56 protein-coding genes (2 of these 56 cut by a window edge) are annotated in these 57113 nt (G+C 60.8%); 34 read left to right on the top strand and 22 right to left on the bottom strand.

All coding sequences use genetic code 11. From position 1 onward, the window contains the following. The 5 genes in view from CRO46_RS06985 to CRO46_RS06965 are tightly spaced (at most 20 nt apart) and all read left to right on the top strand, a layout consistent with a single transcriptional unit that may run on beyond the window. Positions 1-150 carry the final stretch of a TetR/AcrR family transcriptional regulator gene (locus tag CRO46_RS06985; RefSeq protein ID WP_097106237.1) on the top strand. The gene continues 441 nt to the left of window position 1, outside the view, so the window shows 150 of its 591 coding nt (coding positions 442-591); the start codon falls outside the window, past its left edge; the stop codon is at positions 148-150. Between the two features lie 20 nt (positions 151-170). Further along, complete coding sequence (locus tag CRO46_RS06980; RefSeq protein WP_210421486.1) at positions 171-929, top strand: enoyl-CoA hydratase/isomerase family protein; 759 nt, start codon at positions 171-173, stop codon at positions 927-929. Further along, positions 922-2406 (top strand): AMP-binding protein, encoded by a 1485-nt coding sequence (locus CRO46_RS06975; protein WP_097106234.1) that lies wholly within the window; start codon positions 922-924, stop codon positions 2404-2406. Before CRO46_RS06980 ends, CRO46_RS06975 begins: the two co-directional genes overlap by 8 nt. Beyond that, positions 2403-2759, top strand: a complete 357-nt coding sequence (locus CRO46_RS06970; protein WP_097106233.1) for a MaoC family dehydratase — start codon at positions 2403-2405, stop codon at positions 2757-2759. Before CRO46_RS06975 ends, CRO46_RS06970 begins: the two co-directional genes overlap by 4 nt. Further along, the gene (locus CRO46_RS06965) at positions 2759-3115 is read left to right on the top strand and encodes a hotdog family protein (RefSeq protein ID WP_179758972.1); all 357 of its coding nucleotides are present in this window, start codon (positions 2759-2761) and stop codon (positions 3113-3115) included. Before CRO46_RS06970 ends, CRO46_RS06965 begins: the two co-directional genes overlap by 1 nt. Before the next feature lie 18 nt (positions 3116-3133). Here CRO46_RS06965 and CRO46_RS06960 read toward each other — a convergent pair whose 3' ends face one another. The 7 genes from CRO46_RS06960 to CRO46_RS06930 form a co-directional block, all read right to left on the bottom strand. After that, the gene (locus tag CRO46_RS06960) at positions 3134-3895 is read right to left on the bottom strand and encodes an alpha/beta fold hydrolase (RefSeq protein WP_097106230.1); all 762 of its coding nucleotides are present in this window, start codon (positions 3893-3895) and stop codon (positions 3134-3136) included. 14 nt (positions 3896-3909) lie between these two features. Further along, positions 3910-4962, bottom strand: a complete 1053-nt coding sequence (locus tag CRO46_RS06955; protein WP_097106228.1) for a branched-chain amino acid ABC transporter permease — start codon at positions 4960-4962, stop codon at positions 3910-3912. Position 4963: 1 nt separating this feature from the next. Then, positions 4964-6001 carry a branched-chain amino acid ABC transporter permease gene (locus CRO46_RS06950; RefSeq protein ID WP_425479225.1) on the bottom strand — a complete coding sequence of 346 codons (1038 nt, stop codon included), beginning with the start codon at positions 5999-6001 and terminating at the stop codon, positions 4964-4966. Continuing rightward, a complete protein-coding gene (locus CRO46_RS06945; RefSeq protein ID WP_097106225.1) occupies positions 5998-6720 on the bottom strand; it encodes an ABC transporter ATP-binding protein in 723 nt (240 codons plus the stop codon). Before CRO46_RS06945 ends, CRO46_RS06950 begins: the two co-directional genes overlap by 4 nt. Further along, positions 6713-7477 (bottom strand): ABC transporter ATP-binding protein, encoded by a 765-nt coding sequence (locus CRO46_RS06940; RefSeq protein ID WP_097106223.1) that lies wholly within the window; start codon positions 7475-7477, stop codon positions 6713-6715. The genes CRO46_RS06945 and CRO46_RS06940 overlap by 8 nt, the downstream gene beginning before the upstream one ends. 66 nt (positions 7478-7543) lie before the next feature. Continuing rightward, positions 7544-8722, bottom strand: coding sequence for a substrate-binding domain-containing protein (locus CRO46_RS06935; protein ID WP_425479224.1), 1179 nt, complete (start codon positions 8720-8722; stop codon positions 7544-7546). A 303-nt stretch (positions 8723-9025) separates the two neighbouring features. Then, the gene (locus CRO46_RS06930) at positions 9026-9448 is read right to left on the bottom strand and encodes a DNA-binding transcriptional response regulator (RefSeq protein ID WP_097106222.1); all 423 of its coding nucleotides are present in this window, start codon (positions 9446-9448) and stop codon (positions 9026-9028) included. Between the two features lie 215 nt (positions 9449-9663). Between CRO46_RS06930 and CRO46_RS06925 the strand changes: the two genes are divergently transcribed. Continuing rightward, positions 9664-9882, top strand: coding sequence for a hypothetical protein (locus CRO46_RS06925; protein ID WP_097106220.1), 219 nt, complete (start codon positions 9664-9666; stop codon positions 9880-9882). A 405-nt stretch (positions 9883-10287) separates the two neighbouring features. Here the strand turns inward: CRO46_RS06925 and CRO46_RS20295 are convergent, their stop codons facing one another. Both CRO46_RS20295 and CRO46_RS06915 read right to left on the bottom strand, forming a co-directional pair. Further along, positions 10288-10641, bottom strand: a complete 354-nt coding sequence (locus CRO46_RS20295) for a hypothetical protein (protein ID WP_097106218.1) — start codon at positions 10639-10641, stop codon at positions 10288-10290. Between the two features lie 99 nt (positions 10642-10740). Further along, positions 10741-11772, bottom strand: a complete 1032-nt coding sequence (locus CRO46_RS06915; protein ID WP_097106217.1) for a LacI family DNA-binding transcriptional regulator — start codon at positions 11770-11772, stop codon at positions 10741-10743. Between the two features lie 401 nt (positions 11773-12173). On the opposite strand from CRO46_RS06915, the gene CRO46_RS06910 reads away from it, so the two are divergent. Beyond that, complete coding sequence (locus tag CRO46_RS06910; RefSeq protein WP_097106588.1) at positions 12174-13100, top strand: MYG1 family protein; 927 nt, start codon at positions 12174-12176, stop codon at positions 13098-13100. A 25-nt stretch (positions 13101-13125) separates the two neighbouring features. Here the strand turns inward: CRO46_RS06910 and CRO46_RS06905 are convergent, their stop codons facing one another. From CRO46_RS06905 to speB, 6 genes are all read right to left on the bottom strand, one after another. Continuing rightward, a complete protein-coding gene (locus CRO46_RS06905) occupies positions 13126-13893 on the bottom strand; it encodes a carbon-nitrogen hydrolase family protein (RefSeq protein WP_097106215.1) in 768 nt (255 codons plus the stop codon). Then, positions 13890-14690 carry an ABC transporter permease gene (locus tag CRO46_RS06900; protein WP_097106214.1) on the bottom strand — a complete coding sequence of 267 codons (801 nt, stop codon included), beginning with the start codon at positions 14688-14690 and terminating at the stop codon, positions 13890-13892. Before CRO46_RS06900 ends, CRO46_RS06905 begins: the two co-directional genes overlap by 4 nt. Continuing rightward, entirely contained in the window at positions 14687-15544 is an 858-nt protein-coding gene (locus CRO46_RS06895) for an ABC transporter permease (protein ID WP_097106212.1), read from the bottom strand. The genes CRO46_RS06900 and CRO46_RS06895 overlap by 4 nt, the downstream gene beginning before the upstream one ends. After that, positions 15541-16578, bottom strand: a complete 1038-nt coding sequence (locus CRO46_RS06890; protein ID WP_097106210.1) for an ABC transporter ATP-binding protein — start codon at positions 16576-16578, stop codon at positions 15541-15543. Before CRO46_RS06890 ends, CRO46_RS06895 begins: the two co-directional genes overlap by 4 nt. A 107-nt stretch (positions 16579-16685) precedes the next feature. Then, a complete protein-coding gene (locus CRO46_RS06885; protein ID WP_425479223.1) occupies positions 16686-17774 on the bottom strand; it encodes an ABC transporter substrate-binding protein in 1089 nt (362 codons plus the stop codon). 116 nt (positions 17775-17890) lie between these two features. Further along, complete coding sequence (gene speB / locus CRO46_RS06880; protein WP_097106208.1) at positions 17891-18952, bottom strand: agmatinase; 1062 nt, start codon at positions 18950-18952, stop codon at positions 17891-17893. Positions 18953-19091: 139 nt separating this feature from the next. Here speB and gcvA point away from each other — a divergent pair, with 139 nt between their 5' ends. Together gcvA and CRO46_RS06870 are read left to right on the top strand one after the other, a co-directional pair. After that, on the top strand, positions 19092-20084 hold the full coding sequence (gene gcvA, locus CRO46_RS06875) for a transcriptional regulator GcvA (RefSeq protein ID WP_097106207.1): 993 nt from the start codon (positions 19092-19094) through the stop codon (positions 20082-20084). Next, positions 20081-21271: an aminotransferase gene (locus tag CRO46_RS06870; protein ID WP_425479222.1), complete on the top strand. Its 1191-nt coding sequence runs from the start codon at positions 20081-20083 to the stop codon at positions 21269-21271. The genes gcvA and CRO46_RS06870 overlap by 4 nt, the downstream gene beginning before the upstream one ends. A gap of 85 nt (positions 21272-21356) precedes the next feature. Here CRO46_RS06870 and CRO46_RS06865 read toward each other — a convergent pair whose 3' ends face one another. Next, positions 21357-22316, bottom strand: a complete 960-nt coding sequence (locus CRO46_RS06865; protein ID WP_097106206.1) for a LysR family transcriptional regulator — start codon at positions 22314-22316, stop codon at positions 21357-21359. A gap of 106 nt (positions 22317-22422) precedes the next feature. On the opposite strand from CRO46_RS06865, the gene CRO46_RS06860 reads away from it, so the two are divergent. The 11 genes from CRO46_RS06860 (at position 22423) to recQ (ending at position 33686) form a co-directional block, all read left to right on the top strand. Beyond that, positions 22423-23289, top strand: coding sequence for an ABC transporter permease (locus tag CRO46_RS06860; RefSeq protein WP_097106204.1), 867 nt, complete (start codon positions 22423-22425; stop codon positions 23287-23289). Further along, on the top strand, positions 23289-24074 hold the full coding sequence (locus CRO46_RS06855; RefSeq protein WP_097106203.1) for an ABC transporter permease: 786 nt from the start codon (positions 23289-23291) through the stop codon (positions 24072-24074). The genes CRO46_RS06860 and CRO46_RS06855 overlap by 1 nt, the downstream gene beginning before the upstream one ends. Before the next feature lie 39 nt (positions 24075-24113). Further along, complete coding sequence (locus CRO46_RS06850) at positions 24114-25259, top strand: extracellular solute-binding protein (protein WP_097106201.1); 1146 nt, start codon at positions 24114-24116, stop codon at positions 25257-25259. Positions 25260-25323: 64 nt separating this feature from the next. Continuing rightward, positions 25324-26412 carry an ABC transporter ATP-binding protein gene (locus CRO46_RS06845; RefSeq protein ID WP_097106199.1) on the top strand — a complete coding sequence of 363 codons (1089 nt, stop codon included), beginning with the start codon at positions 25324-25326 and terminating at the stop codon, positions 26410-26412. Next, positions 26409-27755, top strand: coding sequence for an aminotransferase family protein (locus tag CRO46_RS06840; RefSeq protein ID WP_244577787.1), 1347 nt, complete (start codon positions 26409-26411; stop codon positions 27753-27755). Before CRO46_RS06845 ends, CRO46_RS06840 begins: the two co-directional genes overlap by 4 nt. Positions 27756-27760: 5 nt before the next feature. Next, positions 27761-28693 carry a 3,5-dioxohexanoate:acetyl-CoA acetone transferase gene (kce, locus tag CRO46_RS06835; protein ID WP_425479238.1) on the top strand — a complete coding sequence of 311 codons (933 nt, stop codon included), beginning with the start codon at positions 27761-27763 and terminating at the stop codon, positions 28691-28693. 2 nt (positions 28694-28695) lie between these two features. Continuing rightward, positions 28696-29181: a GNAT family N-acetyltransferase gene (locus CRO46_RS06830; RefSeq protein WP_210421485.1), complete on the top strand. Its 486-nt coding sequence runs from the start codon at positions 28696-28698 to the stop codon at positions 29179-29181. After that, entirely contained in the window at positions 29178-30200 is a 1023-nt protein-coding gene (locus tag CRO46_RS06825) for a histone deacetylase family protein (RefSeq protein WP_097106196.1), read from the top strand. The genes CRO46_RS06830 and CRO46_RS06825 overlap by 4 nt, the downstream gene beginning before the upstream one ends. Next, positions 30197-31327: an NAD(P)/FAD-dependent oxidoreductase gene (locus CRO46_RS06820; RefSeq protein WP_097106194.1), complete on the top strand. Its 1131-nt coding sequence runs from the start codon at positions 30197-30199 to the stop codon at positions 31325-31327. The genes CRO46_RS06825 and CRO46_RS06820 overlap by 4 nt, the downstream gene beginning before the upstream one ends. Beyond that, entirely contained in the window at positions 31320-31667 is a 348-nt protein-coding gene (locus CRO46_RS06815; RefSeq protein WP_097106192.1) for a RidA family protein, read from the top strand. The genes CRO46_RS06820 and CRO46_RS06815 overlap by 8 nt, the downstream gene beginning before the upstream one ends. A gap of 159 nt (positions 31668-31826) precedes the next feature. After that, on the top strand, positions 31827-33686 hold the full coding sequence (gene recQ, locus CRO46_RS06810; RefSeq protein WP_097106191.1) for a DNA helicase RecQ: 1860 nt from the start codon (positions 31827-31829) through the stop codon (positions 33684-33686). A 29-nt stretch (positions 33687-33715) separates the two neighbouring features. On the opposite strand, the gene CRO46_RS06805 is transcribed toward recQ, so the two are convergent. Beyond that, the gene (locus tag CRO46_RS06805; RefSeq protein WP_097106189.1) at positions 33716-34618 is read right to left on the bottom strand and encodes a hydrogen peroxide-inducible genes activator; all 903 of its coding nucleotides are present in this window, start codon (positions 34616-34618) and stop codon (positions 33716-33718) included. A 250-nt stretch (positions 34619-34868) separates the two neighbouring features. Here CRO46_RS06805 and katG point away from each other — a divergent pair, with 250 nt between their 5' ends. Next, the gene (gene katG / locus CRO46_RS06800) at positions 34869-37085 is read left to right on the top strand and encodes a catalase/peroxidase HPI (protein ID WP_097106188.1); all 2217 of its coding nucleotides are present in this window, start codon (positions 34869-34871) and stop codon (positions 37083-37085) included. Positions 37086-37200: 115 nt separating this feature from the next. Here katG and CRO46_RS06795 read toward each other — a convergent pair whose 3' ends face one another. The 3 genes from CRO46_RS06795 to CRO46_RS06785 all read right to left on the bottom strand — a co-directional run bounded on the left by CRO46_RS06795 (position 37201) and on the right by CRO46_RS06785 (position 40697). Next, the gene (locus tag CRO46_RS06795; RefSeq protein ID WP_097106186.1) at positions 37201-38571 is read right to left on the bottom strand and encodes an aspartate aminotransferase family protein; all 1371 of its coding nucleotides are present in this window, start codon (positions 38569-38571) and stop codon (positions 37201-37203) included. 23 nt (positions 38572-38594) lie between these two features. After that, positions 38595-40079, bottom strand: a complete 1485-nt coding sequence (locus CRO46_RS06790; RefSeq protein ID WP_244577786.1) for an NAD-dependent succinate-semialdehyde dehydrogenase — start codon at positions 40077-40079, stop codon at positions 38595-38597. A 117-nt stretch (positions 40080-40196) separates the two neighbouring features. After that, entirely contained in the window at positions 40197-40697 is a 501-nt protein-coding gene (locus CRO46_RS06785) for an Lrp/AsnC family transcriptional regulator (protein WP_179758971.1), read from the bottom strand. A gap of 64 nt (positions 40698-40761) precedes the next feature. Between CRO46_RS06785 and ehuR the strand changes: the two genes are divergently transcribed. The 10 genes from ehuR to doeB all read left to right on the top strand — a co-directional run bounded on the left by ehuR (position 40762) and on the right by doeB (position 50960). Continuing rightward, a complete protein-coding gene (gene ehuR, locus CRO46_RS06780; RefSeq protein ID WP_097106183.1) occupies positions 40762-42150 on the top strand; it encodes a MocR-like ectoine utilization transcription factor EhuR in 1389 nt (462 codons plus the stop codon). A 318-nt stretch (positions 42151-42468) separates the two neighbouring features. Further along, the gene (locus tag CRO46_RS06775; RefSeq protein ID WP_097106182.1) at positions 42469-43488 is read left to right on the top strand and encodes a TRAP transporter substrate-binding protein; all 1020 of its coding nucleotides are present in this window, start codon (positions 42469-42471) and stop codon (positions 43486-43488) included. An 86-nt stretch (positions 43489-43574) separates the two neighbouring features. Next, on the top strand, positions 43575-44153 hold the full coding sequence (locus CRO46_RS06770) for a TRAP transporter small permease (RefSeq protein ID WP_244577785.1): 579 nt from the start codon (positions 43575-43577) through the stop codon (positions 44151-44153). 12 nt (positions 44154-44165) lie between these two features. Continuing rightward, on the top strand, positions 44166-45449 hold the full coding sequence (locus tag CRO46_RS06765; protein WP_097106180.1) for a TRAP transporter large permease: 1284 nt from the start codon (positions 44166-44168) through the stop codon (positions 45447-45449). An 11-nt stretch (positions 45450-45460) separates the two neighbouring features. Further along, positions 45461-45898, top strand: a complete 438-nt coding sequence (locus CRO46_RS06760; RefSeq protein ID WP_097106178.1) for a universal stress protein — start codon at positions 45461-45463, stop codon at positions 45896-45898. A gap of 55 nt (positions 45899-45953) precedes the next feature. Further along, positions 45954-46751, top strand: coding sequence for an aspartate racemase/maleate isomerase family protein (locus CRO46_RS06755; RefSeq protein WP_097106177.1), 798 nt, complete (start codon positions 45954-45956; stop codon positions 46749-46751). Positions 46752-46753: 2 nt separating this feature from the next. Then, a complete protein-coding gene (gene eutB / locus CRO46_RS06750) occupies positions 46754-47752 on the top strand; it encodes a hydroxyectoine utilization dehydratase EutB (protein WP_097106175.1) in 999 nt (332 codons plus the stop codon). A 1-nt stretch (position 47753) separates the two neighbouring features. Then, complete coding sequence (gene eutC / locus CRO46_RS06745) at positions 47754-48746, top strand: ectoine utilization protein EutC (protein ID WP_097106173.1); 993 nt, start codon at positions 47754-47756, stop codon at positions 48744-48746. 30 nt (positions 48747-48776) lie between these two features. After that, the gene (gene doeA, locus CRO46_RS06740; RefSeq protein WP_097106171.1) at positions 48777-49964 is read left to right on the top strand and encodes an ectoine hydrolase DoeA; all 1188 of its coding nucleotides are present in this window, start codon (positions 48777-48779) and stop codon (positions 49962-49964) included. Positions 49965-49970: 6 nt separating this feature from the next. Then, the gene (doeB, locus tag CRO46_RS06735; RefSeq protein WP_097106169.1) at positions 49971-50960 is read left to right on the top strand and encodes a N(2)-acetyl-L-2,4-diaminobutanoate deacetylase DoeB; all 990 of its coding nucleotides are present in this window, start codon (positions 49971-49973) and stop codon (positions 50958-50960) included. A 105-nt stretch (positions 50961-51065) separates the two neighbouring features. On the opposite strand, the gene CRO46_RS06730 is transcribed toward doeB, so the two are convergent. Then, complete coding sequence (locus CRO46_RS06730; RefSeq protein WP_097106167.1) at positions 51066-52556, bottom strand: aldehyde dehydrogenase family protein; 1491 nt, start codon at positions 52554-52556, stop codon at positions 51066-51068. A 2-nt stretch (positions 52557-52558) separates the two neighbouring features. Next, complete coding sequence (locus CRO46_RS06725) at positions 52559-53674, bottom strand: mandelate racemase/muconate lactonizing enzyme family protein (protein ID WP_097106165.1); 1116 nt, start codon at positions 53672-53674, stop codon at positions 52559-52561. A gap of 114 nt (positions 53675-53788) precedes the next feature. Here CRO46_RS06725 and pdxR point away from each other — a divergent pair, with 114 nt between their 5' ends. The 3 genes from pdxR to CRO46_RS06710 form a co-directional block, all read left to right on the top strand. Then, complete coding sequence (pdxR, locus tag CRO46_RS06720; RefSeq protein WP_097106163.1) at positions 53789-55261, top strand: MocR-like pyridoxine biosynthesis transcription factor PdxR; 1473 nt, start codon at positions 53789-53791, stop codon at positions 55259-55261. A gap of 236 nt (positions 55262-55497) precedes the next feature. Beyond that, the gene (locus CRO46_RS06715) at positions 55498-56574 is read left to right on the top strand and encodes an extracellular solute-binding protein (RefSeq protein ID WP_097106161.1); all 1077 of its coding nucleotides are present in this window, start codon (positions 55498-55500) and stop codon (positions 56572-56574) included. 118 nt (positions 56575-56692) lie between these two features. Then, positions 56693-57113: the 5' portion of an ABC transporter ATP-binding protein gene (locus CRO46_RS06710; RefSeq protein ID WP_097106159.1), read on the top strand. It continues 704 nt past the right edge of the window; the window shows 421 of its 1125 coding nt (coding positions 1-421); its start codon is at positions 56693-56695; the stop codon falls past the right edge of the window.

Raw genomic sequence — 57113 nt, 5'->3', positions numbered from 1 at the left:
CGCCCGGGTGATGCCGAGGTCCGCGCCTGGGCGCTGATGGGCATCGCCAAAACGCTGGGCGAGCGGTACGTGTTGTGGGACGACACGTCCGATATCGACCACATCGTCGATGAAGCTTTCGCGATGATCCGCGACGGCCTGGCGCCATGACACCGCGGATCAGTTTGCAAATGCTTGAACTGGCTGACGGCACGCTGTGCGCGCGGCTGACACTTAACGGCGGCCGGGCCAATTCCCTGGAACCCGATTTGCTGCGGGACCTGGCTGCTGCCCTCAACGACGCCGAGGCAAAGGATGCAAAAGTCATCCTGCTCTGCGGCGGGCGGAACTTCTCGAGCGGGGGCGACGTGCGCGGATTTCATCAGGCATCGCTGGCCGGGGAAGCTGTCGCCTATGCGGGTCAGGTGGTCCCGCCTCTGCAGGCAATCGTTGCCCGGCTGATTGCCATGCCCCGCCTTGTCGTGGTGGCCGCACGCGGGGCGATCACCGGCGGTTCCGCCGGGTTGCTGTTTGCTGCTGACCTTGCGGTGCTGGCACCTGACGCCTTTGTGCAGCCCTATTATCCGCAGGTCGGCTTTGCTCCCGACGGAGGCTGGACAGCGGTGCTGCCGGAACGTATCGGCGCCGGACGCACGCTCGAGTGGCTGCAATCGGACGGGAGACTGTCTGCGCAGGAGCTATGCGATCTGGGGCTGGCGAGAGGTATTTCCGATCATCCGGAGGAAACGGCGGTCGAGCTTTCGGCTAATGGCGCATTCGGCAGCCGGCTCACGGCCAAGGCACTTATCTGGGATGCTGATCGCCGCGAGCAAATCAATGTTCGGCTGGAGGCTGAGACGAAGGCCTTCCTGGACCGGATTGCCCGGGCTGACACCACTTTGGGCATGTCGCGACTTCTCGAGCGCATCGGGGCCAAAGCCGATGTTTGACACGATCCCCGACATGGCCTCAAAGCGAGCCGAAATCTCACCCGATGCCACAGCCTTTGTCGATGCCGGAAGCGGGCGGGAGTGGCATTTCTCGGATATCAACATGGCAGCCAACGCGATTGCTGCCGGATTGAGGCGAGCCGGGTTGCAACAGGGCGACCGTCTGGCGATCCTGTGTCTCAACCGGGTCGAGTTCTTCATCACGCTGTTTGCCTGCCAGAAAACCGGCATCATCCTGTGTCCGCTCAACTGGCGGCAGCCGGCGCCGGAACTGGTCGAGACGCTCGCGCCGGTGGGGGCCAGGGCGATCATCCATGATGCGGCTCAGGCCGGGCTAGCTGGCGATGTGGCGCGCGCGTTCCGGATTCCCGAATTTGCCATGGAAACCGATATCGCCGGATGGATCGAAGCCGGCGGAACAGTCCCGGTTACAGCGGTGGCTGCGGACCAGCCATGGTACCTGTTGTTCACATCGGGAACAACAGGTCGGCCGAAAGCAGTAATTCAGACGGCGCAGATGGCCTGGGCCAATGCGGTCAACATCTCGCAAGCCACGAGGATGACGGCGGAAGACCGCTCGGTCAATTTTCTGCCGCTGTTTCACACCGCGGGCATCAATCTCTACACGCTGCCTCTGTACCTGCTGGGAGGCTCGTCGACGGTTCTGCCGAAATTCGAACCGGGACAGATCTTCGATCTGCTGCGGCAGGGCAAGGTGACGCAGTTTTTCGGTGTTCCGGCGATCTACCAGGCCTTCAGCCTGTTGCCCGACGTGGGGGAAATCAACTGGAGCGCGATCCGCTGCGGCTGTGGCGGCGCACCTTTGCCCGAGCCACTGATCCGGCTGTTTTCCGGGCTCGGGGCCAAGGTGCTCAACGGCATGGGCATGACCGAAACCGGGCCGACAGTATTTCTGATGGATCCGAAAAACGCCGAGCGGAAGATCGGGTCTGTCGGACGGGCGCAGATGCTGACCGAGATGCGTCTTGACGGCGTGGCCGCCGGGGAGGCGGGGGCCGGGGAGATCCAGCTTCGAGGCCCCAACATCACGCCGGGATACTATCTGAACGAAAGAGCCACGCGGGATGCCTTCACCGAGGATGGCTGGCTCAGGACCGGCGATGTCGGGCGGCGCGACGAGGATGGCTACATCTTCATCGTCGACAGGATCAAGGACATGTATATTTCCGGCGGCGAGAATGTCTATCCGGCCGAAGTCGAGCGGGTGCTCAACGAACACCAGGACGTGCTCGAGGCTGCGGTGATCAGCATGCCCGACACCAAATGGGGCGAAGTGGGAGCGGCCTTCATCATTGCCCGCCCTGGCGCCAGCCTTAATCCGGAAGAGATCAGGCGCTGGAGCCGGGAGCGCATGGCGGCCTACAAGGTGCCGGTGAAGGTCACGCTGGTGGAGGATTTCCCGCGCACCGCGGCCGGAAAAGTCCGCAAACCGGAATTGAGGTCCCTGCTGTCATGAAGATCGAGCTCTCAAACCGATGGACGCCGACCCAGACCGAGTTCGACCTGTTCGCGCAGATTTCCGGCGATGACAATCCGATCCATGTCGATCCCGAATTCTCGGCCCGGACCGCGTTCGGGCGCACGGTCAGTCATGGCATGCTGATCTACACCAGGCTTTGGGGTCTGCTGATTGCGGCTCACCCGGAGATTTCGCAGACGGGCCAGTCGATGATGTTTCCCAATCCCTGCTACACCGGCGAACCGGTTCAGCTGACTATCAGCGGAGAATGTCCCGGTACGCTTTCTGTCCGGGCGGTCAGGTCGTCCGATGGCGCAGAGCTTATGGTTGGCGAAGCGGAGGTGGCGTGATGCGGGTTGGGCAATCGGCGAGCATTAGCCGCAGTTACACTCAGGCAGATCTGGAAGGCTTTGCCAGCTTGAGCGGATCGGCTGTTCCCGAAACCATTCCGGAGCCGCTGGTCGCGGCGCTGTTTTCCTTCCTGCTCGGGGTCGAGCTTCCGGGACCAGGCACGAATTACCTCAAGCAGGAGCTCAGATTTCTGGCACAGGCGTCGCCGGGAACCGAACTGACGGCGAAGGTCGAAATCACCAGGCTGCGCCCGGACAAGCATCTCGTCGACCTCTGGGCCACCTGCAGGGATGCGGACGGTGTGCTGATCTGCGAGGGGCGCTCGCTGGTCAAGGCCAAGGATGTGGCAGCATAAGCTGTCGCCCGCGGACTGTTAGACACTGCCGGCAAAATCGACGAGCGTTTCTGCGAAGGCTTCGGGTTGTTCCAGATGCGGAGAATGACCTGAATCTTCGAATGCGTGCATGCGGCCACGTGGCGCTGTGCGGGCGAGCCACGCGGCAGCCGACTTCGGATAGACGCGGCTGCGGGCACCAAAGGTTGCCAGGAGCGGGCAGGGCAATTGACCGATCAACTCTCTCTTGTCCATTGCAACGAGGGCGCCCCACATGGCGATCATGCTTGCCGGATCGTTGGACAGGATCTGGTCAAGCGCCTGCTTGCGACTGTAGCCCGGTGCGCCTTCGCGTCGGGCAAACATGGTGGTGGCGATCGCCTCGGCCGTGCCGGGCCAGTCCGCGATCATGCGTTGGGTGGTTTGGGCGAGATCGGCATCGCCTTGATCGATCAACCCGTGCAGCCAGTCCGCATTGCATCCCAGCCTGGGGCTCATGTCGACGGTCATCAGGCCCGCAATCCGGTCAGCGCCGTATTGCTCGATGAACTGCCAGGCGACCGCTGCGCCCATCGACCAGCCAACAAGCACAACATCGCGAAGATCCTGTGCCTTCAAGACACCGGCCAGTGTGTTCGCCGCGACCTCGAGCGAGGGTTCGAGCCTCGCCCGCTTGCCGTGTCCCGGCAGGTCCGGGGTGTGAAAGTCGAACTCTGCTGGCAGTCTGGCAACGAGGTCGTTGAAGATCGATCCACGCATGGTCCAGCCGTGCAGGAAAACAACGGACCGCTGGCGGGGCATGATCTGCGCCCCCGTCAATTTTCCGCCCTTAGCCGACCGACAATGCCGGTGGGAAAGAAATAGACACTGAGAATGAACAGCACGCCGAGCCACAACAGCCAGCGATCCGGGTCAAGAAGCTGCGGGATCAGCGGCAGGCCTTCTGTCGCACCTGCAGCGACGCCCATCAGGTTCTGAAGGTAGTTCTGCGCCAACACAAATATGGTGGTGCCGATCACCGCGCCATACATAGTGCCCATGCCGCCGATCACCACCATCAGCAGGATATCGAGCATGATCTCAAAGGACAGGGTGGTGGCCGGGCCGACGTAGCGCAGCCAGATGGCAAACAGACTGCCGGCGAGAGCGGCAACGGCGGCGGAAAGGCAGGTCGCCAGCGTACGGTAAAGCACGACCCGGTAGCCGATCGCTTCGGCGCGGAAATCATTCTCGCGGATCGCCTTGAGCACCCGTCCGAACGGCGAATTGACGATCCTGAGCATCAACAGGAACAGGGCCAACGAGGCGAAAAACACCAGGTAGTAATTGAGCAGCTTGCCGTTGATGGTGACGCCGAACAGCTTGCCCAGCTTGAAGGCGGGCGTCAGTTCGCGCGGGATGGAGTAGTTGAGCCCGTCCTCGCCGCCGGTGAAGCCGGAAAGCTGGCTCACGAGCACGGCCACGGCGGAGGCCACGGCAAGCGTGATCATGGCGAAGAAGATCGCCCGGACTCTCAACGAGAACAATCCGATCAGCAGAGCCAGGATTGCAGCGGCAAAGGCACCTGCAAGAGTGCCGACGATCAGCGCGTCAAATCCGCGGCCCATATGCGTGGAGGCCAGTGCCACGCCATAGGCGCCAAGGCCAAAGAACATGGTGTGGGCGAAGCTGACAATGCCGGAATAGCCGAGCAGCAGGTCATAGCTTGCCACCAGCACGATGAAGATGCAGATCCGCGCAGCCGTCTCGAGCGAACGCACGCCAGGAAACAGGAATGGAGCCAGCGCAAGCGCCGCAAGGATGCCAAGCAGCAGGATTGTCAGGACCAAGGAACGCGGCCGGTCGCCGGAGATCAGATTCATCAGCATCTTACTTCGCCTTCACGACGGGCATCATGCCCTGAGGCCGCCACATCAGCACTGCCGTCATCAGGGCGATGTTGGAAATCAGAGCCAGCTTGGGCTCGAGGAAGGCCACGTAGTTTTGCAGAAGCCCGACCAGCAGCGCGCCGATGAAGGCGCCTTCGACAGAGCCGAGGCCACCGATGATGACGACGATGAAGACCAGGATCATCATTTCCTCGCCCATGCCGGCGGTGATGACTTCCTGATAGAGGCCCCACATGACGCCGCCCAGCCCGGCCAGCGCCGAGCCAGCAATAAACACGCCGATGAAGACCAGCCGCAGACGGTAGCCCAGTGCCTCTACCATTTCGCCGTTCTGCACGCCGGCGCGGACAATCAGGCCGATCTTGGTGCGCTTGAGCACCAGCCGCATCGCCACGAACAGCGCCAGGCCGAAGATGACGGCCAGCAAGCGGTATTTCTCGATTGCAGCACCTGCGAAGGTCACCGCGCCTTTGAGCATTTCCGGCCGGGTAAGAAAGATCTCGTCGGGCCCCCAAACCACATGAATCAGCTGTTCGATGACGATGAGGCCGCCGACCGTGACAAGGATCTGTTTGAGATGGGCGCCGTAGACCGGACGCACGATCACCCGCTCAAACCCCCAGCCGAGCGCGCCGGTAACGCACATGGCGGCGATCGCCGCGGCCAGGACGGCAGCCACGTTGAGCAGCAGCGATGGAACACCGGTCCAGCTCTCAAGCGCCAGAAGGGCGGAGATGCCGACATAGGCACCGACCGAGATGAAGGCGCCATGGCCGAAATTGATCACATCCATCAGGCCAAAGACCAGGGTCAGGCCGGAGGCCATGATGAAGATCATCATTCCCATGGCAAGGCCGGATACCGTGAGCGTGAGCCAGCTCGATGTCGAGCCGATCGACAGGAAACCAAGAACCACCAGCACCGGCACGAGCAGCAAGGGCATGGCCTTTCCGATCCTGTCGGGCAGGGAGAGTTGCGCGTATTTCGGAGCGTGGTCGGGTGCCGCGGTGGTCATCAATGTGCCTCCATACTCAGGCCCATCAGCCGATCCTGCAGGGCGGCGTCACTGGCCAACTCAGCCATCTCGCCAGCCCAGACAATGCGACCGTCATCCATCACGGCTGCGGTGTCGCCGAGCGCTTTGGCGACAGCGAAATTCTGTTCGACCAGCAGGATTGAGGCGCCCTTTGCCTTCAGGTCGCGAAGTGCGCTGGCCATGGTCGAGATGATCGCCGGGGCCAGTCCCTTGGTCGGCTCGTCGATCAGATAGAGCTTTCGTTCCTCGGCCATGGCGCGGGCGATCGACAGCATCTGCTTTTGCCCGCCGGACAGGTTGCCGGCTTCGGCACGCCAGAACGTCTTGAGGGGCGGAAAAGCCCGGAAGATCCACTGCATACGGGCCGGGTCGAGCGGACCGGAGGCAGCGGCGAGGATCATGTTTTCCTCGACTGTGAGGTCGGAAAAAATCCCCATGTCTTCCGGTACGAAGCCAATGCCGGCACGGGCCCGTGCAGGTGTGGGCATCGAGGTGATATCGGTGCCGTTGAAGCGCAGGCTGCCGGATCTCGCCTGCCAGTGGCCGATGATGGTGCGCAGCGTCGTGGTCTTGCCGACGCCGTTGCGGCCGAGCAGCATGGTGACACCGCCGCGCGGGACGGTGAGGTCGACGCCCTGCAGGATATGATACTGGGCGATGTCGGTGTGAACAGCGGAAAGTTCGAGGATTGGATCAGACATCGGCAAGATCCCGTCCCATATAGGCTTCCTGGACGACATCCGAGGCCATCACCGTGGCCGGATCGCCGTCGGCCGCAAGCGCACCATTGTGCAATACGATGATGCGGTCGGCGAGCGAGCGGATGACATCCATCTTGTGTTCGACCAGCAGGATCGTCCGTTCGGTGTCGGCCTTGAGTTCGGCAATCAGGTCGAGCACCACCGGGGCCTCGTCAACACTCATGCCTGCGGTCGGTTCGTCGAACATGTAAACAGCAGGTTCAAGCGCAATAAGGATGGCAACCTCGAGCTTGCGCTGGTTTCCGTGGCTGAGGGCGCTGACCTTCTGTTCGGCAAGGTCCTGCAGCCGGACCCGCTCGAGCACCGCCATCGCCGCGGCCGAGAGCTTGGTGTGCGAGGCCGCCATGGAGAACAGGTTGAAGCCCATCTTGCGCCGGGCCTGGATGACCAGCCGCACATTCTCGAGCACGGTGAGATCGGGAAACAGGTTGGTGAGCTGGAAGGCGCGGCCCAAACCCTTGTGGCAGCGTGTGGCCACCGGGTCGCGAGTCACGTCCTCGCCCATCAGCCGAACAGTGCCCGCAGACACGGTGATCTGGCCTGATATCAGGTTGAAATAGGTGGTCTTGCCAGCTCCATTGGGGCCGACAATCGCTGTGAGTTCACCGGCACGGAAGCCGCAGCTGACCGCGTCCACGGCCACATGGCCGCCAAAGCGGACGGTCAGGCCATCCGTTTCCAGAAGCATCTGTGTCATGGCGCACCCATGGAAGGAGGTAAGGCTATCGCGGACGCCCCTTCGGGCGTCCGCGTCTCTCAGGGATTAGTTGCGGATTGGAATGTCCATGTCGTCGATGCCGATCTCGCGGACCAGAACCGGAACGCCATAGTCCTTGCCCTCCTGGACCTCGGTGCGGAAATGATACATCGACTGCAGTGCCTGGTGATCTTCCTTGCGGAAGCGCATGGTGCCCTTGGGTGTTTCCCATTCCATGCCTTCCATGGCGGTGATCAGCGCTTCGGTGTCGGTGGAACCGGCCTTCTTGATGGCCTCGACAACAGCAATTCCTGCTGCCATGCCGCCGGCAGTGAAGAAATCCGGTGGCGAGCCGAAGCGGTCCATATGTTCCTTGACCAGCCAGTCGTTGACCGGGTTCTTCGGGATCTCGTAATAGTAGTAGGTCGCGCCTTCCATGCCTGGAAGTTCCTTGTAGGCCTTTAGTGCCGCCAGGATATTGCCGCCGGTGGCAATCTCGATGCCGAAGCGCGAGGGATCCATGGCGTTGATCTTGCCCATCGGGTTGCCGCCGCCTGCCCAGATGATGAACAGTTTTTTCTCGCCTTCAATGCCTTCCATGGCGTTGAAGATGCGTTCGGCCGCCGCGGTGAAGTCGGTGGTATCGGTTGGTACATATTCCTCATGGGCGATCTTGGCACCGGAGCTTTCGAGCGCCTCGCGGAACGCTGCCACGCCGTCACGCCCGAAAGCATAGTCCTGTGCCAGTGTCGCGATTGTCACGCCTTCGCCACCCAGGGCCACTGCGTTGGAAATCGCGTCCTGGGACGAGTTGCGGCCGGTGCGGAAGATGTAGCGGTTCCAGTTTTCGCCGGTTATCGAGTCAGCCACGGCGGGCTCGACGATCAGGATCTTTTCGTATTCCTGGGCGACCGGCAGCATGGCCAGGGCGACGCCGGAACTGACCGGGCCGACCGCGATGTCGACCTCGTCGTCACCATAGGCTTCGGCCAGCACGGCCTTGCCGATATCGGGTTTGATCTGGGTATCCTTCTCGATGACGACAATCTTGTCGCCATTGATCTCCATGGTTCCACCGGTGGCGTATTCCAGGCCGAGCATGAGGCCATTGTGCGACTGCGCCGCATAGGCCTCCAGCGCTCCGGTCTTGCCATAGACATGAGCGATGCGGATTTCATCGGCAAGCACCGGTGATGCCAGCATGAAAGCAGCTGCACCAGCCGCCAGTATGGTTTTCATCTTCATTTCGGGTCTCCTCCCCTGAGCGAATGACGATGAAAACATGAAACATGAATCAATATTCATGTCAATGATCAGTCAGGGGGTAGGTGGAGACGCCGGAGCGTCCGTCACCGGTTTTTGCCAACTGGCGTTGATAGCGAGTATGTGGGCTGAAGGCCGCTCAGGTAGGTGAAGACACGTCGACAGGCACCTGTGCCGCCGATCGGAGGAACTGTTTTTGGTGTTGCGCCGCTTCTGCGGCCAAGGCCGGTCTCCCCCTTCAGTGGGGTGTGATCTGCAGGAGATGCCTTTTGAGCAGTGGTGCGATCAGGACTTGTCGGCTGGAATGCTCTGCGCAAATGGCATCGCGCCGCCGCGTTCATAGCCATTGCGGATGGCAATGTGACCGGAAAGAGTACGGATCATGCCTGTCAGTTCGTCGAAATCGACAGGTTTGGAGATGCAGGTCACAGCGCCGGTGATTTCAACCGGGATCGTCGAGGATCCCCCGCCGATCATGACAATCGGAATTCCGGCTTGGCGAAGGTTTGATGCAAATTTCAAGTCCTCGTTGTCCGGATGGCGGAAATCGAAAACCGCGGCATTGAGGTCATGGTGTGCCGTGCACACCTCATAATCGCCCCTGGTTCCGGGAACAACAGTCAGACCTCGGGCCTCAAACTCATAGAGCATATCAACGAGGAGCATCGGCTCGTCAGTGATGATCAGGATTCTTGGGCTCTCATTCATTTGCACTCCTTAAAGCGCCCTGCCGTGGCCCGGCGCTTGAGCCGCGGACACACATAGACAGTGCGCATGCCTGATAATGGTGCATAACGAACGTAGGATAAAGGCCACGGTTGTGCTGGCAGCATACACAGTGGCTTTGACTGGTTTTCGGTCACTTGCAAACTGTGCGCCAATTACTAACATAAAGCGGGGGAGCGAATTTTTGGGTGTGCAGAATGTACCGTGAAAGAAATGAGCGCCTTCAGATCATGCTGTCGCCTGAAGAGCTTGCCGCCATCGATGATTGGAGGTTTAACCAGCGCATGCCCAGCCGCGCCTCCGCGGTCCGCGAATTGTTGCGGCGCGGCCTGCAGGCTGAAGGTGTGACCATTGCCGAATCGCATGAGAAGTCCAGCGACTTCGGCGTTCTGGAGAAGCGTGGCGACGCAGAGTAGGGCGCGCATGTCTCGGACGCCCCGTCCGTGACCTTTTTTGCAATCTCGTAGCCATTGCGCGATGTCGACGAAGACTTAGCCACACGGGTTGCCGCGGGGCTGCGGCTCAAAACGCTGTCCGAGCCTGCGGTTGCAGCGCTGCCGACGTTCAGCGGTCGGAAGGCATCGAAAAATTCTCCATGGTGCTCAACGGGCCGTGCAGCTTCCGGGACCGGAAGCTGGGTGAGCTGGAACGGACGGCACCGATACAGATCTGGTCGCAGCGCTGAAAAGTTTTATCGGGAAAGATGTCGCGCCGGGAATGACTCAGTTGGGTCGAAACCCTCCTACGCAAACCAAAAAAGCCCGCCGGATTGCGGGCTTCTCTGATTCGGCGCCAGGTTTTGGAGTGCCAGCTGAACCTGTTCAGGCGTCCCGAACCAGGCCGCGCGGGCCGACGCCACCGTCCTCTTCTTCCAGGCTTACATGATAGAGCTTGTCATCGCGGAATGCGCTGGCGAAATCGGTGGTGGTTCCGTCGCCCGGCTTGGCGTCAAGGTCCAGAAAGTCGATCTCGGCTTCCGCAGCTACGACGCGGGCATCGGCGGGAGAAAATGCCCGTACCCGAAGTACGCCATGATTGGGGGCATTGTCCCATCGCGGGTCGTCTAGGCGGGCATTGGGTTCCAGCCGGTAGATGTTGAGTTTGCCGGAAGGCTGCTCGCGGGACACGGGCTCGCCAAGCGTGCCGACGCGGGGCTGGGCGGGGAAATCTGTCATGGCTGCTTTCCTTCCAGGGTTCGTCAATGAGAGGAAAACGGCTGACAGGCAATTTGGTTGCAGAACGGCGTCAAACGGCGCGCAAGGAAAGCGGGTCTGCTAGGCTGATCCCCGCATGACCAGCTTGCCGTCAAACAGTGTCACCAGGCGTGAGGTGCTTTTGTGTTCGGAATCTATAACGTTAAACAAGGTCTCCGCACTTATTGAAGCAATGGATGTGTAATCCTGTGAAACGGTCGTCAGTGTCGGGCATGTGTAGCGCGAGAAGGGATGGTCATCGTGGCCGGCCACACGCAAAGCGCAGTTTGGACCGAGGCCAACCCTGAGCCCCAGCTGATAGGCGGCTGACAGAAGGCCGATCGCCAGGCGGTCGTTGCTGCACAGAATGGTATCTGTCGGCAGGGTCCGTTCGGTTATCACGCGAGAGCCTTCGCGAAAGCCGATTTCCTCGAAATCCCAGCCGTCGCCCTCGGCCTGAACCAGATTCGGTTCGTGTCCGAGACGGTTCATCGCCTTGATGTAGGCGGCCCGTCGCTTGAGTGCATTCGGGTTTGTAGGTGTGCGCATTTCAAAGAATGCCGGCGGCTGGCCGGTTCTGCATAGATAATCGACCATCAGCCCGATGCTCTGGTCGTTGTCGGAACCGATGAAGGCTTCACCGACATTGTCGATATTCGCGTCGAACAGCACTGTCGGCACATCCTCGCAGAAGGCCGCAATGCGGCCGCGGTCCGAGACACGCCCGAGCGGGGCAAGCAAGACGCCGGCGGGCTTGATCAGGCGCAGATTGTTGAGGTTTTCGATCTCCTGTTCGGGATCGCCATGGGACCCGAGCACGATCGGACGGAATCCGGCTTCGATCACGTGATTTTCGATGTTCCGCGCAATCTCGGCAAAAAACGGGTCAGCCATGTAGGGAATGACGATGCCGACATTCTTGGTCAATCGCCGGTTCTGGTTCATGGCATAGAAATTTGGTTGATAGTCATATTGCGCCAGCGCCTTCTCAATGCGCTCGCGCGTCGATTTCCGGACGCTGTCGGCATCGTTGAAATATTTTGAAAGCGTAGGCCTTGAAATACCGCTTACGGATGCGAACTCGTCCATATTCTTGATTTTTGAATCGTTCATCCGTGAGAACCCTTGTAATCAGACCAGAAACGAAAATCCTGCAAGACCGGGATTCCCGTTAATGTGACAAGTTTGCAATGTAATTGTCGCGCGCCAAATTTACCAGCGCCCGGTCTGCACAATAATATGTTGCGGCGGCAAAGTCCGAACGGATCCAAGCTGAGCTCTCACTGCAGATCGTCGCCAACCGGGACCCTCGTTGAGCAGCGGAGAAAGCGCCAGCGCGATCACGTGGTGGTGCCTGGCGCTCATCTGGGCCTCTCTGTCCGCAGATCCTTGCCCATGACAGGCGTGTAGCCGGGCCGTGCAATGGACATTGTGGGGTTGAGTTGGGGTGCCGGTACGGCTATCTGGTCAACGCCACAGGCGGAATTGCCGCAACCACAAAGGCGCATCCACGCATGATCCCAGATTACCTCGTAACCCACTCAGGCGGCTTCCATGCCGACGAGTTGCTGTCCAGCGTTGTTCTCACCCGGCTTTTTCCGACCGCGCGGATCGTCCGCAGCCGGTCACCGGAATGGATTACACCGGCGAGTGACCGGATCATCTATGATGTGGGTGGCGCCTATGATGCCCAAGCGGGGATTTTCGACCACCACCAGCGCGGTGCGCCATTGCGTGAGGACGGGAAGCCCTACAGTTCGTTCGGCCTGGTCTGGAAGCACTACGGGCGCGATTATCTTGCTGCCGCAGGTGTACCCGAGGCGCATGTCGCCACGATACATAGCTCGTTTGATGCGAGCTTCGTGCTGCCGATTGACCTGATGGACAATGGCGCCATAAGCCCTTCGGTTGCAGGACCGTTGGCTGAGCTGACCCTGCCGGTTCTGCTTGAAACACTGAAGCCGGTGTTCGACGATCCGAACCCGGAGGCTCTGGAGCGAGCATTCGGCGAGGCTCTGGCGATTGCGCGCAGCTTTCTCGAGGCTAACATCGCCGGGAGCGCAGCCAAGCTGCGCGCTGAGGACATCGTGCTCAAGGCTGTGACGGAGGCTGGAGAGAGCCGGGTACTGGAACTGCCAATGGGAATGCCGTTTCGCTCGGCGGTGATGAAGTCAGGTGCCGATCATCTGCTGTTCGTGGTTCACCCGCGTGAGAAGGACTGGTGCCTGACCGGCATCCGCCGCGCCGAGGAAGGATTTGAATTGCGGGCCGATCTGCCGTCCGCCTGGGCTGGTCTGACAAATGGCGAGCTGGAAAAGGCCTGTGGCGTGGAAGGCGCAAGTTTCTGCCACAATGGTCGGTTCATTGCCGCCGCTAAAACCCGCGACGCCGTGCTGGCGATGGCAGAGCTTGCCGTGAAGGAAGCCGTGGCGGCAGCGTAACGTGGGGCGAAGGCCGCCGGTGCTTTTACAGATCTCTCAGATAGGTGTTTTCACTGCGCGAGGAGTCGTAAAGCGCGGGGTCGATTTCCGCAGTCAGCAGTTCTTCCGAAAAGCCGGCCTGAGCCAGTGCCGAGCCATCGGGCGCTGCGATAACGGACCGGCCGGCATAGTCGAATTCGCCGTCGCGGCCTATATTGTTGATATAGGCGATAAAAATCTGGTTCTCGAAAGCACGAACCGGGATCATCTTCTCGGCGATGAAGCTGCCTGAATATCCCATGGGTGTCGCGGTCGGCACGAGTATCATGTCTGCACCATGCAGCGCCAGCCGCCGTACGTTTTCCGGAAATTCCACGTCGTAGCAAATTAGCATGCCAAGCTTCATGCCGTGATGGCTGAACAGACAGGTCGAAGGTTTCGCGGGCGTGAACAGATTGCGCTCGTAGTCGCCATAGAGATGCGACTTGCGATAGACCGATGGTGTGCCGGTGCCGTCGGTATGAATTGCCGAGTTGTAGATTGCGTCCCCGTCTTTTTCCGCAAACCCTCCGACGAGCGCGACACCCGTCTGGTGGGCGATCTCGCTCAGCCGTGACACGATCGGCCCGTCGGCGGGTTCGGCAAGCGCCCGGATCGCCTCGCCGCCGCCATAGCTGGTGATGCCGAGTTCCGGCGTGACCAGAAGTGTTGCGCCCCCTCCCGCGGCCTGGCGAGCCGCGCTTTCGATGCGGGCAAGGTTGGCGGCGGTGTCGGTGCCCGCCGTCTGCATCTGCAAGGCCGAGATGCGGGTCATGGTTTTTCCTCGGGATTGGCGCCCAGCAGCTTGAGCAGGTCGCCATAACGGGCGATCAGCGAATAGATGACGGCAGCCAGGATCACGAACAGCACAGTGACGGAGGCCATTGTCGGGGTGTAGCCGTAGCGCAGTGCGTTGAAGATCTTGATTGGCAGGGTTTCCATGGTGAAGCCGACGGTCATGTAGGCGACGATGTATTCGTTGAGCGACAGCACGAACGCAAAGGCATAGCCCGAGACCAGGTAGGGTGTGATCAGCGGTAGCACCACGGTGCGGAAGATGGTGCGGTCATCGGCTCCCATGGTTGCTGCGGCTTCCACCAGCGACCGCTCGATGGCGGAGAAGCCGAGCGACAGGGTGACGAGCGGCAGTGTGACGAAAAAGATCGCGTGGCTGACCACTGCCGTCCAGGGATGGCCATAAAATCCGGTGGCAGCCCAGAAGGTCAGGAGCCCCAGCGCGGTGATCACCGGCGGCAGGGTGAAGGGCGCAATCCCAAGCAGCTGGAAGATGTTGGCCCAGGGCGCGATCCGGCGCCACAGGAACCACGCCAGCGGCAGCGCAATGGCCACGGCGAGTGCGGCGGAGAGAAGCGCCAGCATCAGTGAGGCGAACAGGGCATTGCGCCAGCCGGTGTCGGCGAAGATCTCGACATACCAGGCCAGCGAAAAACCCTGCGGCGGGAAGGCCAGCGTCTGTTTGGCATTGATGGAGACACCGGCAACAACGATCAGCGGGGCGGCCAGGAAAAGACCGACAAGCGCGAAATAAATGCGACGGAGAAAATGGCTCACGTGGCAGCCTCCCGCTTACGTCCGGCAAACAGGGTGAGAGCCACCATGGCAAGCGTGACCAGCACAAGGAACACGGCCATCGCAGCAGCAAACGGCATGTTGGACTGGTAGATGGCCTGATCGGTGATCAGCACAGACAATGTCCAGTGCTGCGGCCGGCCGAGGATCTGTGGTAACAGGTAGGAGCCGAGCGCAAAGATAAACACCATGATCAGCGTCGCCATGATCGTTGTCCTGAGTGCCGGCACTACGACCGTGAAGAAGGCGCGCAGCGGCGATGCACCGAGCGTTCGGGCGGCTTCGGTCAGCGTTGGATCAAGCCGGATAAGGGCCGGATAGAGAACCAGGATGGTGTAGGGCAGGGCCTGATAGACCATTGCCGTCAGCACCGCCGGAAAGCCGGGTGAAAGTGCAACCGCCTTTTCCATCAGGCCAAGAACCACGAGCAGGTTTGTGATACCGGCGGTGCGGGAGAACAGGGTCGACCAGGCAAATCCGATGATGACTTCGGACAGTGACAGCACCGACAAAAGCACCACCATCCAGATGATCTGGGCCCGCCGGGTCAACCTTGTCAGCAGATAGGTGAACGGCACTCCCAGGACGACGCAGCAGATGGCGACGAGAACCGCCAGCATCAGCGAGAAGCCAAGCACATTGGCGAAAAAGAGGCTCAGGAACCGCTCGTAATTGGAGAACACGAAGGCGGGCGTGTAGAATCCGCCCTGCTGGCGCTGGAAGAAGCTGACCGAGATCATGGTCCCGAAGGGGATAACGAAGAACACGGTGAGCATGATCGCCGGGAAGGCGATCGGTGCGTAATCGGTCAGTCTTTGCGGCGTCTCGCGTCTCATCTGTCGAGTACCACGCAGACACCCGGATCGAGCAGGACACCCACCGGCTGGCCGACCGTGACCTCGGGCCGGGAACGCGGGGTGGAGACCGCGATGATCTGCTGACCGGCGCAGTCGATGAAGGTCTCGATGGTGCCGCCGAGATCGCGAACGAAGGTTACGGTGCCGGTGATAGTGCCGTCGCTGCCGGGCGCTGTCAGGTGCACGTCTTCCGGACGGACAGAGATGACAGCCTTGCCGCCCCCGGGTGCGCTCAGTCCCGGTATGGCCTGATCGAGTGCCACGGCGCGACCGGCGCTGTCGGTGTACATGTCGATGAGATTGGTCGAGCCGATGAAGTCGGCCACGAACGTGTCGGCGGGCCTGCGGTAGATTTCCATCGGGCTTGCCGCCTGGCGGATCTGGCCCTGGTTCATCACCACCACGGTGTCGGCCATGGTCATGGCTTCGCGCTGATCATGGGTGACGACGATGGTGGTGATGCCGAGTTGCTGTTGCAATTGTCTGAGTTCCACCTGCATGGCCTCGCGCAGTTTGGCGTCGAGCGCGGACAGCGGCTCGTCGAGCAGGAACAGCTTGGGCGAGCGGGTGAGCGCCCGGGCGATCGCCACACGCTGGCGTTGGCCGCCGGAGAGTTTTGCCACTGGACGGTCGGCATAGCCGGGGAGATGGATCATCGCCAGCAGTTCGTCGACACGTCTTCTCTGTTCCTCGCGCGGGGCGCCACGGATTCTGAGCGGATAGGCAATGTTCTCGCCGACGCTCAGATGCGGAAACAGCGCCAGCGACTGGAACACCATGCCGAGGTTACGCTTGTGGGTGGGGACGGCGGTGATGTCCTCGCCGTCGAGCAGGATCTCGCCGCTGGTGGGCAGGTCGAGGCCGGCGATCATCCTGAGCAGCGTGGTCTTGCCGCAACCGGACGGCCCGAGCATGCAGACGAACGTGCCTTGCGGCACGGCAAGCTGTACGTCGTTGACCGCAGTGAAGCTGCCGAAGTCCTTGCGGACCGAATTGAGCGTCAATCCAGACATTGTGTCCCCGTTCTTCTTGCCCCGCCTTGGCGGGGGAAGGGAGGGGCCATGATCCGGCCCATCCCGTTTTCAGCCAATTACGTCCCCATACGGGGCGCAATCGTGTGTCAGCCGACGATCAGCTCGGTCCACTTCTGGTTCAGCCAGTCGGACTTGGTCTGATAAAGGTCGTAGCGCGGGATGATAGGATCAATGTCCGACGACACGCTGGCAAATTCCTCGGCCGTGAGGTCGAGTACATCACGCTTCAACGTCGGCGCGGTACCGACCTTGCGCGACAGGGTGGCCTGGATTTCAGGCTGGCTCATGTAGTCGATGAAGACATGGGCTTCCTCGACCTTGTCGGACGCACGCGAGAGCGCCCAGCAGCCCGAATCCTGGATGCCACCTTCCTTGGGGAAGGTGGAGCGGACTGGGTGACCGTCGGCGGCAGCCAGGCCGGTGACGTCGTGGTAATACTGGCCCATCGGAATTTCACCGGATTTCAATGCCTGCTCGAACTGGGCTTCGTCGCGGTACCAGAGCCGCACGTTCGGCTTGACTTCGGCGAGCTTTTCGAAGGCCTTGTTGAGACCTTCCTCGGTGTCGAGCGCATCGGTGCCGCCCAGATAAGTCTTTGCGGTCACTTCAAGCAGGAACGAGTTCGACACCAGCGCCAGCAGGCCGAGCTTGTCGGCATTGGCCGGATCCCAAAGTGCAGCCCAGCTTTCGGGGGCTTCCGGATAGGCGTCGGTGTTGCTGACCAGAGTGATGTACCAAGCCACCGCGCCGATGCCGGCAACGCGGCCATCGGGATACTTGTTGACGAACTGGGGCAGCAGGTCGTCGTAGTTCTTGATCCTGGACGTGTCGATCGGTGCCCAGAGCTCGGTCGACTGGCCCTTGAGCATGGCTACCTGCGACATCATCGAGACATCGGCGGGAGCAACGCCGGCCCTGGCGGCCTGCTCGAGCTGCACCAGCCAGGCTTCGCCGGTGGGTTCGGCGATCGATTCAACGGCAATGCCGGTGGCGGCGGTAAAATCGGGGAAGATGTTCTTGTCGAACGAATCCTTGAAGTAGCCGCCATAGACGCCGACCTTCAGCGAGCGGTCCTGGGCGCGCAGGATCGACGGCATCGACAGGGCCCCGATGGCTGCTGCAGTGCCACCGAGCATAGCCCGGCGGCTGATGGATGAATTGAGGATCTTTCGCATTGTCTGCTCCTTTGTTTGCCGGACTTTAGCCGGGGTTCCCTTGTTATCTCGCCTGAGGTTCTTTGCCTCAATGAGTGGATCTTGTCTTTCTGTTTCAGCCTCCCGAAGGGCGCTGGTCAAGATGCCTCACCGGTTATGGTGGGGCTGAAGACCATAAGACTGAGGATCTCGAACAGTACCTGTGCGCCGGCATGGGCCGTGTTGGTGGTGGAATCATACTGCGGCGCAACTTCGACGACGTCACCGCCGACAATGTTCATGCCCTTGAGGCCGCGGATCAGTTCCAGCACTTCGCGGGTGGTCAGGCCGCCGACTTCCGGCGTGCCGGTGCCCGGCGCGAAGGCGGGATCGAGGCTGTCGATGTCGAAAGAAAGATAGGTCGGACCCTCACCGATGATCTCTCGTGCACGCTCGATGATCGCGGGCATGCCCATGCCGGTTACTTCTTCTGCGTGGATCACGGTCATGCCGGACTCGTAGGAGAATTCCCACAGGTACTCGGCTGGTCCGCGGATGCCGATCTGGATCGTCCGGGTCGGGTCGAGCACGCCGTCAAGCACCGCGTTTCGGAAAGGTCCGCCATGATGGAACTTGGTCATGTCGAAGGCGCCGCCGGTGTCGCAGTGCGCATCAATGTGGATCATGCCGACGGGGCGGTTCTTGCCGACCGCCTTGAGGATCGGGTGGGTGATGGAATGGTCACCGCCAACCGAGAGCGGCAGCACGCCGGCGTCGACGATCTGGTGCAGGCGGCGCTCGATATCCTCATGGCAAAGCTCGAGCCGGTAGCGGCTCTGGAAGCTGACATCGCCGATATCGGCGACACGCAGCTCGTGCACGGGGGCGCAATCGAGGACGTGGTTGTAGGGGCCGATGCGCTCGATGGTGCGGAGCGCGCGGGGGCCGAAGCGCGAGCCGTTGCGGTTGGTGACGCCCAGATCCATCGGCATGCCGATCATGGCCACCTGCAGGTCGCCGAAATCTGGCTCGTCGTTGTCGACTTCGACATAGGGCGCTGTGAGGAAGGTCGGGATGCCGGAATAGGGTGCCAGCCGTGTGCCGCTTTCGGTGAAGATCCTGTCGGCGACGCGCCGGAACTTCGGATTGAACAATTCGCCGCCATGGCTTTCGCCATATTTGCCCTTCAGTTCGTCGAGCTTCGCCTTGTCCCAAGTCATGTGTCCGCCATCCCGAGAAAATGCAGCGCCGCGACAATCGGCGCTTTCGTTGAATAAAATGTTGCAAAGCAGCGATAGGAAAGCAATTGATATTGTTAGCACCATTTGTGTGAGAAAATCTCACATCAAGATTGAGCCGATGACACAGAGATTGCCGCCACTGAACCCGCTCCGGGCGTTCGAGGCGACCGCCCGAAACCGTTCGCTGACCAAGGCGGCAAAGGAGCTTTGCGTCACGCACGGGGCGATCAGCCACCAGATCAAGGCGCTGGAAAATTCGCTGCAGGTGAAGCTGTTCAAACGTACCGGGCAGCGCCTGACACTGACCGAACATGGCGCCGAGCTGTTACCTTCGGTGACATCTGCCTTTGAGGAAATTGCCACGGCCACGGCGAGGATGACGCGGCCGGCGAAATCCGGATCGCTGTCGATCACCTGCGTGTCGGCACTTCTGTCCCTGTGGCTGATGCCGCGGCTGGCGAGTTTCACCGCACGCTATCCGGACATAAGGCTCACACTCAATGCGGCCAATGATCCGGCGGCGATCCATTCTCCAGATGTGGATATCGCCATTCTCTATGGTGATGGCAGCTGGACCGATTGCTGGCTCAAGCTGTGGTCGCATCTCGACCTGTTTCCGATCGCCAGCCCCTCGCTGATCAACAACAAGCCGATTCGTACCGCGCGGGATCTGGCGGAACACACCATCCTGCACGGGGATGGCGGGCATGAATGGCATATCTGGCTGACGGCGGCTGATGTCCGCGGTATCTCCGGGGTGCAGCAGCACCATTTCTCCGATGCGCGGCTGGCAATCGAAGCAGCGCTGCTCGGCCACGGTATTGCGCTGGGTGACACGCTGACTGCAGCGAGCTTGTTGACCCGGGGGCAGGTGATCGTGCCGTTCAAGCTGGCCGTGCCGGCAGTCGACGCGTTTTATGTTGCCTGCAGCAATGATGTGCGCTCGACACCTGCCGTGGATGCCTTCATAGATTGGCTGTTTTCCAGCATCGAGGAAGATGACGCCCGGGCCGAGCCGATGATCGCCGCGCGCCGCACCATTCGCCGGGCGCAGCAAAACCCAGGCGTCCAACACACCGAATCCGTTCCCGTCGAACTGACAGAATCATGAAGGCCTCCATCATGCCGCGCGCTCGCATCAACCCGCTTGTCGAAACACTGTCTGCCCCACCCATTCCGGAAGTGCAGGCATGGAAACATGATTATGACGGCCGGCTGGGGCCGCTGCTTGATCTGTCGCAGGCCGTTCCCGGATACCCGCCGCATCCCGACATGTTGGGCTGGCTGGGGGAAGCGGCTGGTTCGGTGGCAATGGCCGGTTATGGCGATATCGAGGGTGAGCATGAGCTGCGTGAGGCCTATGCGGCATGGGTCAGCGATATCTATGCGGCAGACATCAAGCAGTCGAATGTTCATGTCACATCCGGCTGCAACCAGGCCTTCATGGCCGCAATGATGGCTATCGCAGGCCCCGGTGACCGGGTGCTGCTGACCAATCCGTGCTATTTCAATCACGAGACAACGCTGAAGATGAGCGGCATCGGGGTCGACTACGTCGATTGCCGGGCTGAGGACGGTTTCCTGCCGACAGTGGCGGCCGTGGAGGCAATGATTGGCGAGAATGTCCGGTCTTTGGCGGTGGTGACACCGAACAATCCGACCGGCGCCACCTATCCAGGCGGTCTGCTGCAGCAGTTGCTGGAGCTTTGCCGGGCGCGGGGCATCTGGCTGATTGTCGACGAGACCTATCGTGATTTTCTGCCGCTTGATGCTGGAGCGCCGCACGGGCTGTTTGGAGTGCAGGACTGGCAGGACAATCTGATCGGGCTCTACAGCTTTTCCAAATCCTTCTGCATTCCGGGCCACCGTGTCGGCGCCGTCACTGCCAGCGAAGCCGTGGTCGACCAGATTGCCAAGGTGATGGACAATCTGCAGATCTGTGCGCCTCGGCCACCGCAGGCCGCATTGGCGAAAGCGATTTCGGCGCTGGGAGAGTGGCGCCGGGCCAACACGCTCGAGATTGCCGGGCGCGCGGCGGCGCTGAGAGATGTCATGGCCGAGGCGGCTGGCTGGGAAATTACAGCGCTTGGGGCCTATTTTGCCTTTGTGCGTCATCCGTTTTCAGAGCTGAGCGCCTATGACGCTGCCCACAGACTGGCGCGGGAGGCCGGCGTCATCACCATCCCCGGCTCGTTCTTCGGGCAGGGGCTGGAAGGCTATCTGCGGGTGGCCTTTGCCAATGCGGATGTCGCCACGATCCGTCAGCTTGGCAGCCGTTTTTCGGCATGCGGCAGGTGACCGCGCGCTGCAGCGGGACCCGATCGGCTGTTGAGAATGCTTGCATCGGCTCGGACTGCAGTAGTCCCGGGTGGTCGCAGGATGCTCAGCTGTAGATGCGCTGTTCCATGGGAGTCCGGGAAATGAGATCGGTCAGGCCGGTCAGCATGGCGATTTCGGCGCGGTTGGGCTTGGCGTGCGGGTTCCAGACCACATGCACGTCAATCGCCGGCGGCGCTTCATAGGGCGGAAGCCGCCACAGCCGTCCGCGTTCGACATCTTCGCGTACCACGTGCAGCGGCAGCGGGCCGATGCCAAGTCCGGCGATGATCATGCGCCGCACCTCTTCGAGATTGGGCGATGTGCCAACGATGCGGGCCTCGAGCTGTGCCTCGGCACGCATCTGCGCAACCGGCCTGAGCGCATCATCCATCTGGTCGGTGACAAAGCTCACCGAGGAGTGGCCAGCAAGATCGGCAATGCTGATGCCTTCGCGGCCGTAAAGCGGATGGGTCGGGCCGCAGAACAGGCCGAAAAACTCGCGGAACAGCCGCCTGTACTCGAGTTGCGGGCTGCGTTCCATGACCAGGCAGATGGCAAGCGAAGCGCGGCGGGCGGCAACCGCAGTCAAGGCGCTGCGGCTTGCCATCGCTTCGATCGACAGGGTGGCGCGGGGATGGTCCTTGTGGAACTGGGTCAGGGTCTGATCGAACAACGGGCTTATCACATGGCTTGCCATGACGATGCGGACGTGGCCGCTGACCTCATCCTCGACATCCCTGATGGCGGTGCCAAGACGCAGGATGGCGCTGTGGATGTCGATCGCCTCGTCATGGAGCAGACGTCCGGCGGCGGTGAGCTCGAACCGTCCCGGTTTGCGGTTGATCAGCTGTTTTCCCAGGCGTTCTTCAAGACGTTTGAGGGCACTGGAGACTGTTGGCTGCTTGAGGCTGAGTCGTTCGGCGGCTTCGGTGACCGATCGGGAGTCGGCAAGGACCAGAAAGGTTCGCAGCAGATTCCAGTCGAGATCGCGGGCGAGACGTTCGGGGGGCGTGAGGCTGCTCATATCATTATAGGTATCATCTATAGTTGAAATATCAATTATCTATTTGATCAATGCGTCTTTCCCCAACATCATGACTTAAACAAGAACGCGGGGGAGCGTCGGAACCATGAGCATCGAACAACGTGAGGCGCGGCAGCCGTGGATCCTGCTGTCTCCCGCACTTGCGGCGATCGTGATGTTGCTGATCGTGCCACTGGTTTTCATTGTGGTCTATTCGTTCTGGCTCAAGAGTGCCGCAGGCGCCGACACGCCCGGATTTTTCCTCGACAACTGGCAAGAGGCGCTGACTGATCCGTTTTACCGCGACATCCTGCTCAACACCCTGAAGATTGCAGCAATCACGACACTTGTCTGCGCGCTGCTTGGCTATCCGGCGGCCTTCTTCATCGCCCGGTCCCAAGGCAACAAGGTCGGGCTGCTGGTGCTGCTGATGCTGCCGTTCTGGATCAGCTACATCATTCGCACGATGAGCTGGATCAATATTCTCGGCGTCTCGGGTGCGCTCAATTCGGCGATGATCTGGCTCGGGATCATCAACGAACCGATCCAGATGCTCTACAACGAAACCACCGTCATCCTCGGCCTGGTGCATTTCCTGCTGCCGTTCATGGTACTCAATATCTTTGTCAGTCTCGACGGGATCGATACCAATCTGGAAGATGCCGCGTCATCGTTGGGGGCGACGCGCTGGCAGGGCTTTCTGCAGGTGACGCTGCCGCTGTCGCTGCCCGGACTGGCAGCCGGCGGGCTGCTCTGCTTCGTGCTGTCGGCCGGTACCTACATCACGCCCGTGATCCTCGGCGGGCCGCGCGACGCGATGTTTGCCAATCTCGTCTACGAGGCCATCATCCGGCAGCTGAACTGGCCGCTCGGCTCGGCGCTGTCGCTGCTGCTTCTCGCCGTACTCGGCGTCCTGGTCATCATCTACAACCGCTACCTCGGCATGGCGCAACTTGCGAAGGGGTTGGGCTGATGGGCTGGCGTCTGATCCGCTTCTACACGATCCTGGTGTATCTCTTCATGTTCCTGCCGATCGCGGTGGTGGTGCTGCTGTCATTCAACGCCAACCAGTTCGGCAGCTTCCCGATGACCGGATTGTCGACCCGCTGGTTCGAAGCGCTGTGGAACAATGAGGCCATCATGCGGGCGTTCCGGACCTCGATCGTGCTCGGGCTGATGACGGCTGCGATCTCGACCGTACTTGGGGTACTGGCCAGCCTGGCGCTGGTGCGCTACCAGATACCAGGCCGCAACATGATCACCACGCTGCTGATCGCGCCGATCCTGGTGCCGGAAGTGGTGCTGGCGGTGGCGCTGCTGCTGTTTCTCAACTTCCTCGACATCGGCAAGAGCTTTACGCTGCTTTTGGCGGGCCATGTGATCTTCACGCTGCCCTTCGTCATCCTGGTGGTGCAGGCGCGGCTGATCAGCATCAGGCGTGATGTCGAGGAGGCCGCACTGAGCCTTGGCGCCTCACCGATGCAGACCTTCCTGAAGATCACTCTGCCGCAACTGATGCCGGCGGTTGCGGCGGGAGGGCTGTTCGCCTTCACCATCAGCTTCGACGACATCACCGGGACGCTGTTCTGGAAGCCGGGCGGGGTTGAAACCGTACCGACGCAGATCTTCTCGATGCTTCGCAATTCGATCTCTCCGGAGATCAATGCCCTCGGCACGGTAATCATCGTGCTGACGGTCGGGCTACCGCTCATCGGTGCGGCCCTTGCCCGAAGACTTGCAACGAAAAGCGGCGGATAAACCGCCCATCCGAACCTGAACCAGAGTAGGAGAACAAGAATGGACGATACAAAACGCTATGAGCGGCTGCGCGAGCGGTTTCAGAACGGCGATATCAGTCGCCGCAGGTTTTTCGGGCTTCTCGGTGCCGCGGGTGCCGCCTATGGGCTGCAGATGCCGTTTGCCCGCCAGGCGCTGGCCGCCGGCGATGTCAGCCAGGTCCGCTTTGACGGCTGGGGCGGCGTTGTCTCGGAAGCCTTCCGCAAACACGCTTTCGATCCCTACACCGACAAGACCGGCATCAAGGTCATCGACGGCACTTTTCCCGGTGGCGACGAGTACCTGGCCCTGGTTCGTGCCAGCCAGCCGGGCGAATACAACATCGCCCATCTGTCTGGCGTCTTCGATTACGCCCGTTACCACAGCTTCGATCTGACCAGCGAACTCAACCTCGCCAACATTCCGAACATGGCCAATGTCATGCCGGCGCTGATGAATGCGTTCAAGTCGATCACGCCCGACAGTCTGAGCGCCGCGCCCTATGACTATGGCACCACGGGTCTGGCCTATAACCGCAAGTTCATTTCCGATGAGGAGATGAGGGAAAAGGGCGCCAAGATCCTGATCGACGAGAAGCACAAGGGCAAGATCGGCGGCTGGAGCGACTGGCGTACCCGGATGTGGTATGCGGCGCTGCAGACCGGCCAGGATCCCAACAATATCGAGGATACGGAAGCGGCATGGGAAGCCGTGCGCAAGCACCGCGATCTGGCACTGAAATACTGGGCGTCCGGGGCCGAGCTGATGAGCCTGCTGGCGGAGGAAGAGATCCACGTCACTGAAGGCTGGTCGGGCCGCATCTTCGCGCTGCAGGAACAGGGTCACGACATCGGCTATTACGATCCGCCGAACGGCTTTGGCTGGCAGGAATGCCTGTTTGTGCTCAAGGGCAGCCCGATGTCGGCGTGTGAAGAACTGCTCAACTTCATGCTCGACAAGGAGACCTCGATCGCAGTCGCCGAAGGGCAGAGTTATCCGCCTGCGCTCGATCCGACCAAGGTCGATCTCGGGGACAAGATCCCGAAGCTGCCGGCGTTCGATCCGACCGGCACACTTTCCGGTCTGACCTTCGCCAATCCGGCCTACTGGAACGGCAACGAGGCCGAGTGGTCGAAGGAATTCGGCCGCGTCCAGCGCGGCTACTAAGCCAGTCGCCGGTCCCGCCATTGTGGCGGGGCCGGCCCCCTGAAAATCCGGAGGCACGCAGATCGTGAGCGCCGTAACCCTGAACAACATCGTCAAGCGCTTTGGCGACTACACCGCCGTGCACCAGATGTCGCTGGACATAGAAGAGGGCAGCTTCGTCACGCTGCTTGGTCCCTCGGGCTGCGGCAAGACCACGACCTTGCGCATGATCGCCGGCCTGCTTGATCCCAGCGAAGGGGAAATTGCCATAAAGGGCAAACGGGTCAATGACGTGCCGATCCACAAGCGCAATCTGGGGCTGGTGTTTCAGAATTATGCCCTGTTTCCGCACAAGACGGTGGCCGACAATGTCGCCTTTGGTCTCAATTATCGCAATGTCAGCAAGGAAGACGCCAGGCGCAAGGTCGCCGAGGCGCTGGATCTGGTGCAGCTGCCAGACCTTGGCGGGCGCTATCCGAAAGAGCTCTCCGGCGGTCAACAGCAGCGCATCGCTCTGGCGCGGGCCATCGTCATCGAGCCGGACGTGTTGCTGCTCGACGAACCGCTGTCGGCGCTTGACGCCAATCTGCGCGAGGACATGCGGGTCGAACTCAAACGGATCCAGCAGAGCATCGGTGTGACCACCGTGTTCGTCACTCATGACCAGACCGAAGCACTGGCGATGTCGGACAAGATCATCGTTATGTCTGAAGGCCGGGTCGAGCAGATCGGCGCGCCGGAAGAGGTTTACAATACCCCGGCAAGCGAGTTTGTCGCCCAGTTTCTTGGGGCCTCGAACCTGCTTTCAGCGAGTTGCACGGGAGTTTCCGGTGGTGAGATAGCGGTCGAGCTGCCCGGGTTCCCCCGTATCGTAATCCCGAAGCAACGCGCGCCAACGGTCTCCGCGCCGGGTCCGGTGCGACTCATTATCCGGGCGGAAAGGCTGGTTTTGAAACCGGAAGGCACTGTTGCCGGAGAGGAGTTGGGCGTTGATGCGGCGGTCGAAAATGTTGACTACCAGGGTCAGTCCGCGCGCTATTTCCTGCGGGTCGGAGAGCAGCAGCTGCAGGCCATCAACATGATTGATGATCATCCGTTTCCCGCGGGATCGAAGGTTACAGTGCAGCTCCGTGCCAAGGACTGCGCAGCATTGCCGGTGGAGGCCCGCACGTGAAACCCGAAAGCCATCTGTTTTACCAGACCCGTTCGCGCAGGCCGGTGCTGGCCGAAGCGCGCGGGGTCTATATGTGGGATGTCGACGGCAAGCGCTATCTCGACGGTTCGTCGGGGGCGATGGTCAGCAATATCGGCCATTCCAACCCGCGCGTGATCGATGCCATGCGGCGACAGATGGAAAAATCCACATTCGGATACCGGCTGCATTTCGAAACCGAGCCCAGCGAGAAGCTTGCGGCCAAGGTCGCGTCGCTGTCGCCTTCCGGGATGGAGAAGGTGTTCTTCGTCTCTGGCGGCTCGGAGGCAGTGGAAAGTGCCATCAAGCTGGCGCGGCAATATGCAGTGACGGTTGGACAAGGCTCGCGCTGGAAGGTGATTTCGCGCGATCCGAGCTATCACGGCTCCACGCTGGGCGCACTGGCCTTGACCGGCTATGCACCTTTGTCGGACCCGTTCATGCCTATGATGCAGGCGATGCCGAAAATTCCGGCGCCTCGGGCCTATCTCGACGGCCTGGATATCAACGACCCTGCAACCGGTCAGCATTATGCCGAGATGCTGGAAGCGAAAATCCTCGAAGAAGGTGCCGATAGTGTGCTGGCATTCATCGTGGAGCCGATTGGGGGCGCGTCGACCGGCGCGCTGGTGCCTCCGGCTGGTTACATGCGGGCGGTTCGCGAAATCTGCGACCGGTACGGGGTCTTGCTGATCCATGACGAAGTGATGTCGGGTGGTGGGCGGACCGGCAGGTTCATGGGAGCGGAGCATTTTGGGGTCGAGCCGGACATCATTGCCATCTCAAAGGGATTTGGCGCCGGTTACGCACCGCTTGGCGCCATGATCGCGCATGACCGGCTGGTCGATCCGGTGCTCGATGCCGGCGGCTTCCTGCATGGCCACACCTATGCCGGCAATCCGCTGGCCTGTGCCGCAGGCCTTGCCGTGATCGAGGAAATCGAATCCGGCGGTCTGATGCAGAATGCCAGCCGCATGGGCGGCGTGCTCAAGTCGCGGCTTCAGAACCTGATGCAGAGGTTTTCCTTCATTGGCGATGTCCGCGGGGAAGGGCTGCTGCTGGCTTTCGAGCTGGTGTCCGACCGCCAGAGCATGCAGCCGCTGCCAAGGGCGCTGAATGCCTATAACGAGCTGGTGGAGCTCGCCTACGCCGAAGGGCTGATCATCTATTCCCGCCGGACGCGTGGCGGGTTGGAAGGCGATCATTTCCTGGTCTGTCCGCCGATGATCATCTCGGAAGCCCAGGTTGATGAGATTATCGAGATGCTCACCAATGCGCTCACCAAGTTCGCTGTCAAGGCAGGGCTTGCGGTCGAGACGGCCTGACGGAGATCCGCATGTCGAAAATCATCATCTCCTGCGCCGTAACAGGCTCTATTCATACGCCATCAATGTCACCCTATCTGCCGGTGACCGCCGAGGCGATCGCCGGGCAGGCGATCGGTGCGGCGGAGGCTGGGGCTGCCATCCTGCATCTGCATGCCCGCAATCCGGAGACGGGTCAGCCTTCAGCCGCGCTCGAGCACTATATGGGGTTTCTCCCCGCCATCCGGGCCGGTACAGACGCGGTGGTGAACCTGACCACCGGCGGCAGCGCAGTGATGACGCTGGAGCAGCGTTTGACCGGTCCACTGGCGTTAAGGCCGGAAATGTGTTCGCTCAACATGGGTTCGATGAATTTCGCGCTCTACCCGATGCTCGGGAAACGCACAGAGTGGCTGCATGACTGGGAAGAACCGTTCCTTCGAAACTCAGACGATCTGGTGTTCAAGAACACGCCGCGTGACATCGAGGGCGTGCTCAGGCAGATGGGACAGGAGCGCGGTGCGCGGTTCGAGTTCGAATGCTACGACATCAGCCATCTCTACATGCTCAGTCATTTCATCGACCGTGGTCTGATCCAGACGCCGATGTTCATCCAGTTCGTCATGGGTGTGCTGGGTGGCATCGCTACCGAGCCGGAGCATCTGGCCTATCTCAAGCAGACTGCCGACAGGCTGTTCGGGGATCGGTACATGTTTTCGGTGCTTGCCGCCGGACGCCAGCAGATGGCCCTGGCGAAGCTGGGCGCAACCATGGGCGGGCATGTCCGGGTGGGGCTGGAAGACAATCTCTACATTGCACGCGGACAATTGGCCCAGTCCAATGCCGAGCAGGTGGAAATGGTGCGCGACATCGTCGAATCGGTGGGCCGCGTGGTGGCGACACCCGATGAGGCGCGGGCGATGCTGGGGCTGAAAGGCAAAGACAACGTGGGATTTTGAGCGTGAGTGATATCAGCATCCGGCCGGCGGTGCCCGGCGACGTTGAAGCAGTGAACCGGGCCCTGTCGCAACTCTCGGCCGATATGGGCGACGCGCACAAGGCCAGCGATGCGGATATAGCGCGTGCCTGTTTCGGCCCGGCTCCGGTGCTGCATGCGCTGGTGGCGAGCGGCGTAGACGGGAAAATCAATGGCGTCGCGGCTTACTCCCCCTTCTTCTCGACCGTCTACGGCTCTGTCGGGATTTATGTTTCAGACCTCTGGGTGGATGAGAAAATTCGTGGTCAGCGGCTGGGTCAAAGACTTTTGGCGGCTGTGCACAGGGCCGGGCATGAGGCCTGGGAGGCAAGCTTCATCCGGCTCGGTGTGTATCATGCCAACTCCAGGGCGCGTGCCTTTTACGAACGCATCGGTTTTGTTGCTGCAGAAGATACAGAATTCATGACGCTGGCCGGCGACGCGCTTCGGTCTCTGGGAGAGAAGGCATGAAGGCGATATTCGATGAGCGTCAGTGGGCGCATGACCCGAAACATTTCATGGCCAATGGCCAGCTTTCGGCCAATCCGGAACAGCCGCAACGGATCGAGGAACTGAGCCGTGGCGCCCGGGCTGCGGGCTGCGACTTTCACATGCCTTCCGATCACGGCATGGGGCCGATTGCCGAGATCCATTCGCCGGAGTATCTGACCTTTCTCGAGACCATCCATGCCCGCTGGATCCGGACAGAGGGCGCTTCAGACGAAGTGATTCCGAACATTCACCCGGATCGCCGCACCGTCAGTTATCCCAAGTCTGCAACGGGGCAATCCGGCTTTCATCAGGCCGACACGTCGTGCCCGATCACCGCCGGTACCTGGCAATCTGCCTATTGGTCGGCGCAGTCGGCGCTCAGCGCCGTCGACGCGGTTCTTACCGGCGAGCCGACTGCCTATGCTCTGTGCCGGCCGCCCGGTCATCATGCGTTCGGCGATCTGGCCGGCGGGTTCTGCTTTCTCAACAATTCGGCGATCGCGGCGCAGGCACTGCTGCGGGCAGGGCACAGGCCGGCGATTCTTGATATCGATGTGCATCATGGCAATGGCACGCAAGGCATCTTCTATCACCGCCGCGATGTGCTGACCGTTTCGATCCATGCGGATCCGGCACGCTTCTACCCGTTTTTCTGGGGCGATGCGGCAGAGCGTGGCGAGGGCGAGGGAATGGGCTACAATCTCAACCTGCCGCTGCCGCGGGGAACCGGTGACGTGGATTACCTGGCAACGCTGGAAATCGCTCTCAAGCGGATAGGCTCCTTTGGCGCAGATGTGCTGGTGATCGCGATGGGGCTGGACACGCACGAGAACGATCCGTTCCACGGCTTCAAGGTCACGACACCGGGCTTCGGCGAGATCGCCCAGGCAATTGCGGGGCTGGATCTTCCCACTGTCATCGTGCAGGAAGGCGGGTATCTGTCGTCCGATCTGGGCGACAATCTGACCAGCTTTCTCAACGGGTACCAGGCAGAATGAACACGAGCTCCGATATTCTGGTGATTGGCGGCGGCATCGCCGGCATCAGTGCTGCCGCGCGGCTGGCGCCAGACGCCAAGGTGACCGTGCTCGAGTCCGAACCGGTGATCGGCCATCATTCCTCCGGCCGTTCGGCGGCCATTTTCATCCGCAATTACGGCAACGCAACTTTGCGGGCACTGAACGCTGCTTCGGCGGCATTTCTGGCGCAGCCGGAAGGGGTGGCAGAAACCAGCCTGTTGTCACCGCGGGGTGAATTGTTGCTGGCAACGGAAGAGGACATGGCCCAGTTCGAGGCCTATCTCGATGGCAGTGACGGGCTTGAGCGGGTGTCGCCGCAGCAGGCGCTGGAGCTGGTACCGATCCTGCGACAAGAGACGATTGCCGCCGCTGCGATCGAATGGGATGCGCAGGACATTGACGTCGACCGCATGCTGCAGGGCTTTGCCCGGCGGCTGCGCAATCTCGGCGGCAGCATCATCACCGGCGCTGGGGTGCAGTCGATTGTGCGCCGGGATGGCGTCTGGACTGTGGCCACGCCGGCGGGCGAGTTTTCTGCGCCGGTGCTGATCAATGCTGCCGGTGGATGGGCTGACCATGTGGCGCAGATGGCTGGTGTCCATACTTTGGGTCTGGCGCCCTTGCGCCGGTCGGCAGTGTTGATCCCGGCGCCTGACGGGCATGACATCACGCGTTGGCCGCTGTTCGCCAATGCCGGGGATCAATGGTATGCCAAGCCCGAAGCCGGCAAGATCATGATCTCGCCGGCGGATGAGGATCCTGTCGAACCGCATGATGTCTGGGCTGACGATATGGTGGTCGCCGAGGGGCTGCACCGGTTTGAACAGGCGGTGACCATTCCGGTGACGCGGGTCGAGCACTCCTGGGCGGGTATGCGAACCTTTGCTCCGGACCGGACGCCGGTGGTCGGTTTTGCGCCGGAAGCAGAAGGTTTCTTCTGGCTTGCCGGGCAGGGCGGCTACGGCATGCAGACGGCGCCTGCCTTGTCGCAATTGGCCGCGGATTTGTGCCTGGGACGGCTGTCGCAGCTGGGGGAAACCGTATTAGAAGCGCTGAGCCCCGAACGGGCGGCACTAAATTTCAACAGGGACAATAGACATGAGTGATATCAAACGCATCGAAACCGGGCCGCGCATGAGCCAGGCCGTGGTCCATGGCGGCGTCGTCTATCTGGCCGGCCAGGTTGGTACGGCCGGCGCCAGCATCACCAAGCAGACCGAGGACATTCTCGCCAATATCGACCGGCTGCTGGCTGAAGTCGGTTCGGACAAGACGAAGATTTTGCAGAGCACGATCTGGTTATCCTCGATGGATGATTTTGCCGAGATGAACGCTGTCTGGGATGCCTGGGTGCCGCAGGGCCATACGCCCGCGCGTGCCGCCGGCGAATCCAAGCTTGCGACGCCGGACTACAACGTCGAAATCATCTGCATCGCAGCCGTTTGAGCTTACATCGAGGGACGGGGTTCTGAGACCTTATCCGACGTCGCGCATCGACGATGTGCGGCGTTTTGCATCGGTGGATTGCGGAGAAGTTCAGGAGAAGGCCTCGCGGCGGCATTGGAAACTGTGCCATAGTCCAAGCCTTCCCACGAAAGCGATTCCATGCCGCAGTCCCAAAGCCGTGCCCAATCCGCAGCCAGCAGCGATGCTCCCACAGATCCGCTCGCGATCTTGAACCGGATCTACGGCTATCCCGAATTCCGGGGCCGCCAGGCCGAGGTGGTGAACCAGGTCGTGTCGGGCGGAGATGCGGTGGTGCTGTTTCCCACAGGCGCCGGAAAATCGCTCTGCTTCCAGGTGCCTGCACTGTGCCGCGACGGCGTCGGCATCGTCGTCTCGCCGCTGATTGCGCTGATGCGCGACCAGGTCGAGGCGCTCAGGCAGCTGGGCGTCCGGGCCGCGGCGCTGAATTCCTCGCTGTCGCGCGATGAATTCATGGATGTGCGCAACGCGATCAGCCGTGGCGAACTCGCTCTGCTTTATGTGACGCCGGAACGGATCGTCACTCCGGGCTTCAAAAATCTGGTCGGCAAGGCGAAGATCGCACTGTTTGCCATCGATGAAGCCCATTGTGTCTCGCAATGGGGACATGATTTCCGGCCCGAGTATCGTGAACTGGGCCATTTGGCCGAGCTCTATCCGGGCGTGCCGCGCATGGCGCTTACCGCGACAGCTGATCCACATACCCGCGACGACATCATCGACAAGCTGGCGCTGCATTCGGCTGAGGTGTTCACAACATCGTTCGACCGGCCCAACATCGCTTACGAGATCGTCGAGCGCGACCAGCCGCGGCAGCAGCTGTTGCGGTTTCTGTCCCGCCATACGGGTTCGAGCGGGATCGTTTATTGCCTGTCGCGTGCAAAGGTGGAGGACACGGCAGACTGGCTTAACAAGCAGGGCATCAGGGCGCTGTCCTACCACGCCGGCATGACACGCGAAGTTCGTGACGCCAACCAGGACGCGTTTTTGAAGGAAGAAGGCCTTTGCCTGGTTGCCACCGTCGCCTTCGGCATGGGGATCGACAAGCCGAATGTGCGTTATGTCGCCCATATGGATCTGCCGGGCTCGGTCGAAGCCTATTACCAGGAAACCGGGCGTGCGGGCCGCGACGGGCTGCCATCCGATGTCTGGATGGCCTACGGCATGGCCGATGTGATCCAGCGCGGCCGCATGATCGATGGCGGCGGATCGGCCGAGGACATCAAGCGGGTGGAGCGGGCCAAGCTCAATGCGCTTCTTGCGATCTGCGAAACGGCGGGCTGCCGACGGCAGGCAATCCTTGCGCATTTCGGCGAAGCGCATCCGGGCAATTGCGGCAATTGCGACACCTGCCAGAAGCCGGTCGAAACCTGGGACGGAACAGAGGCAGCGATCAAGGCGCTGGCGGCAGTCTATCGGACCGGCGAACGCTTCGGCACCGGGCATCTGATCGATGTGCTAACCGGCAATGAGAACGACAAGACCACGCGTTTCGGCCATGTCGACATGCCGGTCTTCGGCGCCGGCAAGGATATCCCGGCCAAGACATGGCAGTCGGTCTACCGACAGTTGCTGGCAAGCGGGCTGGTCAGTGTCGATCATGAGGCCTATGGCGCGCTGAAGTTGGAGCCTGAGGCCCGTGCGGTGTTCAAGCGCGAGCGTGATGTGCGCTTCCGGAAGGACAGGCCGACCAAGGGCAAGGCTGCGCGAGGTGCGTCGTCAAGCTCCATGAATGCGAAATCCGCGCTTGAAGGGGCAGATGTCGAGCTGTTTGAAGCACTTCGCGCAGCCCGCATGGCGATTGCCAAGGAACTGGGTGTCCCGCCTTATGTGGTCTTCCCCGACACAACGCTGGTCGCATTTGCAACCAGCAGGCCGGTGGACCGCGAAGCGCTGCTCGGTATCTCTGGTGTCGGCCAATCCAAACTGGAGCGTTACGGCGACAAATTTCTCGACGTCATCCTGACGCACCAGAGGTAGGCTTCGAGGCCGTGTGATGGGGCGTTAATTCACCGTTCCATTCTGTCAGTCGTCGCCTCACGCACCACTGCGGAGATCTGCAGCAATTGCTTGGCGAGCGGGCTGGTCTTGCGCCAGATCATGCCGATGGTCCGCGATGGTTGCGGCGACTTGAAATGCGCGATTGAAACCGGGGCGGACCGGGTTTCGACCGGAATAGCCATCTCCGGGATCAGTGTCACCCCAAGCCCGGCGCCGACCATCTGCACCAGCGTAGCGAGCGAACTGGCATCCAGCATCTCGCGCGGCCGGGTCGACTGAATGTCGCAGAATGACAGCGCCTGGTCTCGGAAGCAGTGGCCTTCCTCGAGCAGAAGCAGTTTCATCTCGCGCAGATCCTCGTGATCGGGCACCGGCTTGTTCTCGTCTCCTTCTGGGCGTACCAGGACAAAGTTTTCGTCGAACAGCGCGACCTCAGTCAGGGATGGTTCCGAAACCGGCAGGGCGACTATGGCCGCGTCAAGAAGACCGTCGGAGAGTTCGTGAACCAGAATCGGGGTCAGCGATTCGCGGATCTGGATTTCGATGCCGCTGTTGGCAGCCGTGAGCTTGGAAATGATGTCCGGCAGCAGGTAAGGCGCGATGGTCGGGATGACGCCAATGCGAAGCCGCCCGACGAGCTGATCGCGGGAGGCACGTGCCAGTTCGCTCAACTCGTCGACGGACCGGAGAATGCCCCGGGCGCGCGTGGCGAATTCCTCGCCGAAACTGGTCAGCCGTACCTGGCGTGCGCCGCGTTCGAAGAGTTCGGTTCCCACTGTTTCCTCGAGCTCCCGGATCTGCACCGACAAGGCCGGCTGGGAAATCGAGCAGGCGTGGGCCGCGCGGCCGAAATGGCCATGCTGTGCCAGCGCCTCAAAATACCGAAGCTGTTTGAGGGTCAGGTTTCTCATAGTTTCAAATTATCAGAGTGATCAATAAAAACAACTTATCCCAATGATATGGCTTTGCTACACTGTGCTGACACATGGAGGAGTTATCGGTGACCCCGGTGCCTCGCCCGCGCGGCAGGCAAGCTCGGGGCCTTGTCTTGAACGGCAGGGACAACGATGTGGTTTGCCCTTGAACAAGGGGGACCATCCTCCCGACAAGAATCAGGCAACCGCCAACCCACACACACAACAGGCAGGATCGGAGAGCACGATGAATGAAATGCCAAAAATGGGCAAATGCCCGGTCGCACACGGCGCCACCAACATGAGCATGCGGCAGAACCGCGACTGGTGGCCCAATCAGCTCAATGTCAGCATGCTGCACCAGAATTCGCCTGCTGCCAGCCCGATGGATGAGGATTTCAACTACATCGAAGAGTTCAAGAAGCTCGACCTGGCTGCGGTCAAGCAGGATCTTCACGCGCTGATGACCGATTCGAAGGACTGGTGGCCGGCCGATTTCGGCCATTACGGTCCCTTCTTCATCCGCATGGCCTGGCACAGTGCAGGCACCTACCGCACCGCGGATGGCCGTGGCGGCTCGACCTCCGGGGCGCAGCGTTTCGCGCCGCTCAACAGCTGGCCCGACAACGTCAACCTCGACAAGGCACGCCGCCTGATCTGGCCGATCAAGCAGAAATACGGCAACAAGATCTCCTGGGCCGATCTGATGATCCTGACCGGCAATGTCGCGCTGGAATCGATGGGTTTCAAGACATTCGGTTTTGCCGGTGGCCGCAAGGACGTCTGGGAACCGGAAGAGGATATCTATTGGGGTTCGGAAGAAACCTGGCTCGATGACAAGAACCGCTACGATCCGGAAAAACCTGAGCGCGAGCTGGAAAATCCGCTGGCTGCCGTGCAGATGGGCCTGATTTACGTGAACCCGGAAGGCCCCGGCGGCAAGCCGGATCCGTTGGCCTCGGCCCGCGACATCCGTGACACTTTTGGCCGGATGGCGATGAATGATGAAGAAACTGTCGCCCTTATCGCCGGTGGTCACACCTTCGGCAAGACTCATGGCGCCGGAGATGCCGGCCTGGTTGGCGCTGATCCTGAAGCTGCAGGCATTGCGGAACAGGGCCTGGGATGGACAAGCAAGCACGGCACCGGCATTGGCGCTGACGCCATTGGCAGTGGCCTCGAAGTGACCTGGACCCAGGCTCCGACGCAGTGGACCAATCTTTATTTCGACAACCTGTTCGGCTTTGAGTGGGAATTGACCAAGAGCCCTGCCGGCGCCTGGCAGTGGCAGCCAAAGGACGGCGCCGGTGAAGGCACGGTTCCGGCCGCGCACGACCCCTCAAAGCGCGTTGCGCCGGGAATGCTGACGTCGGACCTGGCGCTGCGTTTCGATCCGATCTACGCTCCGATTTCCAAGCGGTTTCACGAGAACCCGGACGAGTTTGCAGATGCGTTTGCGCGGGCCTGGTTCAAGCTCACCCACCGCGATATGGGACCGAAGACCTGCTATTTCGGTCCGGAAGTACCGGAAGAGGATCTGCTCTGGCAGGATCCAATTCCCGCGGTTGATCATCCGCTGGTCGAGGCAGATGAGATTGCTGAGCTGAAGGACAGGATCGCAGCGTCGGGCCTCTCGATTGCGCAGATGGTATCGACCGCCTGGTCATCGGCCTCCAGCTTCCGCGGTTCGGACAAGCGCGGTGGCGCAAACGGCGCCCGAGTGCGGCTTGAGCCTGCAAAGAACTGGGCAGCCAACGAGCCGGAGAAGCTGGCCAAGGCCCTCGCTGTTCTGGAAGATGTGCAGAAGAGCTTCAATGATAGCCGCAGCGACGGCAAGAAGATCTCGATGGCCGACCTGATCGTGCTGGCGGGCTCAGTCGGGATCGAGCAGGCCGCCAAGGCTGCGGGCAAAACCGTTGAGGTTCCGTTCGCGCCGGGCCGGATGGACGCAACGCAGGAGCAGACCGATGTCGAGTCCTACGATGTGCTCGAACCGGCTGCCGACGGGTTCCGCAACTTCCTCAAGGCCCGCTACACCTCGTCCGCCGAGGAACTGCTGATTGACAAGGCACAGCTGCTGACGCTGACCGCGCCGCAGATGACGGCTCTTCTGGGCGGCCTGCGCGTTCTTGGCGTTAACCACGGTGAGGTGAAGCACGGCGTACTAACCGACAAGCCCGGTACGCTGAGCAACGACTTTTTCGTCAACCTGATGAGCATGGACACCAAGTGGTCAGCCGTTGACGAGGACGAGGAAGAGTTCGAAGGACGCGACCGGGTAACCGGCGAGTTGAAGTGGACCGCCACACGCGTCGATCTTGTGTTCGGCTCGAACTCGCAGCTTCGCGCGATCGCCGAGGTCTATGCCCAGAGCGATGCCGAAGACAAGTTCGTCAGGGACTTCATTGCAGCCTGGACCAAGGTGATGAACGCAGATCGTTTCGACCTCGCCGTCTCCGGATAACAATGCGCCGGGCGCGAACAGCATCCTGTTCGCGCCCGGGTTTAAGGCAAGAGGCAAGAAACCAGCCCCCAAGGGAGCTGGTTCATCCGTTAACTTCAAAGCAAAGTGGTGCAGATCAGCCGAGCACTTCCTTGATGCTGTCGGCCATCGACAGGACGATGCTGTCGGCTTCGGTCTTCGACAGGCAAAGCGGCGGTGCGAAGCCGATGATGTCACCCTGGGGCATGGCGCGGGCGATGACATTGCGCTTGAGCAAGGCCGCAGCCAGCTGCGGGCCGATCTTTTTCGATGAATCGTAAAAGGTGCGATCCGACTTGTCTTCCACGAACTCGACGGCGCAGAGCAGGCCCTCGCCGCGCACGTCGCCGACATGAGCGTGACCGCCGACAGCGTCCGCCATCGCCTTGTTGAAATAGGCGCCCATCTTTCCGGCATTGTCGACGAGATCCATGGAGTCGATCAGATTGAGATTGGCGACACCGGCGGCAGCGCCGATCGGATGGGCGGAGTAGGTCCAGCCGTGACCGATGGGCCCGTTCTCGTCGGTGCCCTGTTCGAGTACTTTCCAGACCTTGTCGGAGATGATCGAGCCCGAAAGTGGCGCATAGGCAGACGTCAGGCCCTTTGCGATGGTGATGATGTCGGCTTCGATGCCATAGTGATCGGAGCCGAACATGGTGCCGAGGCGGCCGAAACCGGTGACCACTTCATCGGCGATCATCAGGATGTCATGCCTTTTCAGCACCTTCTGGATGGCTTCCCAGTAGCCGGCGGGCGGCGGCACCAGGCCACCGGTGCCGAGCACCGGCTCGCCGATAAAGGCTGCAATGGTGTCGGCGCCTTCGCGCTCGATCAGGGCCTCGAGTTCGCTGACGCAATGGGCGACGAACTGGGCTTCGGTCTGGTTCAGATCGTCGCGGCGGAAATAATCCGGTGCCGTGGTGTGCTTGACCTGCGACAGCGGCAGATCGAACTTCTTGTGGAAACCGGCGAGCCCGGTCAGCGAACCGGTCATCAGGCCTGAGCCGTGATAGCCGCGCCAACGCGAGATGATCTTCTTCTTCTCGGGGCGGCCCAGAATGTTGTTGTAATACCAGACCAGCTTGATGTTGGTTTCGTTGGCATCCGAGCCGCCAAGGCCGAAATAGACCTTCGACATGTTCGACGGCGCCCGGTCGAGCACCATCTTCGACAAGGTGATCGAGGCCTCGGTGCCATGACCGACATAGGCGTGGTAATAGGCCAGCTCCCTGGCTTGGGCCGCGATGGCATCCTGGATCTCGGTGCGGCCATAGCCGACATTGACGCAATAGAGACCGGCGAAGCCGTCGAGCAGCCTGTTGCCGTCACGGTCCTCGATGAAGACGCCATCGCCGCCTGTGACGATCCGCGACGGACTTTCTCCGCGGGCATGCTGGGCGAGATGGGTCGACGGGTGGAAGAAGTTTTCCCGGTCCCACTGGGACAGTTGATCGTTGGTCAGCATTGTTGTGTCCTTTCCGATGTATGTCATGCCCAGTCGCGGCAGACGTATTTGACCTCTGTGAAGGCCTCCATGCCAAGGCGGGAGCCTTCGCGTTCGAGGCCGGATTGTTTCATCCCGCCGAAGGGAATGGGCGCGCCGGTGACCTTGGTCCGGTTGACCGCAACCATGCCGAACTGGAGGGTGCGGCTGGCGCGGTAGATCCGGCGGGGATCCTGGGTGTGCAGATAGGCGACCAGACCATACTCGGTGTCATTGGCTTTTTGCAGGACTTCTTTCTCGCTGTCGAATGGCGCGATGGCCGCCACCGGTCCGAACGTTTCCTCGTGCATGATCAGTGCGTCGGCTGAGACATCGGCAAGCACCGTTGGTTCGAAAAACAGGGGGCCAGCCTTGTGTGCCTTGCCGCCGGTAAGCAGGCGTGCGCCTCTGGCCAGCGCATCGGCAACATGATCCTCTTGCTTGGCAACAGCCTTGTGATTCATCAGCGGCCCGATGTCGGGATCCTCCAGACCGACGCCAACAGACAGCTTTGATGCGGCGTCGGAAAACCTTGCGCAGAACGCATCGTAGACCGGGCGCTCAACAAAGAAGCGGTTGGCGCCGAGACAATCCTGACCGGAGGTCGCGAATTTCGCCTTGATGGCCTCGTCGACGGCCTGGTCGAGATCAGCATCGGCAAACAGGATGAACGGCGCATGACCGCCGAGTTCAAGCACCAGCCGTTTGACCGTGTCAGCGCTCTGCCGGTAGAGGAGCCGGCCGATCTCGGTTGAGCCGGTAAACGAGACGGCACGCACGCGCTTGTCCTTCATCCAGGGTTCGACAACCACCGGCGCTGCACCGGTCACCACGTTAAAGACGCCTGCCGGAAAACCAGCGCGCTCGGCAAGCTCGGCCAATGCGAGGGCCGAAAAGGGCGTTTCCGCGGAAGGATGGGCAACCACGGTACAGCCGGCGGCAAGTGCGGCGGCCGCCTTGCGAGTGAGCATGGCGGAAGGGAAGTTCCATGGCGTGATCAGGGCTGCGACACCGACGGGTTCGCGCCAGATCTCGACCTCGGCGTCGGGCAGATGTGAGGTAACGCTCTCGATGTTGGGGCGCTTGGCTTCCTCGGCAAAAAACTCGACAAAGGAGGCGCCATAGTCGATCTCGCCGCGGGCTTCGGAGATCGGCTTGCCCTGCTCCAGCGTCATGATATGGGCCAGGTCCTCCTTGTGCTCGAGCATCAGCTCGAACCAGCGGCGCAGGATGGCCGAGCGCTGTTGCGGCAGCATCGACGCCCAGATGCCGAATGCTTCCTGCGCGGCATCGACGGCTGCAGCGCTGTCGTCTGTCGAGAGGCTTGCGACATCGCCAAGGTGGCTGCCGTCGGCCGGGTTCGTCACCGCGAACATCTGGGCCGCGGCTCCTGCGGTCCAGCGGCCTCCGATGTAGGAAAAGCCCCTGAACAGGGCCGGGTCGGAAAGCTCGAACTGCGTCGTCTTGAATTTGGTCTGGACAATGGACACTGCGGTTGCTCCCGGGGTTGGGTTGCCTTGTCCAAGGATAGCTGCGCCGGCAGGGATGAATTCTCTGATCGCGGTGTGTCTGCCAGAGATTTCATCCATTGTTTGGCTTTTGGCAGGCTAATTCGTCTCCGGGCTTGCCGCGGTAAGGATGTCGAAAGGCGGAACCGTAGAGTGCTTGACCGGCTTGGTGACGATGTAGGTGAAGTAGCGCGCAAGCCCGGCGCGGCGGGCGAGCAGATCGTCGATCAGCCGCTGGTAGCTGTCGATATCGCGGGTGACGACATGCAGCAGATAGTCAAAGCCGCCGCCGAGCGCCCAGCAGGAGAGGATTTCATTGTAACCCTGAACGGCCTGTTCAAACGACTGGAACGTTGCTGCGCGGTGGTTTTCCAGCTCGATCATGACGAAGACCGAGACCTGGGGACCGACATGCTTGAGCTCGATCTCGGCGTGATAGCCGGAGATTATCCCCGCCTTTTCCAGACGGCTCAGCCGTTCCCAACACGGGGTCGGGCTGAGATTGACCCGTTTGGCCAGATCGGACTTGGAAATCCGGCCTTCCCGCGAAAGGGTCGCGAGGATCTTGATGTCACGGTCATCGAGTTTGATTGAAGTCATGGAGGGACTTTTGATTGAGCGCCGGGGGGTTGTCAATTAATGTGATAAAGGCCATCAGTTAATCATGACAATCTGGCCTCCGAAATCAGGCGAACTCCGCCGTCCCGCCTATAAGTCGCTGGCCGATACCGTGGTAAGAGCTGTCGATGCAGGTGAATTACACAGCGGCGACCGGCTGCCGACGCATCGGAACCTGGCCTATGATCTGGGGCTGAGCGTACAGACGGTCAGCCGGGCCTACGACGAACTGATCCGGCGCGGGGTCATTGCCGGCGAAGTCGGACGCGGAACTTTTGTCCGGGCAGGCAGGAGTGATACAAAAACGCCCTTCGTGCAGGACAGCCAGAACGAGAAATTCATCGATTTTTCGATTCTGATGCCGGTTTTTGAAGCCATGCATCTTGCCGAGATGCAGCGTGCCCTGACGCAGCTTGGAGCTGATCTGCCGAGTTCGGCCGTTTCGGCCTTCCGTCCCTCGACGGCGCTGAGGAAATACACAGCTGCGGCCACGAAATGGCTCGAGGGCTGTGGGCTGAACCCTTCGGCGCAGGGCTTGTTGATGACCAATGGCAACACTTCAGCGATGACCATTGCGCTCATGACGGTTGCCAGCTGCAGCGACCTGATCGTCACGGAAGATCTGGCGCATCATACCCTGAAGGCGCTATCGAGGTATCTGGGACTCCGTATCCAGGGACTGGAGGCCGATGCGGAAGGCGTTGTTCCCGCGAGTTTCGCAGCAGCGTGTCAACGTTCACAGGTCAAGGCGATCTATCTGATGCCGAGTGGGCTGAACCCGCGTGCAGCCACGATGTCGGCGGAAAGGCGAGCGGAACTTGTCGCTGTTGCCCGTCAGCATGATGTGATGATTATCGAGAACGATGCCTGGGGACCGTTGCAGCCCGACAGGCCGGCCCCCATCGCTGCGATGGCGCCGGAGCGGACGTTCTATTTCACCAGCCTAACCAAATGCATCATGCCAGGCCTGAGGTTCGGATTCCTGACCATGCCGGAGGCTTTTGCATCCGCTGCGGCCAACCGCCACCTGGTGACAAGCTGGATGGCCACTCCGCTGATGGCGGAGATCGGATGCCGCTGGATCGAGGACGGGACAGCCGAGCGGCTTTTGAATTGGCAGATGGATGCGCTCGGCAAGCGCAACGAGGTGGCTGCGAAAGCCCTTTCGGGCATCCCGTTCCAATCCAGCCCGAACGGCATGCATGTATGGCTTCCCATTCCCGGAGCCTGGACCGAAGAAGAGTTCGTGGCGCACGCCCGGCTCAATGGCGTGGCGGTGGCCCCGGGATCTGCCTTTGCCATGTCGGAGAGTGCACGCGACCAGGGTGTCCGCATTTGTCTGGGGGCTGAAACAAGCAGGACACTTCAGCGCGGTCTCAACGTGATCGCCCGGCTTGCCCGCAGCAACCCGGAGCCGGCTCTGCTCACTCTGTAGGCTGCTTCTGTCTACCAAGCCAATTACCAAGAACCGGTCATTGCTCGGAATGCGCATCTGTTCGGGGTTGCGTCTCTTCAATATAATTGTCATGATTTAATAATCGCATTGACTCTTTATTGTCCTTGTTCAACTCTCGTTAAATCATAACAATGAGAGGCGGGAATATTGGCTATGCAGTGCTCCACCCGCTCGCAGGGACGTTGCCGGAGGCTTGAACAGGTCATTGCAATTTACGTCAGGCTCCGGCGCAGCAAATCTGCCGGTCAGAAATCCGGACGACAGATGTGAAAGCACAATCAGAAGAGAGGAACGATCATGACATCGACATTCCGCAGTTTTCTCGGCGGCGTTGCCGCCGTCGCAATGATGGCCGGCGGCACGCTTGCTGCCCAGGCCGCCGACTGGAAATACGCTTTCGAGGAATCCCTGACCGAAGTCCAGGGTGTCTATGCAACCAAGTTCAAGGAAGCCGTCGAGGCCAATTCCGATCACACGATCCAGTTGTTCCCCTACGGAACGCTCGGTGAATCAGCCGATATCATGGAGCAGGCGCAGGCCGGAATCCTGCAGTTTGTTGACCAGTCGCCCGGCTTCACGGGTGCGCTGATCCCGGAAGCCCAGGTGTTCTTCGTACCGTATCTCTTGCCGACGGACCAGGAGCATCTGGCCCGCTTCTACAAGGAGAGCAAGGCGATCAACGAGGATTTTTCGGAGCTTTACGCGGAACAGGGGCTCGAGCTTCTGGTGATGTTCCCCGAAGGCGAGGTGGCGATGACCACCAAGGAGCCGGTCAAGAGCTGTGCCGATCTCAACGAGGTCAAGTTTCGGGTCATGACCAATCCGCTGCTGGTGGAATCCTACAAGGCTTTCGGCGCCACGCCGACGCCTCTTCCGTGGGGCGAAGTCTATGGCGGTCTGCAGACCAACATCATCCAGGGCCAGGAAAATCCGACATTCTTCCTGTACTCGACCGGCATCTACGAAGTCACTGATCACATCACCTATACCGGCCACAACAATTTCACGACTGCGGTCATGGCCAACAAGGATTTCTATGACAGCCTCAGCGATGCCGACAAGAAGGTGATCGAGGACGCTGCCGCATCGGCCTACGACTACATTGTCGAGTACCAGAAGGGCCTTGCCGAGAGCGAGCTCAAGAAAATCAAGGAAGCCAAGCCGGAAATGACGGTCACGGTGCTCTCGGAGGAAGAGCGTGCCTGCTTCAAGGAAGCGGCAGCAGAGGTCGAGGCCAAGTTCATCGAGATGACCGGCGAGAGCGGCAAGGCGATTCTCGAGCAACTGAAGGCAGACCTGGAAGCAACCAAGGGCTGAACCCGCGATCTGCACCGTTTTGAGAATTCCGGAGGCCATGCGATCGTGGCCTTCGGTCCGGGCAGTCAGCAAGCCGGGAGGCGATCTTGGACGATCTAAAGGAAAACAACCCGCATGACTCATCACTCCCGGGTTTTCTGGGAGTGATAGATTCAACCATCAGCCGGGTGGAATCGGTCCTGCTTGCCGCCGGTGTGCTGCTGATGGCGCTGAACACGGTCGCCAATGTGGTTGGCCGGTTCGTGTTTCAATACAGCCTGTTTTTCTCCGAGGAGCTCAACAGGATCCTGATCATCCTGATCACATTTGCGGGCATCAGCTATGCTGCCCGCCAGGGTCGGCACATCCGCATGTCGGCGATCTATGATGCACTGCCGCCGCCGGCGCGAAAGGGATTCATGGTCCTAATTGCCGGGGTCACCGCGGTCGTCATGTTCGCGCTTTGCTATTTTTCGATTGGCTACATCACAAAGGTAGCGACCTCCGGCCGGGTGCTGCCGTCGCTGCAGCTGCCGGTCTACTGGATCTTCCTGTGGGTGCCGGTCGGCTTCTTCATGACCGGGCTTCAATACACGCTCACCGCGGTCAAGAACCTGACTGGAAAAGACATCTATCTGTCGACCCGCGTGCTTGAGGGTTACGACAAAGACGAACTCGAGGTCTGAGGGAGACGATCCATGGCACTGACCATTTTTCTGATCATGATCGTTCTGCTGCTGCTCGGTTTTCCGATGATGATCCCTCTACTCGTCGCCTCTTTTGTCGGCTTCCTGTTCATGTTCGGCGACATCGGCAAGATGGACTTCATGGTCCAGCAGATCATGGCCGGCATAAGGCCGGCCTCGTTGATCGCTGTGCCGATGTTCATCCTCGCAGCCGACATCATGACTCGAGGGCAGTCGGCCAACCGGCTGATCGATATGGTGATGAAGTTCATGGGCCATGTCAAAGGCGGGCTGGCGGTCAGCACGGCGGCTGCCTGCACTCTTTTCGGGGCAGTATCGGGTTCGACTCAGGCAACCGTGGTTGCGGTCGGCTCACCGCTGCGCCCTCGGATGCTGAAAGCAGGCTACAAGGATTCCTTTGTTCTGGCGCTGATCATCAATGCGTCTGATATTGCGTTTCTGATCCCGCCATCGATCGGCATGATCATTTACGGGGTGATCTCCAGCACCTCGATCTCGGAGCTGTTCATCGCCGGAATCGGGCCCGGGCTTTTGCTGCTGGTGTTGTTTTCGGCCTACAGCATGGTCTACGCCTTCATCAACAAGGTGCCGACCGAGCCGAAGGCCAGCTGGGCCGAGCGGGGCCAGGCGGTCAGACGGGCGGTCTGGCCGCTCGGGTTCCCGGTCATCATTGTCGGCGGAATCTATGGCGGCATCTTCAGCCCGACCGAGGCGGCAGCGGCCTGCGTGCTTTACGCGGTCATCCTCGAATTCATTGTGTTCCGTTCGCTGAACATCCCGGACATCTACCGCATCGCCAAGTCGACGGGGCTCATTACCGCGGTTGTCTTCATTCTCATAGGCGCAGGGGCAGCGTTCTCCTGGGTGATTTCCTTTGCCCAGGTGCCGCAAGCTATACTGGCAGCTGTCGGTGTCGCCGATATGGGGCCGAAGGGCGTGCTGGCGGTGATCTCGATCGCCTTTTTCATCGGCTGCATGTTCGTCGATCCGATCGTGGTGATCCTGATCCTGGTTCCCATCTTCGCACCGGTGGTCAAATCGGTCGGGCTCGACCCGGTGCTTGTCGGTACCATCATCACGCTGCAAGTGGCGATCGGATCAGCGACACCGCCATTCGGGTGTGACATCTTCACGGCGATCGCGATTTTCAAGCGGCCCTATATCGAGGTCATCCGTGGCATTTTCCCGTTCACGGTGATGCTGCTGTGCGTCTCCGTCGCCCTGATCTATTTCCCGCAGATTGCGTTGTTCCTGCGCGACCTGGCATTCCGGTAAGGGAGTAATCGATGTTCGAACGAATTCTCGTCGCGGTCGATGGCTCCGAGGGCTCAAGGAAAGCCCTGCGGCTGGCGTCGAACTTGCAGCAGACCTGCGGCAGCGAATTGCTGATCCTGACCGTGTTCCGGCACCATTCACTGCTGGAGGCATCCATGTCGATGGTGCGTCCGGACGATCCGGAAAGTCTTGATGACTCGATGCGGAGCTATGCCAAGGAAGTGGCCGAAGAAGCCAAGGTGATCGCGGCCGAGGTTGGCGCCAGCAACGTGCGGGCCTTCGTCAAGGCTGGCCAACCGGCGCGGACCATCGTCCGGTTCGGCGAAGAGCACAAGGCCGACCTGATCATTGTCGGCAGCCGTGGCCAGGGCGACGTGCAGGGGTTCCTACTGGGCAGCGTCTCGCACAAGGTGACAAGCCTGGCCTCGATCCCGGTGATGGTGGTCTGAGAGTTTCGGGCAATCAGGGACGCGACCGCGTGCCAGGACAGGGAGGAGTTGCCGTATGAACGACATCAGTGTTTCACGGTCGGGCGAGCCGGTTCGTTTCAACGATCCCGGCGTGACTGCGCGGTTCGGTCTCATCGCGCTTGCCACCGACCTGACCAGCGAACGCGATCTCTACCGGCAATTGCCGCGCAAGGACGTGTCGATCCATGTCACACGTGTCGCATTCGAGAATCCGACCACACCGGCAAATCTGCGCAAGATGGCGCCGCGGCTGACGGAAGCCGCGCAATTGCTGGCGCCGCTGCAACCGCTCAAGGCAATCTGCTACAGCTGTACCGCCGCGTCTGTTGCAATTGGCGACGATCCTGTCAGGGCATCGATCCAGGCAGGCATCGGCGATGTCCCGGTGATAACCCCGTCAGCGGCTGCGCGGATGGCGTTTGCGGCGCTCGGCGTCCGCAGGATTGCCGTTCTCACGCCTTATTCGGTGGAAACCACGGAACAAATGGCGGCCTATTTCACCCGGCACGGAATGGAGCTTACCAATGTGGAATGCCTCGGCCTCGAGGATGACCGGGACATGGCGCGGGTCAGCGATCAGACCATTCTGGGTGCTGCAATGAGCGTTGATACCGCCGACGCGGAAGCGCTGTTCATTTCCTGCACGGGCCTGCCGGCGATCAATGTGATTGCGGAACTCGAAACACGGATCGGTAAGCCGGTGGTGACCTCCAACCAGGCCAGCGCCTGGGCGATGGCGCGGCTCGGCGGGTTTGCCGATTATTGGCCTGCGCAATTCGGCCAACTCTTTGGCTGCGCCTTGCCAGACGATGGCTTTGGAGAGGCTGCCTGATCATGACCCGAACCTTTGTTGATCTGAATGAAATCGAACGCGCCCGCGCAGCTATCGCTGCTACCGTGCGGATGACGGCGGTGAATGTGTCACCCTCGCTGTCCGATCTTTCCGGTGTGCCGGTGCATCTTAAACTCGAGCACACGCAGCTAACCGGCAGTTTCAAACTGCGCGGCGCGACCAATGCCGTGCTCTCCTTGAGTGACGCCGAGAAACGCCGTGGCGTCGTTGGCGTCTCGACCGGCAACCACGGGCGGGGGCTTGCCTATGCGGCAAAGGCTGCCGGGGTGAAATGCATCATTTGCATGTCGCGGCTGGTGCCGCAGGCGAAGATTGACGGTATCAAGGCGCAAGGCGCCGAAGTCCGTATCGTCGGCAGTTCGCAGGATGAAGCGCAGGGGGAAGTGGACCGGCTGGTGTCGGAAGAGGGCATGACCATGATCCCGCCCTTCGATCACCGCAAGATCATTGCCGGGCAGGGCACGCTCGGTCTCGAACTGATCGAACAGGTGCCGGGCGTTGCAACCGTGCTGGTGCCGCTGTCGGGCGGTGGCTTGATCTCCGGCGTCGCCGCAGCGCTGAGAGCCAGGCGTCTCGCTGTCCGGATCGTAGGGATCTCAATGGAGCGCGGTGCTGCCATGCATGCCTGCCTGCAGGCAGGTAAACCGGTCTTCGTTGAAGAACTTGCCACGCTGGCCGACTCGCTTGGTGGTGGAATCGGGCTGGAGAACCAACTCACTTTCGCGATGACGCGGGATCTGGTCGATGACGTCATTCTGGTCAGCGAGGCAGAGATCGCAGCGGCGATCCGGCATGTCTACTGGCAGGAGCGCCAGATCATCGAAGGGTCCGGCGCCGTGGGTGTCGCAGCCCTTCTCGCGCAGAGGGTCGAGAGTGCCGGCCCGATCGTCACCATTCTGAGCGGCGGCAATATCGACATGCAGCAGCACCATCGCATCATCTCCGGCGAAGACGTCGATGTAACCCAAGAGGCGGCATAACATGGCTGACATCAAGATTCTGACGGAAGCGGATTTGCGCAGGCTGGTGACGCTGGATCTTGATGCCATAGACTGCGTCGAGCAAGCCTTTGCCGCGCTTGCGTCAGGCGATGTGGTGATGCCGCCGATCCTGTCGATGGCGATTGCGCCGTTCAATGGCGAGGTTGATGTCAAAACCGCGTTCGTACCCGGTATCGACAGCTTTGCCATCAAGGTTTCCCCGGGGTTTTTCGACAATCCGAAAATCGGGCTGCCGAGCACATCGGGACTGATGGTGCTGTTTTCGGCGAGAACCGGAATGCTCGAGGCGCTGCTTCTCGACAATGGCTATCTCACCGATGTGCGGACGGCAGCAGCAGGCGCGGTTGCCGCGCGGCATCTTGCACGTGCTGATGCCTCCACCGCCTGCATTCTTGGTGCAGGTGCCCAAGGCAAGCTGCAGCTCAAGGCGCTCAGCCTCGTTCGCCCGATCGAGAGCGCGACGATCTGGGCGCGGGATCCGGACAAGGCGGCCTCGGCGGCCGTGGAAATGACTGCGGAACTGGAGATAGAAGTGACTGCTGCGAGCGAACTCCCCGGTGCAGTTTCAGCGGCGGATGTTGTTGTCACCACCACGCCCGCGGCACAGCCGATCCTGCAGGCTGAATGGTTGCGCCCAGGCCAGCACGTCACGGCGATGGGGTCGGATCAGGATCACAAGAATGAACTCGAACCGGCCTGTTTTAGCAAGGCTGACCTCTATGTGCCTGACCGGTTGTCGCAAACACGCCTGCTGGGCGAGCTGCGATCCGCGATAGAAGCAGGCATCGTGGCGTCCGATGCGGAGTTTGCCGAACTCGGCATGATTGTTGCGGGCAAGGGCGAAGGCCGTTCATCCGACAAGGCGATCACCATTGCCGACCTGACGGGCACCGGCATTCAGGACACGGCAATCGCCACATTTGCCAGCCGCCGCGCACTTGCGGCCAATGCCGGTACCGACTTTTCAAACTGAAGCTTCACCCAGAAAGGAAAATCCCCCCGAATGTCCGCGCCACTTCTCAATTTCAGCCGGGACGAATATGCTCAGCGCGTCGCCAAGACGCGTGCTGCCATGGCTGCTGCAGGTGTTGATGTCATCATCGTGTCCGACCCGTCCAACATGGCTTGGCTGACCGGCTATGACGGTTGGTCGTTCTATGTGCATCAGTGTGTGGTGGTTGGCCCTGATGGGGACCCCATCTGGTTCGGTCGCGGCCAGGATGCGAATGGCGCACGTCGCACGGCCTATCTGGGCGAGAGTGACATTATCGGCTATGCGGATCACTACGTTCAATCGACCGAGCGGCATCCGATGGATTATCTCTCGGCCAAGTTGGAAGAGCGCGGCTGGGGTGCCAAGCGCATCGGTGTCGAGATGGACAATTACTGGTTCTCGGCGGCGGCCTATGCATCGCTGCAGAAGCATCTGCCGAATGCAAAATTCTCTGACGTCACCGCGCTGGTGAACTGGCAGCGAGCGGTCAAGTCGAGCCAGGAACTTGACTACATGCGCAAGGCGGCGCGGCTTGTCGAGCGGATGCACCAGACGATCTTCGACAAATGCGAAGTGGGGTATCGCAAGTGCGATCTGGTGGCCGACATCTACGAAGCCGGTCTGCGCTTTGACGACGGTCTGGGTTTTGGCGGCGATTACCCGGCGATCGTGCCGCTGCTGCCGTCTGGCGCGGATGCTTCGGCGCCGCATCTGACCTGGGACGACAAGCCGATGAAGAGCGGCGAGGGGACCTTCTTTGAAATTGCCGGGGTTTACAAGCGTTACCACTGCCCGCTGTCGCGAACGGTGTTTCTGGGCAAACCGACACAGACCTTCATCGATGCCGAGAAGGCGGTGCTGGAAGGCATGGATGCGGGACTGGAAGCGGCGAAGGCCGGCAATCTGTGCGAGGACATCGCCAACGCGTTTTTTGCGGTCCTGAACAAATACGGGATCACCAAGGACAACCGCACCGGTTACCCGATCGGCCTGTCCTATCCGCCGGACTGGGGCGAGCGCACCATGTCGCTGCGGCCGGGCGACAAGACCGTGCTCAAGGAAAACATGACGTTTCACTTCATGACCGGGCTGTGGATGGATGACTGGGGCTTCGAGATTACCGAGAGTATCGTCATTGGCGCCAATGGTCCCGAGTGCCTGGCCAATGTTCCGCGCCGGCTGCATGTGAAGGATTGATCGTTCATGCCTGGCAATCCGATTACACCAACCATACCGCTCAATGAAGATGGCGTGCATCACGGTTTTCTGCGCCTGCCCTACAGCCGGGATGATTCCGCCTGGGGGTCGGTGATGATCCCGATCACCGTGATCAAGAACGGTATCGGACCGTGCGCGCTTCTGACCGGCGGCAATCACGGCGACGAGTATGAAGGCCCTGTCGCGCTGATGGAACTGGCGGTGTCGCTGAAGCCCGAGGATATCGAGGGCCGTGTGATCATCCTGCCGGCGATGAATTACCCGGCTTTCCGGGCGGGTACCCGCACGTCGCCGATTGACAGGGGCAACATGAACCGATCCTTTCCCGGCTCGCCCAATGGCACGGTCACGGAAAAGATCGCGGACTATATCCAGACGGTACTGCTGCCGGAAGCCAGCATCGTGCTCGATTTCCATTCGGGCGGCAAGACGCTGGATTTCATCCCCTTCGCGTCGGCCCATGTGCTGGAAAACAAGGAGCAGCAGGCGGCCTGTGTTGCAGCGGTCGAGGCGTTCAATGCGCCCTATTCGATGATCATGCTCGAGATCGACAATGTCGGCATGTATGACACCAGCGTCGAGGATCAGGGCAAGACCTTCGTCACCACGGAACTGGGCGGCGGCGGCACCTCGACGGCGCGGTCCAATGCCATCGCCAAGAAAGGCGTTCGTAACGTGCTCAAGCACGCGGGCATTATGAAGGGCGAGCTAGAGATTGCCCCGTCGATCATGCTCGACATGCCTGATGACGACTGTTTCGTTTTCTCCCAGGACGACGGCATGATCGAGGCGGTGAAGGATCTTGGCGACGAGGTGGAGAAAGGCGATATCGTCGCCCGTGTCTGGCCCGCCGACCGAACTGGCCGGATGCCCGTCGATTATCGCGCCCGGCGCTCGGGCATTGTCGTGTCACGGCATTTTCCCGGCCAGGTCAAGGCGGGCGACTGCATGGCCGTGGTGGCAGTCAAGGTATAGGCCTCCTACCCACCGGAGGACCGGTTGCAAAACAAACGCCCCGACGGATTGCTGGTCGGGGCGTTTCAAATTGTGGTCGAGATAGGCCGCGCCCCAAGGGCAAGATCAATCGATGCGGGCGGCAATGCTCTTGAGCTTGCAGTAGCTCCTGAGACCCTCGATGCCCTTTTCGCGGCCGAAGCCGGATTGCTTGTTGCCGCCGAAGGGGACTTCGATGCCGCCGGCGAAATACTCGTTGATGTAGACCTGGCCGGCGTCGATGTCGCGGGCCAGCTGATGCGCTCTGGCAAAATCGCTGGTGAACACACCGGCGACAAGTCCGAAGCGGGTGCAATTGGCCAGGTGCAGAGCGTGGTCCACATCGTCGGCCTTCTGGACGGTGAGAACCGGGCCGAAGATCTCCTCCTGTACCAGCTCGTCGTCTTCCGGACGGGCGGCGACGATTGTCGGCTCGATGAAATAGCCCTTGCCCGCTTCAGTATCAGGCGAGATCTGCCCGCCGCAGATGAACTCGGCGCCGCGCCCGCGCGCCCGGTCGAGAAAGCCGATGATCCTGTCGCGCTGGTCGGCGGAGCTGACCGGGCCCATATCCGGGGAACGAAGACCGTGACCCAGCGAAATTGCCTCGGCCCTGGTGCCGAGAGCCTCGATGAAACGGTCGTGAATGCCGGCCTCGATCACAAGGCGCGACCCGGCCGAGCAGATCTGTCCGGCATGCTCGAAAATGGCACCGGCGACATTGGCGACAGTGCTGTCGAAATTGCAGTCGTTGAGCACCACGACCGGGGACTTGCCGCCCAGCTCCATAACCGAACGGGTGACGTTGGCGGCGCAAGCGCGCATCACGTGTCCGCCGGTCGCGACAGAGCCGGTGAAGGTGACGTGATCGATGCCGGTATGCGCCACCAGGGGTGCGCCTACTTCCGTGCCTGTACCGGTCACGACATTGCAGACGCCTGCGGGCAGCCCGGCTTCGGTGAGAAGCTCGGCCAGCAAAAGGGCTGTGAACGGGGTCAGCTCGGCGGGTTTGACAACCACGGTGCAGCCGGCTGCGAGCGCCGGGGCCATGCCGCGGGCTGCGGTCGAGATCGGGAAATTCCAGGGGATGATGTGGGCGGTGACGCCGACAGGTTCGAGTTGGCTGAAGCCGACATAGTTGGAGGGCAGCGGGAAGCTGCTGCCTTCCAGCTTGTCACAGGCACCTGCGTAGTACTCGAAGGTGCGCGCGGCACCCGAAACGTCGCCCCGGGCTTCGGCGATTGGCTTGCCGCTGTCGAGACATTCCACAATCGCCAGACGCTCGCTGTCGCGGCGGATCAGTTCAGCGGTCCGGGCGAGGATGCGCCCGCGTTCGGCGGGGGGCGTCTTCCGCCAGAAAGCAAATGCCTTGCGTGAACTCGCAACGGCGTCGTCCACATCATCGGCATCACCGCGAGCGAAGCTGGCGAAGCCTTCACCGCGGCCGGGATCTTCACTCGACATGGTGCGGCCGGCACGGGCAGCCTGGTAGGCGCCGTCGATGAAATGGCCATCGGGAAGGCGCAAATCGCTCGCATCGGTGAGATATTTGAGCAGGCTATCGGGTTGTGTGAGCATGGTCAGGCTCCCATTGAGCTGATCTGGTGTTTCGACTGTTCGAGCCAGGCCGGGCTGATCTCGACACCCCAACCCGGGGCATCGGTCACCGTCGCCTTGCCGTCGACAATCGTGTAGGGCGATTGGACGAACAGATCGTCCTGCCAGGGGTAGTAATCCTCGCCCTCGATGGAGAACTCGAGATACTTGCCGGCGTTGGGGATGGCGCGCAGCAGGTGCATGGTGAAAAGGGTGACCATCGACCAGTTGGCGCAATGCGGTGTGCAGGGCAATCCGGCTTTCGCCGCCATGTCGGCCACCCGCAAGGTGCGGGTGAGGCCGCCGAGATAGCAGATGTCGGGCTGGACGATGTCGACGGCCTTCATGCCGATCATCCAGCGCCAGTTTGGCAATTCGCAATCCTGTTCGCCGCCGGTGACATCGATGGGCAGTGCAGACAGGGCTTCGGTCACTTCCCTGGTCTGCTCATACTCCCAATAGGGGCAGGGCTCCTCGAAATGGCTGATGCCATTGTCGGTCAGCAGCTTGGCAATCTCGATGGCCTGTTTCGGTGCATAGCAGGAATTGGCGTCAACCAGCAGGGCGACGCCGTGGTCCATCGCCTTGCGCATGGTGGGCACGATCTCTTCAGTCCTGCCGGGCCATTCATCCTGGCCGCGGCCGCATTCGGCACCAATACGGAACTTGAAAGCGTCAAAGCCGAACTCGTCGCGCAGGCGGCTCAGACGAGCAGCTTCGTCCTTGGGCGTGATGTCGCGCTTCATCGAAGAGCCGTAGGCGCGGATGGTTCCGTGTGTGCCGCCGATCAGCTCGCAGACGGGCTTGCCTTCAAGGCGACCGCGCAGATCCCAAAGCGCCGTGTCGAGGCCTCCGAGAGCACGCTTGAGATAGGAGCCGGGAAACTTGTGCTCCTTCTCGGGAATCAGATCGACGAGATATTCGATGTCGAGTGCGGACTGGCCGAGCGAATAGGGGGCCACCTGCCGGTGCACGACTTGGGCTGTAATGTCGGCATGGTAGGGCGCCACCTGGCCCCAGCCGATGTCGCCCGTGTCTGTGGTGACCTTGACGAAGCAGACGAACTCGTTGGTGAATGTTTCGATGTGAGCGATTTTCATGTGATCCAAACCTGTGCCGACATTTTGGTCTGTCCTAGCGGCTAGATTGGACTTACGATAAGGTCCAATCTCGCAAAGCTTGCAGGCCAATTTCGGCAGGAGAAGGTGACAGCCATGAAAACCAAGGCCGGAGCCATCCTTTCCTCGATCCGGATCGACCGTAGCCAGGACCGAAAAATCAGCGTGCAGCTCTATATGGGACTGCGTGACATTATCCTGTCGGGCGGCCTGAAAGGCGGCGAGCGGCTGCCTGCGACGCGGACGCTCGCCAGCGAAATCGGGGTGTCGCGGACAACCGCACTTGATGCGGTCAGCCGGCTGATCTCGGAAGGCCTGCTGGAATCACGGATCGGCGCCGGCACATTCGTCAGTCACACCATGACGGGCCGGACGCCGGTCAAGCCAAGGTCCGCAGGAACTGTGAGCGAGCGGCAACCGCGACTGTCTCCTTCGACCATCCGGGCAAAAAAGCTGTTTGCCGAGCGGCGGCGGCTGCCGCACAAGTCCCAGGCCTTCGTTACAGCGCTCCCAGCGCTCAATGCCTTTCCGATGGCACAATGGGCGCGGCTTTCGGCACGGCATCTGCGCGCGGACCGGGACGCGGTGATGGGCTACGGCAATCCCTACGGCTTGCCGCGGCTGCGAGCGGCGATTGCCACGCATCTCAATGCCAGCCGGGGGATTCAGTGTGATCCGGAACAGGTCTTTGTGGTAGGCGGAGCGCAGCAGGCGTTTTCGCTGATCGGCAGTATGCTGCTCGGACAGGGCGAAAAGGTCTGGTTCGAAAATCCCGGCGCCATCGGTGCGCGCAACGCCTTCATCTCGCAAGGCGCGGACCTGGTTCCCGTCGGGGTGGATGACGAGGGTATCATTGTCGAGGAGGGACTTGCGAAAGCGCCGGATTTCCGGCTGGCCTTCGTTACGCCCTCGCATCAGCAGCCGCTGAGCAAAATCCTCAGCCTGGCGCGCCGGCTGGCGCTGCTGGACGCTGCCGATCAGGCCGACGCCTATATCGTCGAGGATGATTATGACGGTGATTTCTATTTCGGTGATCAGCCGCTGCCAACGCTCAAGAGCATCGATACCAACGGCCGGGTGATCTACGTCGGTACATTCTCCAAGACGCTGTTTCCCTCCTTGCGGCTTGGCTTCATTGTGGCTCCGGCGAGCATGGTCGATGCGATGTCGACCATCTTTTCGGCGGCGCTGAGTGGGGTGCCGACCTGGCCGCAGGCCATTGTAACCGATTTTATCGATGAGGGCCATTTCGCGACCCACATCCGTACCATGCGGCAGCATTACAAACGTCGCCACGAGATCCTGCACGAGCAAGCATGGCAGCTAGAAGCACACATGCAGATCCAGCGCGCCTCAGCCGGTTTTCATACGGTGGGATTGTTCAAGGATCCGGCGCGGGACGAGAGGAGCTTCATTGAGGCGGCGACAGCCGCGGGCCTAACCCTGTCTGGCATCGGCCGCTACTGCCTTACCCCGATCGAGCCAAAGGGTGTGGTCATCGGCTATGGTGCGGCGAGCGACAGCGAGATCAGGCAGGGGCTGGACACGATGGCGCATCTGTTCGCCTGACCGGTATTTTTCCGTCAATGTTGGGGGTATCTCCGCCTCGCCCGCTTGCAGTGGTTGCCGTCATTTGCCTGAGGTGCAATGGTCTGGACACCAGTGACAGGTTGTCACAAATTGGTATGGAAAAATATCTAGAATGGATATGCGGTGCAGTCCAATGAGGGGCTACGCTTCTTGTCATCTGCGCGGATTACAAACAATAATGCGCTGATACTCAGAGGGTTCAAAGGGAGTTTGAAATGATCATGAAACTAGCAATGGCAGGGCTTCTGGCTACCACCGTGATGGCAGTCGTACCGGCACAGGCAGAGACGCTGCGCCTCTTGACATGGGGCTCCTACGCTCCGGACGAACTGGTGAAGAAGTTCGAAGAGAAATATCCCGATATTACCGTCGAGGTGACATTCTCGAACAACGAGGAAATGATTGCCAAGCTTCGCGCCACCGGTGGTGCCGGCTTCGACCTGGCGCAGCCGAGCCACGACCGCATCTACGCGGTGCAGCAGGAATACAACATCTACAAGCCGCTCGATCTTTCGAAGATCAACACCGATGTCATGCAGGACAAGCTGCTCGAAGGCGTCAAGGCCAACACCACGATCGACGGCGAAGTCTACGCGGTTCCGCACCAGTGGGGCACGTCCGGCCTGATGGCCAACAAAACGATGGCCCCCGACGTCAAGGCCTGGGGCGATCTTTGCGATCCGCAGTACAAGGGCAAGACCTCGATGCGCCTGAAGCGCACCATCCTGCTCGGCATGGCGTTCGACATGGGTGAGGATCCGTTTGCGGCCTATGCCGATCTCGACAAGTACCAGTCCATTCTGGACAAGGTTGCAGACAAGCTGATCGCCTGCAAGGACAACCTCAAGGCTTACTGGAAGGGTGGCGACGACCTTTCGGCGATGATGATGTCGGGCGAGATCGTTGCATCTGAAACCTGGGATTCGACTGCTTACAAGCTCTATGGCGAGAACAAGGACATCGTGTTCGTGCCGCCGAAGACCGGCGCGCTGGCCTGGATCGATACCTTTGCCATCCCGCGCAAGGGTGAAGCCGATGACGCCGCCTACAAGTGGATCAACTTCGTGCTCGAGCCCGAGAACGTGAAGATCATGTCGGCAAGCACCGGCGCCATTGCCGCTGTCGAAGGCGGCAAGGATCTGCTTCCGGATGACAAGAAGGCTGCCGTCAACGCCGCTTTCACCGATGCGGATATCGACAATCTGAAGTTCTTCGCCAACATCCCGGCTGGTGTCGAGGACATGGAAGGCAAGACGCTTGAAAAGATCAAGGCTGCCACCGGCTCCGAATAAGCCAGGCATCATGACCATCTTTTCGTAAGATGATGCGGCTGCCCATCCCAATCCGGGCAGCCGCATTGAAACTCTCAAAGACACCTGACGTCACTGCACTGGGCTTTCGATGCAATCCATGACCGAGAACGATTTGGCCACCACCGATAACGATCTGGAGTGTGTCCAGGTCAGGAAGCACTTTGGCTCGGTTAGAGCTGTTGATGACGTCTCCTTCGAGATCCCCAAGGGCTCGTTCTTTTCCATACTCGGTCCGTCAGGTTGCGGCAAAACCACACTGATGCGGATGATTGCGGGTTTCGAATCTCCGACTTCAGGCGACATAAGGATCAAGGGCAACTCGGTGATCGGCACCCCGCCGAACAAGCGCAATGTGAAGATGGTGTTTCAGCACCTGGCGCTGTTTCCGATGATGAATGTCTATGAAAACATCGCCTATGGCCTGCGCTGTGCCGGTGTCTCGAAAGAGGTGATCCGAACCAAGGTTCACGATGTTCTCGAACGTATTTCGCTGCCGGATGTTGCCAATCGCGAGATCA

It is taken from the genome of Parahoeflea halophila (genome assembly GCF_900220985.1).
GTDB classification, from domain to species: Bacteria; Pseudomonadota; Alphaproteobacteria; order Rhizobiales; family Rhizobiaceae; genus Hoeflea; species Hoeflea halophila.
This window is presented reverse-complemented; position numbering and strand designations above follow the sequence as displayed.

Coding starts and splice junctions, on each gene's coding strand:
- CRO46_RS06980 (WP_210421486.1), top strand. CDS start 171: ATGCTTGAACTGGCTGACGGCACGCTGTGCGCGCGGCTGACACTTAAC.
- CRO46_RS06975 (WP_097106234.1), top strand. CDS start 922: ATGTTTGACACGATCCCCGACATGGCCTCAAAGCGAGCCGAAATCTCA.
- CRO46_RS06970 (WP_097106233.1), top strand. CDS start 2,403: ATGAAGATCGAGCTCTCAAACCGATGGACGCCGACCCAGACCGAGTTC.
- CRO46_RS06965 (WP_179758972.1), top strand. CDS start 2,759: ATGCGGGTTGGGCAATCGGCGAGCATTAGCCGCAGTTACACTCAGGCA.
- CRO46_RS06960 (WP_097106230.1), bottom strand. CDS start 3,895: ATGCCCCGCCAGCGGTCCGTTGTTTTCCTGCACGGCTGGACCATGCGT.
- CRO46_RS06955 (WP_097106228.1), bottom strand. CDS start 4,962: ATGCTGATGAATCTGATCTCCGGCGACCGGCCGCGTTCCTTGGTCCTG.
- CRO46_RS06945 (WP_097106225.1), bottom strand. CDS start 6,720: ATGTCTGATCCAATCCTCGAACTTTCCGCTGTTCACACCGACATCGCC.
- CRO46_RS06940 (WP_097106223.1), bottom strand. CDS start 7,477: ATGACACAGATGCTTCTGGAAACGGATGGCCTGACCGTCCGCTTTGGC.
- CRO46_RS06935 (WP_425479224.1), bottom strand. CDS start 8,722: ATGAAGATGAAAACCATACTGGCGGCTGGTGCAGCTGCTTTCATGCTG.
- CRO46_RS06930 (WP_097106222.1), bottom strand. CDS start 9,448: ATGAATGAGAGCCCAAGAATCCTGATCATCACTGACGAGCCGATGCTC.
- CRO46_RS06925 (WP_097106220.1), top strand. CDS start 9,664: ATGTACCGTGAAAGAAATGAGCGCCTTCAGATCATGCTGTCGCCTGAA.
- CRO46_RS20295 (WP_097106218.1), bottom strand. CDS start 10,641: ATGACAGATTTCCCCGCCCAGCCCCGCGTCGGCACGCTTGGCGAGCCC.
- CRO46_RS06915 (WP_097106217.1), bottom strand. CDS start 11,772: ATGAACGATTCAAAAATCAAGAATATGGACGAGTTCGCATCCGTAAGC.
- CRO46_RS06910 (WP_097106588.1), top strand. CDS start 12,174: ATGATCCCAGATTACCTCGTAACCCACTCAGGCGGCTTCCATGCCGAC.
- CRO46_RS06905 (WP_097106215.1), bottom strand. CDS start 13,893: ATGACCCGCATCTCGGCCTTGCAGATGCAGACGGCGGGCACCGACACC.
- CRO46_RS06895 (WP_097106212.1), bottom strand. CDS start 15,544: ATGAGACGCGAGACGCCGCAAAGACTGACCGATTACGCACCGATCGCC.
- CRO46_RS06890 (WP_097106210.1), bottom strand. CDS start 16,578: ATGTCTGGATTGACGCTCAATTCGGTCCGCAAGGACTTCGGCAGCTTC.
- CRO46_RS06885 (WP_425479223.1), bottom strand. CDS start 17,774: ATGCGAAAGATCCTCAATTCATCCATCAGCCGCCGGGCTATGCTCGGT.
- speB (WP_097106208.1), bottom strand. CDS start 18,952: ATGACTTGGGACAAGGCGAAGCTCGACGAACTGAAGGGCAAATATGGC.
- gcvA (WP_097106207.1), top strand. CDS start 19,092: ATGACACAGAGATTGCCGCCACTGAACCCGCTCCGGGCGTTCGAGGCG.
- CRO46_RS06870 (WP_425479222.1), top strand. CDS start 20,081: ATGAAGGCCTCCATCATGCCGCGCGCTCGCATCAACCCGCTTGTCGAA.
- CRO46_RS06865 (WP_097106206.1), bottom strand. CDS start 22,316: ATGAGCAGCCTCACGCCCCCCGAACGTCTCGCCCGCGATCTCGACTGG.
- CRO46_RS06860 (WP_097106204.1), top strand. CDS start 22,423: ATGAGCATCGAACAACGTGAGGCGCGGCAGCCGTGGATCCTGCTGTCT.
- CRO46_RS06855 (WP_097106203.1), top strand. CDS start 23,289: ATGGGCTGGCGTCTGATCCGCTTCTACACGATCCTGGTGTATCTCTTC.
- CRO46_RS06850 (WP_097106201.1), top strand. CDS start 24,114: ATGGACGATACAAAACGCTATGAGCGGCTGCGCGAGCGGTTTCAGAAC.
- CRO46_RS06825 (WP_097106196.1), top strand. CDS start 29,178: ATGAAGGCGATATTCGATGAGCGTCAGTGGGCGCATGACCCGAAACAT.
- CRO46_RS06820 (WP_097106194.1), top strand. CDS start 30,197: ATGAACACGAGCTCCGATATTCTGGTGATTGGCGGCGGCATCGCCGGC.
- CRO46_RS06815 (WP_097106192.1), top strand. CDS start 31,320: ATGAGTGATATCAAACGCATCGAAACCGGGCCGCGCATGAGCCAGGCC.
- recQ (WP_097106191.1), top strand. CDS start 31,827: ATGCCGCAGTCCCAAAGCCGTGCCCAATCCGCAGCCAGCAGCGATGCT.
- CRO46_RS06805 (WP_097106189.1), bottom strand. CDS start 34,618: ATGAGAAACCTGACCCTCAAACAGCTTCGGTATTTTGAGGCGCTGGCA.
- katG (WP_097106188.1), top strand. CDS start 34,869: ATGAATGAAATGCCAAAAATGGGCAAATGCCCGGTCGCACACGGCGCC.
- CRO46_RS06795 (WP_097106186.1), bottom strand. CDS start 38,571: ATGCTGACCAACGATCAACTGTCCCAGTGGGACCGGGAAAACTTCTTC.
- CRO46_RS06785 (WP_179758971.1), bottom strand. CDS start 40,697: ATGACTTCAATCAAACTCGATGACCGTGACATCAAGATCCTCGCGACC.
- ehuR (WP_097106183.1), top strand. CDS start 40,762: ATGACAATCTGGCCTCCGAAATCAGGCGAACTCCGCCGTCCCGCCTAT.
- CRO46_RS06775 (WP_097106182.1), top strand. CDS start 42,469: ATGACATCGACATTCCGCAGTTTTCTCGGCGGCGTTGCCGCCGTCGCA.
- CRO46_RS06765 (WP_097106180.1), top strand. CDS start 44,166: ATGGCACTGACCATTTTTCTGATCATGATCGTTCTGCTGCTGCTCGGT.
- CRO46_RS06760 (WP_097106178.1), top strand. CDS start 45,461: ATGTTCGAACGAATTCTCGTCGCGGTCGATGGCTCCGAGGGCTCAAGG.
- CRO46_RS06755 (WP_097106177.1), top strand. CDS start 45,954: ATGAACGACATCAGTGTTTCACGGTCGGGCGAGCCGGTTCGTTTCAAC.
- eutB (WP_097106175.1), top strand. CDS start 46,754: ATGACCCGAACCTTTGTTGATCTGAATGAAATCGAACGCGCCCGCGCA.
- eutC (WP_097106173.1), top strand. CDS start 47,754: ATGGCTGACATCAAGATTCTGACGGAAGCGGATTTGCGCAGGCTGGTG.
- doeA (WP_097106171.1), top strand. CDS start 48,777: ATGTCCGCGCCACTTCTCAATTTCAGCCGGGACGAATATGCTCAGCGC.
- doeB (WP_097106169.1), top strand. CDS start 49,971: ATGCCTGGCAATCCGATTACACCAACCATACCGCTCAATGAAGATGGC.
- CRO46_RS06730 (WP_097106167.1), bottom strand. CDS start 52,556: ATGCTCACACAACCCGATAGCCTGCTCAAATATCTCACCGATGCGAGC.
- CRO46_RS06725 (WP_097106165.1), bottom strand. CDS start 53,674: ATGAAAATCGCTCACATCGAAACATTCACCAACGAGTTCGTCTGCTTC.
- pdxR (WP_097106163.1), top strand. CDS start 53,789: ATGAAAACCAAGGCCGGAGCCATCCTTTCCTCGATCCGGATCGACCGT.
- CRO46_RS06715 (WP_097106161.1), top strand. CDS start 55,498: ATGATCATGAAACTAGCAATGGCAGGGCTTCTGGCTACCACCGTGATG.